General features: G+C 62.4%; 47 protein-coding genes and 3 pseudogenes (1 of these 50 running past the window's edge). 16 read left to right on the top strand and 34 right to left on the bottom strand.

Annotated elements, in window-relative coordinates:
- Together IFR23_RS17645 and IFR23_RS17640 are read left to right on the top strand one after the other, a co-directional pair.
- Positions 1 to 682, top strand: partial view of a bacteriorhodopsin gene (locus IFR23_RS17645; protein ID WP_192976998.1) — the 3' portion only. The gene continues 32 nt to the left of window position 1, outside the view; only the last 682 of its 714 coding nucleotides appear in the window; the start codon falls outside the window, past its left edge; the stop codon is at positions 680 to 682.
- A complete protein-coding gene (locus IFR23_RS17640; protein ID WP_192239278.1) occupies positions 679 to 1,533 on the top strand; it encodes a Brp/Blh family beta-carotene 15,15'-dioxygenase in 855 nt (284 codons plus the stop codon). The genes IFR23_RS17645 and IFR23_RS17640 overlap by 4 nt, the downstream gene beginning before the upstream one ends.
- Here the strand turns inward: IFR23_RS17640 and IFR23_RS17635 are convergent.
- From IFR23_RS17635 to IFR23_RS17625, 3 genes are read right to left on the bottom strand one after another with little or no spacing between them, the layout of a single operon-like run.
- Positions 1,509 to 2,753, bottom strand: a complete 1,245-nt coding sequence (locus tag IFR23_RS17635; protein ID WP_192976997.1) for a DUF2254 domain-containing protein — start codon at positions 2,751 to 2,753, stop codon at positions 1,509 to 1,511. The genes IFR23_RS17640 and IFR23_RS17635 overlap by 25 nt on opposite strands.
- A 34-nt stretch (positions 2,754 to 2,787) precedes the next feature.
- Complete coding sequence (locus IFR23_RS17630) at positions 2,788 to 3,801, bottom strand: AI-2E family transporter (RefSeq protein ID WP_192239280.1); 1,014 nt, start codon at positions 3,799 to 3,801, stop codon at positions 2,788 to 2,790.
- On the bottom strand, positions 3,798 to 4,667 hold the full coding sequence (locus tag IFR23_RS17625; RefSeq protein ID WP_192976996.1) for a YihY/virulence factor BrkB family protein: 870 nt from the start codon (positions 4,665 to 4,667) through the stop codon (positions 3,798 to 3,800). Before IFR23_RS17625 ends, IFR23_RS17630 begins: the two co-directional genes overlap by 4 nt.
- Before the next feature lie 270 nt (positions 4,668 to 4,937).
- Between IFR23_RS17625 and IFR23_RS17620 the strand changes: the two genes are divergently transcribed.
- On the top strand, positions 4,938 to 5,408 hold the full coding sequence (locus IFR23_RS17620) for a nucleoside deaminase (protein WP_192976995.1): 471 nt from the start codon (positions 4,938 to 4,940) through the stop codon (positions 5,406 to 5,408).
- Between the two features lie 14 nt (positions 5,409 to 5,422).
- On the opposite strand, the gene IFR23_RS17615 is transcribed toward IFR23_RS17620, so the two are convergent.
- The 6 genes from IFR23_RS17615 to IFR23_RS17590 form a co-directional block, all read right to left on the bottom strand.
- On the bottom strand, positions 5,423 to 6,304 hold the full coding sequence (locus tag IFR23_RS17615; RefSeq protein WP_192976994.1) for a polysaccharide deacetylase family protein: 882 nt from the start codon (positions 6,302 to 6,304) through the stop codon (positions 5,423 to 5,425).
- A gap of 114 nt (positions 6,305 to 6,418) precedes the next feature.
- Positions 6,419 to 6,844, bottom strand: a complete 426-nt coding sequence (locus IFR23_RS17610; RefSeq protein ID WP_192239283.1) for a PAS domain-containing protein — start codon at positions 6,842 to 6,844, stop codon at positions 6,419 to 6,421.
- Positions 6,845 to 7,334: 490 nt separating this feature from the next.
- A complete protein-coding gene (locus tag IFR23_RS17605; protein ID WP_192976993.1) occupies positions 7,335 to 7,685 on the bottom strand; it encodes a response regulator in 351 nt (116 codons plus the stop codon).
- A 91-nt stretch (positions 7,686 to 7,776) separates the two neighbouring features.
- Entirely contained in the window at positions 7,777 to 9,126 is a 1,350-nt protein-coding gene (locus tag IFR23_RS17600) for an HWE histidine kinase domain-containing protein (RefSeq protein WP_244655766.1), read from the bottom strand.
- A gap of 259 nt (positions 9,127 to 9,385) precedes the next feature.
- Positions 9,386 to 9,850, bottom strand: coding sequence for a response regulator (locus tag IFR23_RS17595; protein WP_192976991.1), 465 nt, complete (start codon positions 9,848 to 9,850; stop codon positions 9,386 to 9,388).
- On the bottom strand, positions 9,850 to 10,950 hold the full coding sequence (locus IFR23_RS17590) for a histidine kinase dimerization/phosphoacceptor domain -containing protein (protein WP_132898241.1): 1,101 nt from the start codon (positions 10,948 to 10,950) through the stop codon (positions 9,850 to 9,852). Before IFR23_RS17590 ends, IFR23_RS17595 begins: the two co-directional genes overlap by 1 nt.
- A 391-nt stretch (positions 10,951 to 11,341) precedes the next feature.
- On the opposite strand from IFR23_RS17590, the gene IFR23_RS17585 reads away from it, so the two are divergent.
- Positions 11,342 to 12,838: a glycosyltransferase gene (locus IFR23_RS17585; RefSeq protein ID WP_342344999.1), complete on the top strand. Its 1,497-nt coding sequence runs from the start codon at positions 11,342 to 11,344 to the stop codon at positions 12,836 to 12,838.
- On the opposite strand, the gene IFR23_RS17580 is transcribed toward IFR23_RS17585, so the two are convergent.
- Positions 12,786 to 13,712, bottom strand: a complete 927-nt coding sequence (locus tag IFR23_RS17580; RefSeq protein ID WP_244655777.1) for a phosphatase PAP2 family protein — start codon at positions 13,710 to 13,712, stop codon at positions 12,786 to 12,788. The genes IFR23_RS17585 and IFR23_RS17580 overlap by 53 nt on opposite strands.
- 239 nt (positions 13,713 to 13,951) lie before the next feature.
- On the opposite strand from IFR23_RS17580, the gene IFR23_RS17575 reads away from it, so the two are divergent.
- From IFR23_RS17575 to IFR23_RS17565, 3 genes are read left to right on the top strand one after another with little or no spacing between them, the layout of a single operon-like run.
- Positions 13,952 to 14,479: a sterol desaturase family protein gene (locus IFR23_RS17575; protein ID WP_192976989.1), complete on the top strand. Its 528-nt coding sequence runs from the start codon at positions 13,952 to 13,954 to the stop codon at positions 14,477 to 14,479.
- On the top strand, positions 14,476 to 15,243 hold the full coding sequence (locus IFR23_RS17570) for a fatty acid desaturase (protein WP_342344998.1): 768 nt from the start codon (positions 14,476 to 14,478) through the stop codon (positions 15,241 to 15,243). The genes IFR23_RS17575 and IFR23_RS17570 overlap by 4 nt, the downstream gene beginning before the upstream one ends.
- Positions 15,244 to 15,253: 10 nt before the next feature.
- Positions 15,254 to 16,015 (top strand): sterol desaturase family protein, encoded by a 762-nt coding sequence (locus tag IFR23_RS17565; RefSeq protein ID WP_192976988.1) that lies wholly within the window; start codon positions 15,254 to 15,256, stop codon positions 16,013 to 16,015.
- Between the two features lie 146 nt (positions 16,016 to 16,161).
- On the opposite strand, the gene IFR23_RS17560 is transcribed toward IFR23_RS17565, so the two are convergent.
- From IFR23_RS17560 to IFR23_RS17480, 17 genes and pseudogenes are all read right to left on the bottom strand, one after another.
- The gene (locus tag IFR23_RS17560; RefSeq protein ID WP_446740925.1) at positions 16,162 to 16,290 is read right to left on the bottom strand and encodes a hypothetical protein; all 129 of its coding nucleotides are present in this window, start codon (positions 16,288 to 16,290) and stop codon (positions 16,162 to 16,164) included.
- A 193-nt stretch (positions 16,291 to 16,483) separates the two neighbouring features.
- Positions 16,484 to 16,804 (bottom strand): HNH endonuclease, encoded by a 321-nt coding sequence (locus tag IFR23_RS17555; RefSeq protein WP_192977032.1) that lies wholly within the window; start codon positions 16,802 to 16,804, stop codon positions 16,484 to 16,486.
- 72 nt (positions 16,805 to 16,876) lie between these two features.
- On the bottom strand, positions 16,877 to 17,881 hold the full coding sequence (locus IFR23_RS17550) for a glycosyltransferase family 2 protein (RefSeq protein ID WP_197978527.1): 1,005 nt from the start codon (positions 17,879 to 17,881) through the stop codon (positions 16,877 to 16,879).
- Positions 17,794 to 18,726 (bottom strand): polysaccharide pyruvyl transferase family protein, encoded by a 933-nt coding sequence (locus IFR23_RS17545; protein ID WP_192976987.1) that lies wholly within the window; start codon positions 18,724 to 18,726, stop codon positions 17,794 to 17,796. The genes IFR23_RS17550 and IFR23_RS17545 overlap by 88 nt, the downstream gene beginning before the upstream one ends.
- Positions 18,723 to 19,796, bottom strand: coding sequence for a glycosyltransferase (locus IFR23_RS17540; RefSeq protein ID WP_192976986.1), 1,074 nt, complete (start codon positions 19,794 to 19,796; stop codon positions 18,723 to 18,725). The genes IFR23_RS17545 and IFR23_RS17540 overlap by 4 nt, the downstream gene beginning before the upstream one ends.
- Positions 19,793 to 20,722, bottom strand: coding sequence for a galactosyltransferase-related protein (locus IFR23_RS17535; RefSeq protein ID WP_192976985.1), 930 nt, complete (start codon positions 20,720 to 20,722; stop codon positions 19,793 to 19,795). The genes IFR23_RS17540 and IFR23_RS17535 overlap by 4 nt, the downstream gene beginning before the upstream one ends.
- A gap of 51 nt (positions 20,723 to 20,773) precedes the next feature.
- Entirely contained in the window at positions 20,774 to 21,469 is a 696-nt protein-coding gene (locus IFR23_RS17530) for a PIG-L deacetylase family protein (protein ID WP_192976984.1), read from the bottom strand.
- A 7-nt stretch (positions 21,470 to 21,476) separates the two neighbouring features.
- On the bottom strand, positions 21,477 to 22,685 hold the full coding sequence (locus IFR23_RS17525; protein WP_192976983.1) for a glycosyltransferase family 4 protein: 1,209 nt from the start codon (positions 22,683 to 22,685) through the stop codon (positions 21,477 to 21,479).
- Positions 22,685 to 23,515, bottom strand: a complete 831-nt coding sequence (locus tag IFR23_RS17520) for a sugar phosphate isomerase/epimerase family protein (protein WP_192239298.1) — start codon at positions 23,513 to 23,515, stop codon at positions 22,685 to 22,687. The genes IFR23_RS17525 and IFR23_RS17520 overlap by 1 nt, the downstream gene beginning before the upstream one ends.
- On the bottom strand, positions 23,512 to 25,032 hold the full coding sequence (locus IFR23_RS17515) for a YcaO-like family protein (RefSeq protein WP_192239299.1): 1,521 nt from the start codon (positions 25,030 to 25,032) through the stop codon (positions 23,512 to 23,514). The genes IFR23_RS17520 and IFR23_RS17515 overlap by 4 nt, the downstream gene beginning before the upstream one ends.
- Entirely contained in the window at positions 25,029 to 25,844 is an 816-nt protein-coding gene (locus tag IFR23_RS17510; protein WP_192239300.1) for a hypothetical protein, read from the bottom strand. Before IFR23_RS17510 ends, IFR23_RS17515 begins: the two co-directional genes overlap by 4 nt.
- The gene (locus tag IFR23_RS17505) at positions 25,835 to 26,830 is read right to left on the bottom strand and encodes a Gfo/Idh/MocA family protein (protein WP_192239301.1); all 996 of its coding nucleotides are present in this window, start codon (positions 26,828 to 26,830) and stop codon (positions 25,835 to 25,837) included. Before IFR23_RS17505 ends, IFR23_RS17510 begins: the two co-directional genes overlap by 10 nt.
- 2 nt (positions 26,831 to 26,832) lie before the next feature.
- Positions 26,833 to 27,942 carry a methyltransferase domain-containing protein gene (locus tag IFR23_RS17500; RefSeq protein ID WP_192976982.1) on the bottom strand — a complete coding sequence of 370 codons (1,110 nt, stop codon included), beginning with the start codon at positions 27,940 to 27,942 and terminating at the stop codon, positions 26,833 to 26,835.
- Positions 27,939 to 28,832, bottom strand: a complete 894-nt coding sequence (locus tag IFR23_RS17495; RefSeq protein ID WP_192239303.1) for a hypothetical protein — start codon at positions 28,830 to 28,832, stop codon at positions 27,939 to 27,941. The genes IFR23_RS17500 and IFR23_RS17495 overlap by 4 nt, the downstream gene beginning before the upstream one ends.
- A complete protein-coding gene (locus tag IFR23_RS17490) occupies positions 28,829 to 30,007 on the bottom strand; it encodes an inositol-3-phosphate synthase (protein WP_192976981.1) in 1,179 nt (392 codons plus the stop codon). Before IFR23_RS17490 ends, IFR23_RS17495 begins: the two co-directional genes overlap by 4 nt.
- 734 nt (positions 30,008 to 30,741) lie before the next feature.
- Positions 30,742 to 31,148 (bottom strand): annotated as a pseudogene (locus IFR23_RS17485) (EAL domain-containing protein).
- Between the two features lie 155 nt (positions 31,149 to 31,303).
- Entirely contained in the window at positions 31,304 to 32,503 is a 1,200-nt protein-coding gene (locus IFR23_RS17480; RefSeq protein WP_192976980.1) for a GGDEF domain-containing protein, read from the bottom strand.
- 454 nt (positions 32,504 to 32,957) lie between these two features.
- On the opposite strand from IFR23_RS17480, the gene IFR23_RS17475 reads away from it, so the two are divergent.
- Both IFR23_RS17475 and IFR23_RS20345 read left to right on the top strand, forming a co-directional pair.
- On the top strand, positions 32,958 to 33,989 hold the full coding sequence (locus IFR23_RS17475; RefSeq protein WP_192976979.1) for a diguanylate cyclase: 1,032 nt from the start codon (positions 32,958 to 32,960) through the stop codon (positions 33,987 to 33,989).
- A 564-nt stretch (positions 33,990 to 34,553) separates the two neighbouring features.
- Positions 34,554 to 34,700: pseudogene (locus IFR23_RS20345) on the top strand (IS5/IS1182 family transposase); the annotation flags it as partial.
- A 21-nt stretch (positions 34,701 to 34,721) separates the two neighbouring features.
- Here the strand turns inward: IFR23_RS20345 and IFR23_RS17465 are convergent.
- Together IFR23_RS17465 and IFR23_RS17460 are read right to left on the bottom strand one after the other, a co-directional pair.
- The gene (locus IFR23_RS17465; protein WP_192976978.1) at positions 34,722 to 37,469 is read right to left on the bottom strand and encodes a TonB-dependent receptor; all 2,748 of its coding nucleotides are present in this window, start codon (positions 37,467 to 37,469) and stop codon (positions 34,722 to 34,724) included.
- A 194-nt stretch (positions 37,470 to 37,663) separates the two neighbouring features.
- On the bottom strand, positions 37,664 to 39,178 hold the full coding sequence (locus tag IFR23_RS17460) for a glycoside hydrolase family 27 protein (RefSeq protein ID WP_192976977.1): 1,515 nt from the start codon (positions 39,176 to 39,178) through the stop codon (positions 37,664 to 37,666).
- A gap of 108 nt (positions 39,179 to 39,286) precedes the next feature.
- Between IFR23_RS17460 and IFR23_RS17455 the strand changes: the two genes are divergently transcribed.
- Positions 39,287 to 40,216 (top strand): glycoside hydrolase, encoded by a 930-nt coding sequence (locus IFR23_RS17455; RefSeq protein ID WP_244655765.1) that lies wholly within the window; start codon positions 39,287 to 39,289, stop codon positions 40,214 to 40,216.
- Between the two features lie 17 nt (positions 40,217 to 40,233).
- Here IFR23_RS17455 and IFR23_RS17450 read toward each other — a convergent pair whose 3' ends face one another.
- Both IFR23_RS17450 and IFR23_RS17445 read right to left on the bottom strand, forming a co-directional pair.
- On the bottom strand, positions 40,234 to 41,781 hold the full coding sequence (locus IFR23_RS17450; protein ID WP_192976976.1) for a family 43 glycosylhydrolase: 1,548 nt from the start codon (positions 41,779 to 41,781) through the stop codon (positions 40,234 to 40,236).
- Entirely contained in the window at positions 41,778 to 44,171 is a 2,394-nt protein-coding gene (locus tag IFR23_RS17445; protein ID WP_197978526.1) for a glycoside hydrolase family 127 protein, read from the bottom strand. Before IFR23_RS17445 ends, IFR23_RS17450 begins: the two co-directional genes overlap by 4 nt.
- 134 nt (positions 44,172 to 44,305) lie before the next feature.
- On the opposite strand from IFR23_RS17445, the gene IFR23_RS17440 reads away from it, so the two are divergent.
- Positions 44,306 to 47,167, top strand: coding sequence for a glycoside hydrolase family 127 protein (locus tag IFR23_RS17440; protein ID WP_192976975.1), 2,862 nt, complete (start codon positions 44,306 to 44,308; stop codon positions 47,165 to 47,167).
- Between the two features lie 598 nt (positions 47,168 to 47,765).
- Here the strand turns inward: IFR23_RS17440 and IFR23_RS17435 are convergent.
- Positions 47,766 to 48,167: pseudogene (locus tag IFR23_RS17435) on the bottom strand (transposase); the annotation flags it as partial.
- Between the two features lie 412 nt (positions 48,168 to 48,579).
- Here IFR23_RS17435 and IFR23_RS20340 point away from each other — a divergent pair.
- Complete coding sequence (locus IFR23_RS20340) at positions 48,580 to 48,813, top strand: SDR family oxidoreductase (RefSeq protein ID WP_244647457.1); 234 nt, start codon at positions 48,580 to 48,582, stop codon at positions 48,811 to 48,813.
- Positions 48,814 to 48,960: 147 nt separating this feature from the next.
- On the opposite strand, the gene IFR23_RS17425 is transcribed toward IFR23_RS20340, so the two are convergent.
- A complete protein-coding gene (locus tag IFR23_RS17425; protein WP_197978525.1) occupies positions 48,961 to 49,950 on the bottom strand; it encodes an SDR family oxidoreductase in 990 nt (329 codons plus the stop codon).
- Between the two features lie 340 nt (positions 49,951 to 50,290).
- On the opposite strand from IFR23_RS17425, the gene IFR23_RS17420 reads away from it, so the two are divergent.
- The gene (locus IFR23_RS17420; protein WP_192976974.1) at positions 50,291 to 50,437 is read left to right on the top strand and encodes a hypothetical protein; all 147 of its coding nucleotides are present in this window, start codon (positions 50,291 to 50,293) and stop codon (positions 50,435 to 50,437) included.
- Between the two features lie 761 nt (positions 50,438 to 51,198).
- On the opposite strand, the gene IFR23_RS17415 is transcribed toward IFR23_RS17420, so the two are convergent.
- Positions 51,199 to 51,804, bottom strand: coding sequence for a hypothetical protein (locus tag IFR23_RS17415; RefSeq protein ID WP_192976973.1), 606 nt, complete (start codon positions 51,802 to 51,804; stop codon positions 51,199 to 51,201).
- Between the two features lie 611 nt (positions 51,805 to 52,415).
- Between IFR23_RS17415 and IFR23_RS17410 the strand changes: the two genes are divergently transcribed.
- The 3 genes from IFR23_RS17410 to IFR23_RS17400 all read left to right on the top strand — a co-directional run.
- Positions 52,416 to 53,111, top strand: a complete 696-nt coding sequence (locus IFR23_RS17410) for an ImuA family protein (protein WP_192977027.1) — start codon at positions 52,416 to 52,418, stop codon at positions 53,109 to 53,111.
- Entirely contained in the window at positions 53,026 to 54,816 is a 1,791-nt protein-coding gene (locus tag IFR23_RS17405; RefSeq protein ID WP_342344997.1) for a Y-family DNA polymerase, read from the top strand. Before IFR23_RS17410 ends, IFR23_RS17405 begins: the two co-directional genes overlap by 86 nt.
- The coding region (locus IFR23_RS17400) for an error-prone DNA polymerase (RefSeq protein ID WP_192976972.1) at positions 54,813 to 57,671 on the top strand (2,859 nt) is incomplete at its 3' end. The genes IFR23_RS17405 and IFR23_RS17400, both read left to right, overlap by 4 nt.

Below are 57,671 nucleotides of genomic sequence, written 5' to 3'. Positions count from 1 at the left end.
CGTGATGTCGGTCGCGTCGCTGGCGATATACGCGACGGGTAAGAAGACGCATCCGTCGGGTCATCATACGCTCCTGCACGCCAGCGTTCCGTTCATCGCGGCAACCGCGTATCTCGCAATGGCCTTTGGGATCGGCACGCTGATCAACAGCGACGGCTCGGCGACCTATCTGGCACGCTATGTCGATTGGTCGGTAACGACGCCGATACTATTGTCCGGGCTGGTGCTGCTGGCGTTCCACGAGCACGGAAAAACAGGTGAAGTCGGCGGGTATTTGACATCGGTCATCGTCCTCGATGTCCTGATGATCGTCACGGGCCTGATATCGTCGCTTGCCGCCCCATCGCTGGCGAAATGGATCTGGTACGGATGGTCCTGCGTCGCGTTTCTCGGCGTCCTGTATCTGCTCTGGGGTCCATTGCGATTACAAGCCGTCAGCCGCGGTGCGGCGTTGGGCGCGGCTTACGCCAAGAACCTCATATTCCTGACGGTGATCTGGTTCCTCTATCCCATCGTCTTCCTGGTCGGGCCGGAAGGTCTAAAGCTGATCACTGATCCCGCATCGGTCTGGGCGTTCCTGATAATGGATATCATCGCGAAGGTAGGCTATGCGTTCTATGCGGCAGCCAACCTCGACAAGGCGTTGGCGCATCAGGGCGACGAACGAGGCTACCGGGCATGACACGACGCGCCCCGGCCCTTGGCTGGGGCCTCCTTTCCGGGGCGGCTTTGATCGCATCATTCTGCTTGCTCACCGTGCAGCTTGCGTTCGCAGCCATCGCGGTCGGCATCGTGGGCATAGTGCACGGCGCCAGTGATCTTGAAATCATCGAGCACCAGCGACGCCCGACATTCCTGGCACTGTACGTCTCTGCGCTACTGGTCTGTCTCTGGTGGTGGCTCGTCGATCCCGCGATCGCACTTCCCGCATTCCTGCTGGCATCCGCAGTCCATTTTGGCCTTGAGGATGCCCCGGCAAGCCGGCCGTTCGAGAGGATGGCCCGCGGCATAAGCCTGGTTGCCACTCCTGCGACGCTGCATGCGGCGAGCCTGACCCGCATTCTCGATTCTGCCGGCGTTCAAGCCTCAAGTCTGCCGACCATGGTCAGTAGTCTGGCGATTGCTGGTGGCTTAGCCGCCGGCTGCCTCGCGATCATCGGCGTAGCGCGTCACGATCGACGTCTCCTGGTTGGAACGACGGCACTACTGGTTCTACCCCCGCTCGTCGGGTTTTCGGTGGGGTTCCTCGTGCTGCACGCGGTGCCACAGACGAAAGAGCGTCGTGATCGCTTGCAGTGCGTCACGACCACCGCGTACCTTCGTACCACGGCTCCAGTCCTCGTCGCGGCCGTGACGCTGGTGGGGATCGTGGGCGGGGTGCTGCTGCAATGGGACCCTTCGGGCGTGCGTTCGCTATTTGCCGGCATCGCGGCACTGGCAATGCCGCATTTGCTGGTGACCCCGTATTTTGAAAGGGTCGCCCGGCAATCGGGGACTATGCCCCAGCCTCAAGCACGCCAGAGCTTCCTGTAAGCCGTATCGAAGGCCGTCAGATCGTCAGGATCCGTGATGGTGGTCGTCACCCGCTTCGCGTGACGGTGCGCCCAGCGTTCGATTGCGGCTTGTGCATCAGGCAGGTTCGCGTGCAACGCCGCCAGCGTCGCGGTCAGCCGCAGCGATACCTCGACCTCTTGAACGCCTTCGCGCAGGATCGGCCCAAACGCGTCCGTCAGCATATCGTCCATTGTCGGTCTGCCGATATGGACCGGATGGGTTTCGACCTTGTCATTGAGGCGCGTTGCGCTCGGCCGGAGCGTCAGGAACACGCGCAGCAAGGCATTAAGGACTTCGATCCCCGTGCCCGGATCGTTGGTTGCCGGCGCCAGCGCTCGGCTCGCGATCTCGGACAATGCGATCAAGCCCAGCCGTGGGTCCTGATCGAACGAGCGATGTCGCTCGATCGTGAAGGTCCTGACCAGGGCGGTCTGGACCGCGTGGATCGGTTCCCCCTTGACCCGCAGGAGCGTACGCGCGGGGTGCATCATCGCGCCAGGAAAGACGTCGACATAGACCGTCAAGCCGTGGCGGTCAGCGATGGTGCCGAGCGCGGCGACGTCGATATGCGTGATGTAGCCGGTCTGTAGAGAGTTTAGCGCCACGGCGTCGGCGGGGATGCCAACGGGAGCCCGCCCACCGAGATACGGATGCGCGGCGAAATCCCGCATCGCCTCGGTCGCGGCCTCCTCGACGCGGTCGATCACGTCGGCCATCCGTCCGAAGGCGGTGATATGCCCGATCCAGCGCAACAACGTGCCGACCACCAGCAGGATGACCAGCACCGTCGCCGCGAACAGGATGATTCGGCCGTCATGACCGTAGGCGCTGGTGTTCAGCCCGACGATACCCACCATCGAGAAGACGAATGCACCGAGGAAAGTCGACAGCGCGTTCTGCGAGGTCGGGTCGCTGACCATCAACTGGGTCGCACGTGGTGTCGCGAGTTGCGTCGCCGAAGAATAGGCGCTGACCATCGCGGTCAGGGAAAAGGTCGTGACCGCCAGCATGCTGGAGGCCATGATCTGGAGGATCGTACCGACCGATTGCTGCCCGATATCGGCGTCGAACGTGTAAGGTAGATACGGCGTGACGAGCCCGGCGACGATCGCCAGCGCGACGCTGAGCAGACTGATGATCGCCGCGCGGAACCAGATCTGCCGGACGATCCGCTTTAGGATCCATGACCATTGCCTCATGCTGCGTTCTTCGAGCGGTCGTTGTCCCCGATCATCATGACGACAGCAGCTTGGCGATCCAGCGGCTACTATCGAACTGGCCGCAGATCATCACGATGGCCGCGGTCAGCGGCACCGCGATCAGTGCTCCGGCGATGCCCCATACCCAGCTCCAGAACGTCATCGCGACGATGATCGCGAGCGGCGACAGCGACAGCTGCTTGCCCTGCAGGATCGGGTAGACGACGTTGCTGATCGTCATCTGTAGAACCACGAATCCTGCGAACACCAGCAACGGCATCTGCCATCCGCCGAACTGGATGAACGCGAAGAGCACGGGCGGGACGATGCCGACGATGTTGCCGATGACGGGGACGAAGTTGAGCAGGAAGTTGAGGATGCCCCAGACCAGCACCAGCTCGAGCCCCGTCATCCACGACCATAGCGATGACGCGACGCCGGTCAGGATGCTGGTCGCAAGCGTGGTGCCGAGATAGCGGCGGATCTGGCCGGAAATCTTCTCGCCGACTTCGAGCATGTCGCGTCGCGCTCCACCCTCGAACATCTCGTACAGCTTGCGCCGAAGCCGTGGCACTTCAGGCAGGCCGAGCATCACCACGATCCCGATGAAGCCGACATAGGTGACGAAGGCGTAGACGCCGCTCGCCAACATCTGGACCAGCATCGTGATCCGCTGCCGGTTGATCGTCCCGGCGATCGGCACGCCGCGATCCGCCGCCCATGTGGCGAGGTGGTTGTAACCCCGCTCGAGACCTGCCCATTGCGACGCAACCGCGCCGATCACCTGGCCGACCGAGAGGTACACCGCGGCGGCGAACGCTCCGAGGATCGTGACCAGCGACAGGAGGGTCAGCGTATAGGCGACCCAAGAGGGCATGAACCGCGCCAGCCAGCGTTTCAGCGGCCAGAGCGCGGCGACGATGATTGCGGCAAAGGCGATCGGCATGATGACCGCAAAGCCGATCCGTAGCGCGGCAATCAGCAGGATCGCCGTGATGATGCCGAGCAGACGGTTGCGATAGCGGTCCTGCACGGGGTTTTCGGTCATTCGGCACGTTCCTTTATGTGTTCGCCGGCATGGCGCATGGCTTCGGCATTGAGCCGCGCGCCGAGCAGAAGGGCCCAGGCCGACACCATCAGCCAGGGCATCAGCACCACGACCGCGGACAACGAGCCATAGGTGTCGTCGAAGCGCGCGAACCGCGCGACATAGGCGCGAAACATCATCGTCGCGGTCAGCCACAGGGCGACGCCGGCGATCGTGCCGGGCAGGGCGCTACGCCACGGGATCGCCTCCGACGCCGGGGCATAGCGATAGAGCGCGATCAGGCCACCACCCGCGCCAAGCGTCAACGAACCGAACAGCGTGATCGCAGAAACCAGCCGGGCCCCCGGCAGTCCGTCGGGAACATAGCTCCGCAGGAACGTGAGGACCGACAGCGATACGAGCGCCGTCAGCACCAGCGCGGCGCAGCCCAGCACTATGATCTTCGACACCAGCTGCCGACGCAGGCCACGACGCTCGCGCTCGATGCGATAGGCAAGGTTGATCCCGTGGAGCAGCGACCGTCCCGCACGACGCGCGCTGAACAGAGCGATGCCGAGCGACACTATCAGCGTAACGATCCCACCACGACCGCTGGCAAGCCCGTGGTTCAGGTTCGCCGCCAACAAATGCTGCGCGCTGACCGGCAGGATGGCGACGATCTTGTCCATATTGTCAGCGACCGCGGTTGGTGGAACCACCATACCGTAAACGCCCGCGACGACGCCGACGAGCGGTATCATCGCTAGGAATGCGGCAAAGGCAATCGAACTCGCGGCAATGCCAAAATCGTCACGGAACGCGCTACGGACCGTCCGGGTCGATAACACAGCCCATAGCCCGATCCGACCAAGCGCTTGGGTAGACATCTTGAATCGCAGCAGACGAACACCGGAACGGAGGGATTGGCGCCCCTTCAAGTCCGTAGCCATCATGGACCAGTGTTTCCGGTGCATGGGCAAGACGTGAAGCTGCGGCAGGATAAGTCGGTCACGGTCAGCTCCACATTGCTCCGGCATACCGTTCGAGATGGGGACAGAGTTCCCGCGCGTCGTACTGAGCCAGTCGCCGGATCCAACTCGGACTTGGGTCGTCTGTATACCGCCCGCCGTTGCCGGCCGTTTTCTCAAGGAAATTTCATGAACGACGTGGACATACGGCATCTGCAACGGTGCGTTGAGTTGGCGACAGAAGCGGTCGACGCGGGAGATCAACCGTTCGGCTCGATCCTTGTATCGCGAGACGGAACCGTATTGTTCGAGGACCGAAACCGGACGGGCGGTGGCGACGCCACGCGTCATCCCGAGTTCGCGATCGCGCGCTGGTCGGCCGAACACCTGACGCCCGAGGAGCGGCGACATGCTGTCGTCTACACCTCCGGCGAACATTGCGCGATGTGTGCAGCGGCGCATGGGCTCGTCGGGTTGGGCCGTATCGTCTACGCGACGTCCACGTCACAGCTCAGTCACTGGATGCAGGAGCTGGGCAAGCCCTCGCTCGGGATCGCCCTGCTGCGCATCATCGACGTGGTGCCGGATGCGGACGTGGCTGGCCCGGTGCCCGACTTTGCCGACGAGGTCCGAGCACTCCACGCACGTGCCGTCAGCTAGTGTGATACAGGCGGTCAGACCGCGAGGCCATGCGCCTCGACATGGGCGGCGATGTCGCCGGCGGTCGTCCACCAGATACGGGGATCGTCCGCTTCCCGAAGCTCCGTCAGGACGCGGGCAAGTGCCGGAACGCGGTGTGCCTGCCCCATGATGAAGGGGTGGAGCGCGATACCAAGGACGAGCGGCCGCCGGTCGCATTCGGACAACAGTTGTTCCACGCCTGCGCGTATCATTGCCGCAAACGTCTCTGCCTCTTGGTGGCGCTCGATGATCGCGGGGAGGTCGTTAATTTCCTGAGAGTAAGGAACGGAGAGAAGCCCGCCATATTTGGTCGAGAGTCGGGTGGGTTGATCGTCGTGCGCCCAATCGAGCACGTAACGGTAGCCGTTCTTGGCAAGCAGATCCGGCGTGTGTTTGCTTTCTGAAATCCAAGGCCCCAACCAGCCAGACGGTCGTATACCGAGCGTCGCTAACCTCTCGGTAACGTCTGTGATCAAGCTATCCTCGCGCAGGCCGAACATGTTCCCCTGCGCCTTCGCATTGCTGCTGCCGTGAGCCGCAATCTCGTCGCCACGATCGCGGCATGCCTCTGCCAAGCCGGGGCAACGATCGAGCACGTCGGCGTTGAGCAGTGCGGTGGTCCGCAGCTTCAACCGATCAAAGAGATCGAAAAGCCGCCATGCTCCCACGCGATTGCCATAGTCGCGCCATGCGTAGTTCATCACGTCAGGTTCGGTCTGAGACGGCGCTAACTTTGGCCCCAAACCGCCACCGAAGTCGAAGACCTCATAATTTACGCCGACATAGATAGCGAGGCGACGTCCACCCGGCCAGTCGTAGTCCGGCCGGTTTGTGATGGGGCGGTATTCATAGCGGGCATGGTTCAAATTGCTCATGACGGCGCAACGCACGGACAAGCGAATGGCGTCACCGCGATCTCACGAAACGTCTATTTTCGGGCACCGATGCTCTCAAACCGGTAACTTTTAGGGCTGAGTTCCCCCGCAGGGTCAGGGCCGGATACCCTTCGCCTTGCTGTCATGAATATCAATATTGACGCCGAACCATTTTATGATCTTTCCGTTCTCGTCGCGCAGCGGCACGGCATGAACGTGCATCCAGCGGTAGTTTCCGTCCTGTCCTTTAAGGCGGTATTCTGCGTCTACCGCTTGCTGATCCTGAACGGTATTACGCCATTGTGTAACCGTCGCTATCCGATCTTCAGGGTGGATTGCAGTCAGCCATCCATAGCCTTTCCAATCGTCGTAACTCTGACCGGTGTAAAACCGCCAACTAGGGCTGTCGATTTCAATTAAGCCGTCTGGCGCGCTTTCCCAGGTTGCCCTGACAATGCCTTCGGCGAGAAGTCGAGCACGCGTTTCTTCATCGAAAGGCGCATCGCTATCGAAGAAACCCCATGCCCGAGCATCGCCCATGTCAGGCCTCCTCGGGTGTTCGGCTATGCCGACTGTGCACATTGTTGGTCGGGCAAAAGAGAGGGTATTTGGAGGTTTCTAGTATTAACTCCCGTTCAATGCGCAACCTCATCCCCTCGGGGCCGTATACTTGCCAAGTTACCACGGCTTAGAGCCGTGACCTTTCGGTCGAATAACGCCGCTGTCCCTTGCAAGCTGTGACAGGTGCTCAGCTGCTCGCAGGTGTATAGCCCTCACTTCCTCGATCGGGGACAAAACCGCCGCAACAATGTGCTTCGACATCTCAATATGAGGATCATTTAGAAACGGCGATTGAGACATGCACTACCCCTCCTGTCGCTTATTATCGCCGAAGCCAGCCACGTTTATAACAACGCAGCAGTGACAGGTTCGGCCCGCAAGTCCGGCTAAATACTAGACTCTTGTCGGCCCTCAGATGGGCCGGATCACTGGCAGAGCTTCGCTTCACTATCGGTCGGCGATTGCTGGCTCAGGCGGGCGCTAGGCTTTGGAACGCCGCGAGAAGAGCCTGTTCGTTGATCGGTTTGTCGAGAAAAATCATTGATGGCCGACTTACATGGCATGCTTCGCGCGTGCCGGTCACGAAGATCACGGGCGTCGGCCCATGCTCCAAGATGATGGCTTCCACCGCGGCAGGGCCGGTACCGGCTGAGAGATTGACGTCGGACATGATGATGGAGGGAGGCCTCAATCTCGCGGCATCGATTGCCTCATCTTGCGAGGCAGCCTGATCAAAGGATGTCCCGCCAGCCCGCTCGATCAGCTGGATGATGTGATCAGCGATGAGGAAATCATCCTCGATGACGAGCACATGGCACATATGACAGATCCCGATAAGCTGAGCTCTTAACCAATGTGGTCACGCAATGGGCCCGCCACGGGGTTAACAAATGTCAGACAAGGTCGAAAGCTTAGATCGGCGCTTCGATTGCGAAGCGAACACCTTCCGGCAGATATTGGATTTCCGCCTTGCCGCGGATGTGGCGTGACAGGACGCGCTCAATCATTCGCGTACCAAATCCAACACGTGTTGGCATAGCAACGATAGGTCCATCCTGCTCCGCCCAGGAGAAGGTAAGCCGGCGTTCCGTTGCATTGCCGTTCAGGTCCCAGCGTATGGTCACCTGCCCCTCCGGTACCGAGAGCGCTCCATATTTGATCGCATTGGTCGCCAGCTCGTGCAGCGCCATCGACAACGCAAGTGTCACTTCCGGGGTCAGCCGTATCGTCGGGCCGACAGCGGAAAACCGTCGACCGTTGCTGTCCATGAACGGCGCCAACACCCGCTCGACGATCTCACCGATTGCCGCGCCTTCGATCTCATCCTTGAGCAGAAGTTCGTGCGCAGACGCGAGGCTAGCGATGCGGCCCGACACCGCATCCCGAGCCTCACCAAGAGACGCCGCATCGCGTAGCGTCTGGCTGACAACGGCACTTACTGTAGCAAGCGTGTTCTTCACGCGATGCGTCAGTTCATGTGCCAGAACCGACCGTTGCTCCTCGGCAAATTTGCGCGCTGAAACATTGCTCGAAAAGCCCGAAACCGCCAACGGTGTGCCATCCGCGCGACGCTGCAGCGAGCCTTGGGAATGGATCCAGCGTTGCTCGCCTTCAGGCGTTAGAATGCGGTATTCGACGTTATACCGTGTGCCATGTTCGATAGCGCTGTTCAGCGAGGTCGTGAGGAGGTCTCGATCCTCTGGATGAACGCATGCCAGCATACCTGCCATCGACAACTTTTCGCCGACAGGCCGGCCAAAGTTCGTCAGGCAACTTGGCGAGTAGGTGAGCCGCCATTCTGGCAGGTCGATGGTCCAAGTGCCCAGTCCGCCGGCATCGAGCGCAAGTGCCAGGCGGGCCTCTCGTTCGGCTAGCGCAACTTCCCGCTTCGCAAGCTCGGCACTCAGCGTGTCGCGGTCGCGTTCCAACTGCAACAGCCCGTGCCGCTCGAGTGTGACATCGAGCTGAGATGCCACGAAGTAGCGTAGGCTGCCAGTCGCGTCATGCACGGGCGCGACCATGAGGCGGTTCCAGAACGGCGTGCCATCACGACGGTGATTCAGGAGGTCGATATCGATCGGCTCGCGGCGAGCGATCGCGTCCTTCATGCGTCGGACGTCGGCCTGATCGGTCAGCGGTCCCTGCATAAAACGGCAATTCCGGCCAACGACCTCGACCGCCGAGAACCCCGTCAGAGCCTCGAACGCACGATTGACGTAAACCAGCGGGTTATCTGGTAGCGTTGGATCGCTGACGACCATCGGCGTAATGCAATGATCGAACGCCGCAACGAAGGGGTCATGCTCGTTGAGGCGGGACGCAAATGCGTCGACAGCCTCGCGTACGACACCTGTGGCATCGTGCGGTCGAATAGGCGAAGGTGGGAGTGGCTGACGGTCCAAAGCGGGAACGTCCTAGCGGTAAGACGTTGATGGATCAACGTAATCGAAATTATGTATAACTTCTGTCATCTGTCGTCCCACCTCGTGAGGCCATACGATTGTCGCTTATCACCCGAAATCAGGGACTGGTCTGGGACCAATCTGCGGCAAACGCGGGCGCAGCAATGAAGCTCGCTGGCTGCGGGGATACGGGCGGCGGATCGCAGACACCCTCTTCGATGTAGCGCATTGCGGACATCAGACCATTCCGGGAGAAGGGCTTGGGTATGATGCCATGGCCACCGGCAAAATCGGCTGGAATCTTGAGCGGGTTTGCAGTGACGAAGACGACTATCGCGCCCGCCCATCGCTTCCTGATCAATGCACAGACATCCAGGCCGCTGGTGCCTTTCGCAAGCTGTATGTCGACAAAAGCCAGGTCCGGGTGGAGATCGCCTGCTAGGTCTTCAACTTCATAGAGAGACGCGGCCTCGCCGACGACACGGTGACCGGCGTCTTCGATCATCGCTTCAATATCCATCGCTAAAAGAGCTTCGTCCTCGACGATCAGCACATTCAACGGCGGTTGGGCGCGTATATTCATTAATCGTCCACCGGGAATGAGAGAGATACCCGAACACCGGGGGCGGCGTCGGACCACACGACGTCGGCCCTGACTTGCTTGGCGAGGCGGGAGATAAGCATTTTGCCAATGCCGTCCGGCTGAACATCATTGCTGGCTAGCCCATGCCCGTCATCGGTAATTTCGATCAGGGCATTATTGCCTTCTAGGGCGGTGCGGACGGAAATCGTACCGGCTCGCCCGTCGGCAAATGCATGCTTAATGGCGTTGGTCGCTATCTCGTTTAGGATCAACCCAAGCGACGCCGCCTTACTGGACGGCACCTCTATTTGCGAAATGTTCGAAACCAGCTTGATGTCGTCGCGTCGGCTGGCACCAACGACGTCGCTGATCAGATTTTCGGTAAACGCCCCGACATCGAACCGGGTGACGTCGTCCGACTGATAAAGGCGGCGATGCACTGTCGCCAGCGCATCAACCCGTTCGAGCATGGTTTCAAGTTTTGATGAAACGGCCGGGTCTGATATGCTACGCGCCTGCAAACGCAGAAGTGAACCGATCATCGTAAGGTTGTTCTTTACGCGATGGTCGACTTCGTGAAGCAGTAGAGTTTTTGCATCTAACGCGGCCTCGAGGTCTGACGTGCGCGCCTCGACTTCCTGTTCGACCAATAACTTTTGCTTTGAAATTATAGTCTGCGCCTTGACGCGGTCAGTAACGTCAAGCTGGGAGGCGAAGAAGAATACAACCTTGCCGGCGTCATTGCGTACAGGACTCAGGTACAACGCGTTCCAGAACGCAGATCCATCTTTTCGATAGTTTAGAAGGTCCACGGCAATGTCGGTCTGGGCGTCGATTGCCTGACGCACCTTAGCCACCTGCTCTCGGTCGGTGTCGGGACCCTGCAGGAAGCGGCAGTTACGGCCGATGATTTCACTTCGGTCGTAGCCCGACAGCGTTTGAAAGGCTTCGTTGCAGAAGACGATCGGGTTATCGGTCTGCGCGGGGTCCGTAATGACCATAGGCATTCGGGTAGCCCGAACAGCCGCGGCAAAAGGGTCCGCTCGTCCGTGCTCGTAATCGAGCGCTTCCGTCAGATGCCAATCGTCCCGCTGCTTCATCACGCCTCCGTGGAGCGTGCCGACCAGCCGAACTCCGTGCCGGGACTAAATCGTTTTGATCGTTTTCCGTTCCGTTGAGAGGTCGACTTCGTCTCACTGAGGCATGACCATTGGGCGGCATGGTTTGTCCGTACAAAGCCTTTTGGGTTCGAAAATCGGCGACGCGTGTGCAGGCTGGAAGCTGAACGACCGAAATTAGAGCATGGCGACCGGCGCTGTTTTCATAAGTGATCTTCTTGGCGTCGCGCACTAGCTCGGGGCGGCACGGCAGGGCAAATGGCTGGATTTTCGCCGGTGGGGCGCGAAGCAGTCAACCCCGGCAGCGAACGTCCTCTTTCCTCCCATCGTGTTACTCGCGAGCGGAAAGCCTGGCTTCAAGATCGGTTATATCGTGAAGCTGAACCAGCGTCAGAAGGCAAGACGTCGGTCGGCTTCGCTCGCATCGAACCTCCCTTTTAGAATTAGCCCATCGCGATCATTGGCGAGGCGGGTGCTCTCTTCGAATTATTGCGCTATCGCGCGTCGCCCGCATGCTGGTAGTAGCCGATCGAACACGACGGCGACGGAAAGCTCCACGGCATTGACGGTCAAAAGGCGGCATATCGCCATCATCGCGCCGCCAACGGCGGGCCACATCAATCCGCTGGCAGCATTGGGAACATCGCTCGTCGAAACGGGACATAGGGTCACGATAGTCCACTTGACCGACGTTGAGTCACTGGTGCCCGACTGCGGCGTCGGGTTTGCGGCGTTTGATCACCCCGCGGACGGGCAAGGCTTGCTGGCAGAGTATTATCGCAAGCTGGCGCAGCCATCGGGGCCGGTCGGACTAACCCGCATGATCCGCGGTACCGCATCGATGACTGAACTGCTTCTGAAGGCTCTCCCGACGGCGCTGTCGAGGCTGGGGGTCGATGCGATCGTCGCCGACTCGGTCGAGCCAGCCGGACCACTGGTGGCACGACATCTCCGACTGCCCTTCGTAACGGCCGTTACCGGATTGCCCTTGCTCAGGGAGCCGACGGTGCCGCCACCCTTTCTCGGCTGGGCGTATCGTCCCGATGCGGTGGGGCGGAATCGCAACAATGGCGGGTACGCAGTCAGTGACCTGTTGATGCGGCCGATCACGACGATGGTGGCGACGTATGCACGGCGTTGGGGGCTCGATCCCGACCCCCGATATCAATGGTCCAAACGATTGCAGATCGCGCAATGCCCCGAAGGCCTGGACTTTCCGCGCTTAGCCTTGCCGAAGAGCTTTCGATACGGTGGGCCATGGCGACGGGACGAGCTCGAGGAAAACCTGCCGGACGACGACGGTCGACCGCTCATATTCTGCTCGCTGGGGTCGTTGCAGGGCGCGCGCCGATCGCTGTTCGCGGCGATGACGGCGGCCTGTTCCGCGGTGGGTGCCCGTGCGGTGGTGGCGCATGGCGGCGGGCTGAGCGACCGCGAAGCCCACTCACTACCGGGAAACCCGTTGGTGAGGGCATTCTGGTCGCAGACCCGCATCCTGCCCCAATGTTCTGCCGCGATCCTGCATGGCGGGTTCAATACGGTGCTGGACGCGCTCGCGGCGGGTGTTCCGATCGTCGCCGTGCCGCTGGCGTTCGAACAACCGGCGACGGCGGCGCGTCTGAAGCGAATCGGGGCTGCACGCGTCGTCTCTGCTGCCGACGCAGGCAAGGGAGGTCTCGAACCGGCGTTGCGGCTGGTGTTGCGCAATCCGGAATACCGTCGTGCGGCACAGAGTATGGCGACGGATATGGCGGCTGCAGGCGGCGCGGCCGAAGCGGCGGCGATGGTCGACGCGGCGCTCGGCCGTGAGACCGATGTCAGGCCGGCAGGGCTGAGTCCACCTGATGGGAAGGCTGCCTTTGCCGCGTGAGGTGGCGCGCAGCAAGGAGGGCAGGCGGTGCGAGGACAAGCCCCACGATGACGTCCATCCCATAGTGACCGCCGAAGATCGGCGTCGCGACGATCGTCAATATGGCCCACGCCCGGCCCGGTAGGGCAACCCGCGGCATCGCACCGAATGCCCAGATGAAAATGGCGGCGAGCGTCGCGTGGAAACTGGGAAAGGTGACGATCCCCATAAGCATGGAGAGGTCGAGCACGCGTTGGGATCCGTCGCGAAGCCCGGATATCAGCCCTTGTTCCAGCCAGGCTATCGATGGCCAGAGATGCGCGTAGCGGGATGGATCGAACAGGTTGCCCATCGCCGGGGTAAGGCCTGAGATCAATATGGTGACGAAACCGGATAGGATCGCCGCACAGACCATTATCCTCAGCGTGTCGAATTTTCCCATGCCGCTCAACGCAACGATAACGACGATCATCTGCAAGGTGAGGCTGTGATACGCCAATCCGAGTAGCCAGATTGCTGGAGGGTATGTGTCCAGCAAGGCGAGCATTACCGGCCAGTTAAAGCCAACTGCACGGTCAGCGGCGGCCAACCGCACGTCCCATAATTGTCCGGCATTCGCCGCCAATGCATACGCCAGCACTACGCCTAGCAGCGTAAAGAGCGTCATCTGAAGGAACGCGGTCGCGCCAGCCGCAAGCCGCGGTCGCATGGTATACCTACCGATCGTCATCGCGCTGCCGAGCGCCATCAATGATGCGATCGCGGGGGCCGCGCGGATCGGATCCACCGAGAAGCGGTGATGATATTGGGCGGCGAGAAAACTCCCCAGCATGGCTGCAATCAACAGCCAGGAGGGAGTATCCCGATGGTCGGCGCGTGAGACTCGGGCGATCATCGCGGTCAAACGCGGCTTGTCACCCTCCGGTGCCAGGGTGATGGCACTTTACCGGACATCTTGTCGCGAATGCTCGTTACAGCGTTCTGCAAACGGCGACGACAAAACGCCGGCCGCAGCCGTCACCAACCCGAGATTTTGTGGCGGGGCGCCCTCGCATCGAACGCCGGTAACCGTTATGTACGCATCATGTTGAATTCGTTGCACCCGGCCATCGTCATTTCGTGTGATCGAGCAAAGTGACCTGGTTCGAAAAACTCGCGATCGTCGTCTTCATGGTGTTGTTCATGGAGTGCTTCGCGTGGGCGGCGCATCGCTACGTCATGCACGGCTGGGGCTGGGGCTGGCACAAGTCGCATCACGAAGATCATGACGGTTGGTTCGAAAAGAACGACCTCTACGCAATCGTGTTCGCGATCGTGCCGATCGTGTTGTTCGTCGTCGGGCTTTGGTGGGAACCGCTGTGGTGGGCAGCGCTTGGCATCACGGTGTACGGCGGCATCTACGCCTTCGTGCACGACATGCTCGTGCATCAGCGCGGCGGCTTTCGCTGGATACCCAAGCAGGGGTATTTCAAGCGCCTGTTGCAAGCGCACCGCCTGCACCACGCGGTCGAGGGCAAGGACGGAACCGTCAGCCACGGCTTCCTGTTCGCGCGTAAGCCGTCGGTGTTGAAAGCGCAGTTGCGCGCGAACGCCGATCCGCAGCGGCGTGCGGTACGTCCCGATAAAGCCGGAAACCTCGTCTCGGCAGACGCGAAGAGGTGAGCGGGACGGTTCGCCAATCGGAAGCCCTGAAGCACCAGACGCGTGTCGGCGTGTCGCTGTCAGCCGCGATTGTCGTGGCGTGGCTGGCGATCCACGTAACCGGTATCTTCTTCTGGCGGTGGAGCGCGGATACAATCGTGTTGGCCATCGTGATGGTCACCGTCCAGACTTGGCTGAGTACCGGACTGTTCATCGTCGCGCATGATTCGATGCACGGTGCGCTGGCACCCAATCGGCCGCGCCTGAACCGCGCGATCGGTGCGACCTGCCTGTCGCTCTATGCCTGCCTGTCCTATGCATCACTGTTGCCGCAGCATCATCTGCATCACAAGGAAACCGGGAGGGCGGGGGATCCCGATTTTCACGGTGGCGATCCAAGTCTCGGCGGCTGGTTCCTGCAGTTCTTCAAGACCTATTATTCGCACGGGCAGATCATCAGGATCACCGTGGTCGCGCTGATCTATACGCTGCTGCTCGGGGCACCGCTCGTCAACATTGTCATATTTTGGGCTCTACCAGCCTTGGGTGCGGTGGCCCAGTTGTTCGTGTTCGGGACGTGGTTGCCGCACCGGGAACGCGAAACTCCCTTTGCCGATTCGCACCGCGCACACAGCATCGATGTGGGTCCGATCCTGTCGCTGCTGACCTGCTTTCACTTCGGCGGTTATCATCACGAGCATCATCTCTCGCCGGGAACGCCGTGGTGGGGGCTTCCGTCGCGTCGCCGTGCTCTTGCCGGCGAGCCGACGATCGCAGAGTCGTGAAGGATCAAGCATGACGCTCGCCATCACCCTCTCCGCCGTCGCGATGACCGTCATCGTCGGTGTCCGCTATTTACTCGTCTCGGGCGCGTTCGCGTGGATTACGGTCCGCAAGCATCCGGGGCTGTACCTCGGGCTGGACCCGCAGGTCCGTCGCGAGATTATCTGGAGCCTAGCGTCTGCAGCGCTCTACGGGATCCCGGCCGGCGTGGTCGCGTGGGGATGGCAGCACCATGGCTGGACGCAGGTGTACTCCGACATCCACGCCTATCCGCTCTGGTACCTGCCGGTTTCGGTCTTCCTGTATCTGCTGCTGCACGATGCATGGTTCTACTGGACGCACCGCTGGATGCATCGTCCCAAACCGTTCAAGCTGGCGCACGCGCTGCATCATGCCAGCCGTCCGCCGACGGCATGGGCTGCGATGGCGTTTCACCCGATCGAGGCCTTGACCGGCGCGGTGGTCATTCCATTGCTGGTGTTCTTCGTTCCGATCCATATCGCCGGTCTTGGGATCGTACTGACGATCATGACGGTGATGGGGGTCACGAACCACATGGGATGGGAGATCTTCCCGCGGTTCATGTGGACCGGGCCGCTGGGAGCATGGCTGATCACGGCCAGCCATCACCAGCGGCACCACGAACTCTATGGCTGCAACTACGGCCTGTATTTCCGACATTGGGACCGGTTTTGCCACACCGATCGCGGCGTTGGCGATTTCGCGCGAGAGCACGCCCGCGCCGCGCGTCGGGCCGAAGTGGTGAATTCCTAACAGCGTCGATGAATGAAGCACCCGTTCGTTGATCAGTTGATCGGTACGTCGCCGGTGACCGCGATCACCGCACCGGTAATGTAGCTTCCCTCCTGCGACGCAAGGAGGACACAGGCCAGAGCAAGCTCGGTTCGGATGTCGGCGCCTTAACGCGCGTAAGCAATGGCGATGGCATTGCCAATGCCAGAATCATCACCGGTGATCAGCGCGACCTTAACCTTCAACAGGCTCCTGCCGACATAGCTTTCCTCGCCGTGGTAGGGTTTGATCTTCATGTTTGCGACAAGCCCCGGGCGCGGCTGCTGCGGTTCGCCGGAAAAACTCGTCGGGAGGGGCTGGTGCGCGGATCACCGGCCCTGGAAAGCGTCCTGTTGTTCGGGTCGCTGAAGGAACGGTCCCTCGATCGTTAAGTCCCGCCATCATAAAAGTCCGTTGCCGATGACTTATCTGTCGTCGAGGCCGATGCAATCAGCGGATATCGGCGCGGCGGGTGGGGGCGTGAAAGTCCGCGGGCTTGTCGGCGATCCAGCGTAGAAAGCGACTGATGTCCGGGCGCGCTTTCAAGACATCGAGATCAGCAAACGTCGTCGCAAGATCCTGATTCGAGACACTGGCATGGATGATCCGATGACAGATCGGATGAACCGGGATGACCTCCGTACCACCCCGGCTTTTCGGAATACGGTGATGCCATTCCACCTTTCGTCCCAAGGACCGCTCGCACAGGCCACATCGCCCGAGGTCTTCGACAGCGATCGTCCGCGCCTCCGCCTCCAACAATCCTGCCATCCGCTTCACACGTCCGCCCATCATTCGAATATGGTGTAGCGTGGGGAAAAGAACACGAGGTACAAAGGCTTATCAGAGCAAGCGTGAGATGCTTCGCTGGAGCACGGTCGACCAGAAGTAAGCGAAGCCCCGGGCCTTATGCCGCAGTCGGAACCAGTAGAACCGCTTGATACCGGCATGCGTGGCGACGGGCCGTGTCCAGTCGAAGCGAACGGCAAGAATATCCTCGACGATGGCGCGAAGCGCGCGTCGGTCAGAGACAAGATACTTGGCGTACAGAGCGCCGTCGCCAAAGCTGTAGCCCGCCAGCAATCGTGTCTCGTCGTCGATATGGCGGCGCCCGTGATGATGATCGACGACCATCAGCGGGTCGTAAAGCACCGCAACGCCGAGCCCTGCTGCACGAAACAGGAAATCCGTATCCTCAGCAGACACGAATGGCGCGCCGGCCCCGAACCGTTCGTCGAAGCATCCCGTCAACCGCAGGACATCCGCGGTGAACGCCAGATTTGCCCCCATGATGAACCCGCCCGGAAACCCGCGCGACGGCGCGACCATGGGGTGGTCTTCGAGCTTGATCGTGACGGGGAGATCGGCAGGGTTGCCGAGCAGGATACGGCCGCCGATGATCGCCGGCCCGCTGGCCCTTTCGAATGCGGCACAGACGGCGGCAAAATAGTCTTGATGCAGGACGCAGTCGTCGTCCGTCATCGCGATGATGCGTCCGGTGCAGTGCGCCAGCCCAGCATTGCGCGCGCGGGCGAGTCCGGGATGCGGTTCGTGGGCGAGGTGGACAGGGAAAGCCTGCCCTGCTTGCCACTGCGCCAGTCGCTGCGGCGTGCTGTCGACCGAGCCATTGTCGACCAGGACGACCTCCACGGTCGTGTTTCTGGCATACGTTGCCGCGCGCTCCACGGACTCTAGCGTCGCCACCAGCGACCCGGCGCGATTACGCGTGCAGACGAGCAGGCTGACGTCGATGGCGGCAGTCACCGCACGCCGACGAGTTGCTTGGCAAGAACCATGGCGTGCTCGATCGTCGAGGCCCTCGTCACGATTGCGTCCGGGGCAGGCCAAGCGTCGAGATATGCGGCGATCTTGCCGTAGTCATTGTCGAGAACGACGTGCGAAATGCCGAGCAGGTCGGCGAGGATGTGACCGTGGAGTCGGTCCGTCACGACGACCCGGCCTTGGGCGAGCAACCGCAGTCCACGGTCGAAGCGTGCCACGGCTTGGGCTTCGCGTGCTTTGGCGTCGCCGCCGACCGGTAGATCGACGTCATCCTCGAGCCAATCTACGACGGTCGCTGGATCGGCCGTCGGTATCGCATAGCCTTGCCGTTCGTCGTCGGTACGCATCAGCATGAGCACGTCGCATTGCGCCACGTCGCGCGACTGCTCGCCGAGGGCATATGCCGAGTCCGGCGCAAGGTGCGACGGGCAAGCCAGATACTTGCGTGCGAAGCTCAGGCTGCGCGTATCGCGGACGTACAGGACGAAGTCGGGATGCTCGGCGACGAGCGCAGCGAACCGATCTACCTCCGACGGCACGCGAAAATGGATCGACTGCGGTAGCTGCACGACCGGTCGATCGCGGACCTTTGCCAGGATGTCCTCGCGGAATCGCTGGTGATGCGGCCAGATGTCGCCGAGGTTGCCGCCGCCGTGCAGGAACAGCACGCCGTCGGGGCAGGCGCTACGAAAGGCATGGAGATCGAAATCGTGCCAGGTCGAAACGTAACACGGATCGCGCCCTGTTATCGCCCGCAGCATGGCGAGTTCACCGAGCCAGATCGCGCTGTCTCCGACGTTCGCATGGTCCGGAAAGTCGACCAGTGCATAGCGAGAACCAAGCGCGACACGCGTCCGGTATAACGCGGTAAGTAGCGCGCGCTGCTCTCCCAGATGGTCGCTGGCCGTCATGCGCGCCGCCCTTGTTCGTGACCGACCACGTCACGGTACAGGTCCTCGCATCGACCGAGCCACCGATCACGGGTAAAGGCCGTCTTGACCCGCTCGCGTTGCGGAGCGCGGGGACGTTGGACAGCCGCCGCGATCGCATCGGCGAGCGCCGGAACATCACCGGGCGGCGCGAAACACCCTGCCTCGCCGATAATTTCTCGCAGCGCGCCTCGGTCAAAAGCCGCTACCGGCAGACCGCATGCCATCGCCTCGACCGCGACCAAGCCGAATGGTTCGTCCCAGCACGGCGTGAACACGAACACCGACGCACGCCCCATCTCCGATGCCAGTGCCGCTGCATTTAGATGTCCGCCATATCGGATGCTGCCATCCAGCAGCGGCGCGACGTCGGCGTCCCAATAGGCGCGATCCTCGATCGGTCCGAACAGCGTGAGCGGAACGCCGGCTATTCGGGCCGCCTGCGCTGCCAGATGGGGCGCCTTATCGGGCGTCATCCTTCCGCACCAGACCGCGCTGCCATTGCCTTCCGTGACGAACGGCCACGCGTCGGGGTCGATACCGTTGTGGAGTACCGAGGCTTCGCGTGGCGGACCGTCCGGCCACCAGGCGGCAAGCTGGTGGGCCGAGGTCGCGGTCAGGCGGTTGGTCGGCGTGACGCTGGCATGCACGAACCAGCGCAGCGCGTCGTAGGGCGGGACGTGCAACGAGGTGACGGTCGGGACCGCAGCGGTCCGCGCCGGCTCGAGCGGGAATCGATGCAGGCTATTGTTATGCACTACATCGAAGTTCCCGGCAGCGATCCGGTCGCAGGCCGCAGCATAGCCGTCGTCGAGGTGCGCGATCAGCGGCGCGAAGCCGCGGTGCTCGGAGCCCGGAAAGGTGCGTTCGTAATGCTCCGGGATCACGGCATCGATTGTGAAGCGCGGATCGCTGTCACCGGAGGCGAACAGTACCACGTCATGACCACGCGCCTGGAGACCCGCTGCCAGATGCCAGCATTGCGATTCCATCCCGCCAGCAAAGGGTTGGGCGATCGGCTGGCGGACATGGCAGAGGACCGCGATCCTCATTCGGCCGCCGCGGCTCTCTCGCTTGCGGCCAGCCGGTCTTCGAGCAGGCGGATGACGGTCGCGGTATTGGCATAGGGCTGATGGCTCTGCTGGCCGGTCAGCGCGAGATCGGCAGCATCCGGGCGCCGCAGGATGCGGATCGGCCGACCCGGGGTGGGGTCGATCAGGCCCATCAGGCGGAAGGCCTGGAGCCAGTGGCCCATCGTCCGATAGCCCCATTTGGTCTCGAACAGCTCGGCATTGCGCACGACGCTGTCGAGGTGATGCACCGGCGGCATGTGATGCGGATGATATTGGTGATAGGCCAGACCGCCCTTGATCCACGCGATCGCAACGCCGGTCTCGTCGAGCGCCTTGCCGAAGTCAGTATCCTCGCCGCCATAGCCGACATAGCGCTCATCGAAGCCGCCGAGACCTAGGAACGTCGTCCGCCGCATCGCGAAGTTGAGCGACCAGAAACAACGATAGTCGGTGCAGATCTCGATACCCTGGGGCGGGGGACCGCGACGGTCCGAATGCTTCACCGCGATCTCGGCGAACCGGTCATACTGCCAGTCGCCGTCGGTCGCCCCGCCCGGCAGGTAAAGGACCTCGCCCATCAACAGCCCGTCGAACGTGTCGAGGAACCCGGCATAATCGGCGATCAGCGTGGGCGTCGGGATGCAGTCCATGTCGAGAAAGACGATGACATCGCCGGTCGCCGCGCGCGCCGCGACGTTACGTGCGGAGGCGAGGGGAAGGGCGTCGGCGACGACCTGCATCTGGCGGATCGGGAATGGCGTCTCGGGGAGGTCGTACAGCTCGTCCTGCATCACCGCGACGATCAGTTCGGTCGGCATCTGCGTTTGCCGCATCAGCCCGCGGACGACGTTGACGAGATGGTCTGGACGCCCCTTGCCCAGGGTAACGACGGAAACTTCGGTCATGATGATGGCTCTGCTTGGAATTGGGGACGCGCGGCGGCGGTGGCCGGTCGATCAGAACGCTTGGAGGGGGTAGAAACGTTCCTCGGCGATCCGTTCGGTCCGCTCGGTCATTGCTTCGACTCCACCGAACTGGAAGCCGAGTTGCGACGTGTACGCGGCACAGGCGGCGATCCGCCGCGCGCGTGTCTTTGGCGTTAGGTGTTCGATCACCGCGGGCATGGCGGCAACGCGGTCTTCGCGATCGGCATAAGGCCAGTCTTCCCATAGCAACACGGTGTGATCGGCACAGGATCGCCGGATCGCCTCCAGAACGACGTAATGGTCGACATGGTTGCCGAGGCACAATGGCCCGAGGAGGAGATCCGGCCGTTCCGCCACGAGAAGCTCAGCCAGCGCCGCCGCTACATCGTCGACGATCCCGTCGTCGGGCAGCCGTGCCGCGAACAGCATCTTTGCCGATGTGTACCCGCGGTGCGGCGCCTCCAGAAACGGCAGATGGATCGCGTGCGCACCAAGCGCTTCGCATGCTGCGTGATCCTCGGCGCGGCGCAGCGCCATATAGTCGACGTCGGTGCCCAGGCCCTTGTCGAGCTGGCACGCGAGCGCGAACCCGGTCGGCTGCGCGACGTTGCCGGTGAAGCAGGTGGCGACGGTGACGTCCCAGCCCTGATCTACGCGCGACGCCAGCAACCCGCCGGCGGAAAAGGCGGCATCGTCCAGATGCGGCGATATCGCGAGCAACTTCATCGATCGCTCACAGCAGATGCGGTTCGCTGCGGAAGCGGCAGGGCGTCACCGGCAGGTCCCTGTCGAAAGCGGCTTGCGGCTGGTTACGCAGGTCGCGGTAGATACCGAGGATCTGCTGCCCGACCGCATCCCAACTATACACCCGGCGGCATTCCTCCAGCGCGGCAGTCGCCAACCGCGTGCGGAGGCTCGTATCGGTGATGACGCGGGTCAGCGAGGCAGCCAGCGCGGGCACGTCGCCGGGATCGGTCAGCATGCCGTTCTCGTGGTCGCGGACGCAGTCAACGACGCCGACGGCGTGGCATGAGACGACCGCGAGGCCGCACGCCATCGCTTCGAGGATGGTGTTAGAGAACCCCTCGGCATAGGTCGGCGACACGAACACGTCGTGCGTGCGGTACAGTTCGGGGACCGCGTCATAATCCGCATAGCCGCTGAACGTCACGCGGTCGGTGAGCCCGAGTTCGGTCGTGAGCGCCTGCGCGGGGTCGACGTCGGGACCGATGCCGGAGATGGTCGCGTGCCATTCACCGCGCACGTCCGGCAGCGCGTGGAGGAAGTCGAGCACGCCTTTGCGGCGGTCGACGCGACCGTGATAGAGCAGGCGGATCGGACCTTCGGGCGCATCACTCGATGCCGGCGTGAAACGGTCGGTATCGACGGCGCCTGGAACGATCGTGAACCGGTCGAGCGCGGTGCCGAGCCGGTCGTGAACTTCGCCCGCGAAACTGTTGCCGCCGATCAGCAGTGCGCCGGCATAATCGAGCACGCGGACCATCGCGAGCCGGTGTGTTTCGCAGCACGAGCCGACCCAATGCCCGTCACCACCCTGGATCGATACGACGCAGGGCAGGCCGAGACGGCGGGCCGCGATCATCGTCGCCCAGCCGGTCGGATAGCCATATTGGGCGTGGAGCATGTCGAACGGGTTCACGACGTGATCGCGTGCGATGGCCTCGACGATTGAGTCGATATCGCGCTCGAAATTGCCGTCATCCTGTTCGCCCAGCGCTTCGAGGCCGACGACGCGCACGCCCCGCACCGGTGGCGGGGGGCCGCCGCCGTAAACGCGGGCGCGCGCAGGATCGCCATAATATTGGCTGATCATCGTCACATCGTGGCCCGCCCCGACAAGCTGGCGCAACAGGTTGATCGCGTAGATCGACATGCCCGATATCGCCGGGAAGAAACGGCGCGAGACGAAACAAATTCGCATCAGGTCAGCGCCGTGCGGAGATAGGCGATCGATTCCGGAATAGCTTGATGCGCGCGGGGGCTCTCCCGCGACAGTTCGACGCAGACCAGCTTGTCGAAGCCGATCGACTCCAGCGCGGTGAGGATAGCGGGAATGTCCATGTCGCCCTGGCCGAACGGGAGATGCGTGTGATCGCCGCGGCGCATGTCCTCGACCGCGACGGTGCCGAGACGGTCGGCATAGGCGCGCACCGCGGCGTCGGGGGCGATATCCTGCGTGACGAGGCAGTGACCGGTGTCGAGCGCGAGCCGCAGGTCGGGATGGCGCTCCGCAAGCCATGAATAGTCGGCAACCGTTTCGATCAACATGCCAGGCTCGGGCTCCAGGCTGACCGGAATGCCGGTGCGGGCGGCATGCTCGACGACCTTGCCGAGGCCCGCGTCGAGCCAGTCGAGGGCATCACCATGCGCTACTCCGGGCTTCGGCACGCCGGCCCAGAACGACGCGGTCTCGGCATGCAGAATCGCCGCGACTTCGAGCGCGCGAGCGAGGAACGCGACGCGGCGCTGTCGGCCCTCGGGGTCGGCCGTGACCAGCGTCGGTTCATGCTTGTCGCGCGGGTCGAGCAGATAGCGCGCGCCGGTCTCGATCACCGACCCCAGTCCGAGCGACCGCAGCAGCGCGCCGACGCGTTCCGCCTCGCGTGCCCAATCGTCGGCGAAGGGATCGAGGTGGTGATGATCCAGCGTGAGCGCGACGCCGTCATAGCCCGCGTCCGCGATCAGGTGCAGCGCGTCGTCGAGCCGGTGGTTGGCCGCGCCGTTGGTGTTGTAGGCGAACCGCAGCGTCATCGTGCCGCCTCCGTCTCGAGGCTGTGTTCGGACCAGGCGACGTGATGCGCTTCGGGTTCGCGGTAGAGCGGATAGAGCGGGCCGACGATATCGTCCGCGAGGGCGGTATCGAAGAACGGCTGGCCGCCGAGCCGCGCGACTGCTTCCTCTGTGAGGCGGACAGGTCGGCGCGTCGCGCTTTCCTCGCCGCCGAAGCTGACCAGCGGGCTGTCAAGCGCGACCAGCTTGGCGATGTTGCGCTCGCCGATCCGGTAATAGCTCATCGTCTCGACCTCCATGCCCGGCACGATCACCTTGACGACCGCGACGCTGGCATCCGCGGGGGACATGTCGACGTAGAGAATGTCGAAGCCGGCCGCCTCGACGGCTTCCCGCGCCAGTCGCCCGCGCGCGCGTGCATCGGGCACGTCCGCGCGGGGCAGGTCGGCAAAAGCGCGGCGGCTGCGCTCGGCGAGCATCGTGTCGGCGAGCCAGTCCCTGAGCGTCGCTGCATCGACATCGGTCCAGCGCTGCATTTCCGAGAACGCGCGGCTGTCGCTCGATTTGGCGGCACCGCCAGCCTGCGCCATGAACCTATCGATATAGCCGCGCGGCGCGATCGTCTCGGCAAGCGCCATCGGGCCATGCGCGAACGCCTTGCGCGCGCGGCTGGCGGCGTATTCGGCGATCGCCTTGGCCAGCGCCTGCACCGCGTCGGGATGCGCCGCTTCGCCGCACGCGGTCGCCATGATCGGCACCGCGGGCTCACGCGCATCGACACCAACGCAATAGACGTTGGCGAGGCCGAACTCGTCTGTCGCGAACTTGGGGATCACTCGGACGGCGGCGGCGGCGAACCGGTTGATCAGGTCGCCGATCTCGGCAGGCAGGCTTTCGGGGAGGTCGATCGCGACGCCGCGGTCGAGAGCGCGGAACAGCAAGCCGTTGCCGTCGCGCTGAAGGATCTCGCACAATCCGTGGCCGATCGCCCAGTCGAGGTCCGGCCCCGCGCCCATCCCGTTGGAAATTATCGTCGTGAACGGCACGTAGCCGGGGGCCAGTTCCTTCGCGGAATAAGCGGCGAGGTCGATCGGCACGAGGACGCTCGAGCCGTCCGCCCACCGCCGGGCCTCGACCCAGTCGAGCGGAGTCTCGCGGCCAACCGGGGACCCTGCGGGAAGACACAAGGTGAGCGGGTCAGCGATCCCGCGTTCGCCGCGTTCGCGGACGAGGTCGGCATAGCTGCCATGCGTCTTGCCGCGCGCGGACAAGGTCAGCGTCGGCCAGACCATCTCGGCAATCTCGCCCAACGCGCCCAGGATCGCGGTCTGGTCGGTCGCGCCATAGCCGACGCCGTAAGGCATGATGCCGTCGAGGTCGTTGGTTTTGGGGAACAACGCGACGACCCAAACCGGGATGCCGACGCGGTCGATGCCGTCGATCGGGAACGCGACGATGTCGCCTGCGGGAAACGCATCGAGATACAGGTGGCAGGCCGCGTCCAACTGTTCGGGGAGGCCGGTGATGGTGCGGGTCATAGCGGGATCCTCTTCACGCCCGGGGCACGGGCCAGCGCCTCGTCGAGCACGGCGACGGCAACGTCGCGGCCGACTTCGGGGGCATATTCGAACGGGGTCAGGACGGCATCGAACGCCAGCGGCGCGATCACTGCGCGGTAATGGCGGATCTCGCCATGCGTCAACGGGATGTCCTTGTGGAACGCCTTGTGGCTGGAGATCGCGTGGCTGACGCCCGCGGCGTCCTGGTCGATCTTGAACATGTCGCCGCAGAACAGGCGTTTGCCGACCGCATCGTGGAGCGCCGCCTGACCCTCGTAATGACCGCCCACGTGATGCAGCGTATAGCCCGGCGCGATCTCCAGTACGTCGTCATACGGCGTCGTGACGCGGAACGCCTTGGTCATGCCAAGGTCGTCCTTATGGATCGCGAGCATCTCCGGGTTGCAGTCGCGCTGGAGCTGGAACAGCGCGCCATAGCCATGCGCGTGACTGGCGGCGAGATAGCGGATGCCGCCGAGCCGCGCGATCTGTTCGAGCATCGCGGGCGAATAATAGGGCGCGGCTTCGAAGGCGATGTTGCCACCCTCGCGGACGATCAGCCAGCCGGTGCCCCCGAGTCCGAGGTGCGGGGTCGTGCTGAACGCCCAGAGATCGCCGGCAACCTGTCGCCAACTGCCGTCATGGCTTGCGGCGACCTCCTGTTCGGGGAGGAAGCACCAGCCGTCCTCGGGCAGGTCGTTGCGCGTATCGTTGCACACCGGGCAATCGGCGGGCGCGAAATGGCGCTGCCAGAAACCGCAATGCGCGCAGGCGTACCAGCTCAGAGGCATGATCGCGCCTCGGTATAGGCGGCGTCGAATAGGCGCATCAGCGACAGGTCCCTGTGAATCGAGAAATCATGCGCTTCGCCGCGGACGGCGGCGGCGAACGCGGCAGCCTGCGCGGCGAAGGGCGACAGCGCGGCGTCGAAGGGCAGGGCGGTCTCATTCCCGGTCCGTGCGCAACGCCGGATCACGGTGCCGCCCTCGGTCTGGCCCATCGTGTCGGTCGCGACGAGCAGGCCGTCCTCGCCAAGGATCTCAAGCCGGCGACGGGGCAGCACTTCGGGGCAGTTATACGCGACATGGCTCTGAACCAGGATGCCGCCTGCGGTGCGACCCGAAAGGATGCCGCCATCGTCGACCGGATAGTCGTGGATGCGCCGCTGCAGGTCGATGTGCAGGCGCGCGAGCGGTTCGTCGACCAACATCGCGGCGAGATCGAGGCCGTGGAGGGCGAGGTCGATGACCGCGCCGCCGCCCGCCGCTACCGGATCGGCGCGCCAATTGCAGCCGCTGCCTTCGCTGGACGGCGACCAGCTCGGGTCGACCCAGCAGGCATAGACGATCCGTACCGCGATCGGTCGGCCGATCGTCCCGTCGCGGATCGCCTGCGCCATCGCGCGGTGAGCAGGGTGGTGACGCTGGTCGAACGCAGTACCGTAGAGATGTCCCGTAACCGCCGCACCGATCGTCTCGGCATCGTCCAGCGTCGCGGCGATCGGCTTTTCGCACAGCACCGGCACGCCCGCTGCAACGGCCGCGCGGACCGGGTCGGCGTGAAGATTGTTGGGCGTGGCGACGTAGATGCAGTCGAGCGCGGCATCGGCCAGCATCGCCTCGGCGGTATCATAGGCAAGAATTCCGCCCGACATCGCGCTGGCCTGCGCCATCGGCGAGGGGTCGGCGATCGCGACCAGCGTCCCGCCCGCCGCGGCGATGCCGGGCGCCATATAGTCGCGTGCGACCCAGCCGAAGCCGACGATGCCCCAGCGCATGCTCACCACCGCGCCGGCAGATCGAGGATACGACGGTTCCGCGCCGCATCACCGGTATCCGACATCCATGTTGCAGCTGCGCCATATTCCGAGCGGTAGCGATCGGAGGGCCAGCGCGGGGTGCCGCGATCAAGCAACGGGTTCGGTTGCAGGACCGCATCGGCGGCCGGCATCGCCAGTCCGCCGGTAAGCGCACGCGCAGCGCCACCGTTCGCCTCGACGCGGTCAGTCTCGACGATTGACCACGCCTCGATCTCCGGATCGTCGAACCACGCGGTCGCTGCAGGCGCATCCGTCGTAAGCAACGCCCGCCGCAACTCGCGTTCGTCATACACGACGGCATCTGGAAACAGCGCTGCCCATTCGGATGAAGAGCGTGCCGGTCCCATTGCCCCGCCAGAGACGGCGGCGTTGTGAAGATGGCTTACCGCAAGCACGCCACCGGGTGCGATGGCTTCACGCAATAGCCCGGCGATCCGCGGCTGGTCGGGCAGGAAGTAGAAGGCATCGTGACATGCGACGAAGTCAAACTTCTGCGTTTCCACTGGCCACAGAGCGGCCGCGTCAAACACGACATACTCCGCGGCTGGCGCGACCCAGTATTTTGCGAGCCAGCATTTCGAGAACACGACGTCTGCGCCGACGCACGCGACGCCCCGCGCTGTCAGCTCGCGCAGATAGTGACCAATGCCGCACGCAAGCTCGAACCCGGTACCCGGTTTGCACCAGTGCGCCTCGACCAGCGCGAGCCCGGCGAGGTACGTCGGGTCGCTCCAGCGATGTGCGAAGTAATCCGCCACCGGCCCCATTCGCAACAGCCCCATCGCCGCGCGCAACGTCAGCGTATCACGCTCGCAGACCAGCTGCTTCAGCTCGCCGAGATCGGTCGCGGGGCCGGTCCACCACGCGTCCTGATCGGTCAGCAACGCAACCAGCGCATCGTCCGGGCAGCCTGCGTCGAGATGGTCGAGTGCTACCGCGACCAGCCCCTCGCTGTCGGTCCGCAGATACGGGATGCCATCGACCACCGGCCAGCGCTCGCCGGGTGCGGCCAGCGAATGCGACGTATCCGCGACGAGCGGCCGTCCGGTAACGGGCGAGCGATAGTTCACAGCAGGCCGACGTCCGCCAGAACGCGGTCGTGGAACGTCTTGACCGGGCCGGCATGGACCAGTTCGTAGGTGTGCAGCACTGCGTCCATCGTCGCCGAGGCGGCGCGCAGATGCTGTTCGATCTCCAGCACGCGGTCGAGCACGTCGGCGGCGTGGAACGCGCGCGCCGCCGGCGTCGTGTCGCCGGCGATCGGCGCGATAGCCGCGCGAACCTGCGCCGCGACTGCCGGGTCGAGCATCGCCATCGCCTGTTCGCGCGCTGCGTCGATCACGCGGGCGAGCAGATCGCCGAGCAGCACTTCGCCGGTAAACCCCGCGTCGGGCATCGCCGCATTGTGGAAATGATGCGCCATCGACGCAAGGAACACCTCCGCCGGATTCGCGCCGTAACCGGGCGCCGCGAGTACGCCGTACACTGCGACGATCAGGCAATGCTCGGCATGGTTCTCCGGCGGCTGCAGCAACAGCCGCGGCCGACCCGGACAGGTGACGCCCGCACGCGGTTGTGTTGCAAGCTGCGTGACGAACCGTGGCATTGGCCCGGCCGTCGGCGCACCCTCCGGCAGTGCTCCCCGAAGGTCAGCGGCGAGCGCCGGGTCGATCAACACCGCTACATCGTCAAACCCACGTTCGAGCACAGCGCACGCTTCCGCATCGGTCAGACCAAGCTCGGCCAGCGTGGCGCGGTCGAGGTCACCCAGTCGTGCCGCAGCAAGCGCAGCGGCGACCGTACGACGCATCACCTCGGCCGGCGCCTCGCCCGCCGCCAGCGCCGCCCAGCCGCGCGCAAACAATCGCTCGGCGATCGACCCGTCGCGCTCCGCCGACCGGATCCGCTTCAGGTCGCCGAGCTCGCGCAACAGCGGTAGATGCGCCGCATCGAGCGTCACCGGCGGTCGAGCCAGGTGTCGAGGATCAACTGCTGCTCGCCGAACGCGTGGGTGGGCTCGCCGCCATCGGCGGTCTGCGGCATCTTGAAGAATATCCCCATCTGGTCCTGCACGCCGCCTTCGCCGCGCGTCTGCGCCAGTGCCAGGCAGCGTGCGATCTCAATCGCGAGCGGCGCTGCGAGCACCGAATCCTTGCACAGGAAGTTCAGCTTCAACTGCATCTTCTGGCCGAGGAAGCCGGTCAGGTCGATGTTGTCCCACGCTTCCTTGTTGTCGCCACGCGGCTTGTAGTAATGGATCATGATGATGTGATCCTCGACCGGATAGCCGAGGATCTGGTCCAGCACCGACTTCTTGGTGTCGACCTTGGAGGCGAGGCTCTTGGGATCGTCGAGCGCCAGACCATCCGAATTGCCGAGGATGTTGGTCGAGAACCAGCCGTCGACATGCAGCGCACGATCACGCAGCGCAGGCGCGATCACCGTCTTCAGCAACGTCTGCCCGGTCTTGCCGTCCTTGCCGGCGACCGGTACGCCGCGCTGGCGGGCGAGCTCAGCAAGCGGCGCAACGTCGGCGGCGACCGACGGGGTGAAATTGGCATAGGGCGTGTCGCTGGCGATTGCGGCATAGGCATAGAGCATTGCCGGGCTGATCGCCGCGTCGTCGTCGTCGAGGCCGCGTTCGAAGCCTTCGACGCTGGTCAGCGCGTCCGCACCGAGATCGGCTTTGCGCTCCGTCGAGGCGAGATTGATCATCACCACCCGGTCCAGATTTTGCTCGGTCTTGAACCGAGCTAGGTCGTCCTGGATGTGCTGGACCGCGGCGCGGTGGCCGGGCGCAGCGATCTTATTGGCGCCGTCGATATTCGCACAGAAATCGGTCGACCCAACCGCGGGCCATGGCCGCATGTCCGACAGGCTGGACGCCCCGTTGGCGAGCTCGCTCTCGGTCAGCACGCCGTGCTTCAGCGCGGCGGTCGCGAGATCGTCATGGCTGAGATCCCAGCCGCCGAAATGAAGGTCGCGGTATGCCGCCATGCCCTCGACGTCGCGGCTGGCGAGCGGCAGGCCCGACAGGTCGTTTGACCCCGCACGGATCATCGCGATCCCAGCGGCCGCGGTGGTGGCCACCGCGCCATTCAGTCCGATCACTGCGATCCCGACCCGTTCGCCCATAACTACGTCCTCTCAAAACAGAGGGCGGAGCTAGCCAACCGATAAACAAAGTCCATCGATGTCTGCTGTAATTTAAGCTAAAGTGCTCTGCGAATTACATATGTTGCCGTTTTTGCGGTATGATGACGCCATCCCGGCAGTCACGCCATCTCGTCATGACGCCAAGACCAGTATCACTCCTCCGATAGGCCGCCTTAGCGCCACCTGCCTTTCCAATAGCGGAAGGTCCGTTTTCCCTCCCAATTCGGGCATCCCTGCTTAGTGCGCGGCGAGACCCCGACGACAAATAGCGCGATCAGAACACCGACAGAAAGCGTGAGCGTTTACATGTGGGCTTAGTAAACCCGATTTTTGAAGTTTGCGAATGGCTGTTCATCAGAAGCCCGACAGTCGCGGCCGTCTCTCCAAAAGACGGCTTCGTCCCAATTCTCACCACTCATGCGGCCACGTCGGCAATGATATGACTACATGAACAAACGGCCGAAGTTGGGTGGGCCGAAGGAGCCCGCGAACGTCCGCTACTGGGTCGTAGCGGTTGAAGGGCAGACGATCCCCGTCCGTCCATTTGGCGCCATTCACTTAATGCGCTGGCGTAGTCATAAGCGGACAATCGTTCGCAACCTGATCCGGCGTAGGTATGTCTCTCATTAATCGGTTCGAACTCTCGGTGCCCTTGATCCAAGCGCCGATGGCGGGTGTCGCCACACCTTCGCTAGCGGCAGCGGTCCATACCGTTAGGCGGCGCACAGCACAGGTCGAGCAGATTTCCGGCGTTCTGACAGCCAGGTGGCAAACCGGTCTGCTTCCATCGGTCGCGCAAACCAGAAGCCTTGAGCTTCTTCGCAGCCAAGCTCTTTGAGAATGGCTGCCGCCTCTGCAGTTTCCACGCCCTCTGCGACCACGCGATAGCCAAGCTGATCATCGTTTCCGCAAGTTCGAAGTCTGGGCCTTCCGCGATGGTCAGGTCTCGTATGAACGTCTGATCAATCTTTACGATCTGTGCTGGCAGACGTTGCAGGAAGGCCAGACTGCTATAACCGGTACCGAAGTCATCGATAGCAAGGCAGACACCTGCATCTCTAAAACTTCGGCATGCGTCGCCTGGTGGCCGATTTAGGCTGCAACAATCTTTCCAAAATATCCAAGGGCGATCGGTTCATGCAGAGATGGAAATTCCGAACCCCGATGTCGCTTCTTGCCAGCGGACGGGTGAGCGTCTGGATTTTAGAGGTGCGATCAGTAAATTAAACGGCCAATACCGGGGCAACTACAGTAGGCAGAGTGCGAAGCTCTAATTTAGCGAGCCGCAGACATACCAGATTTAATGCCCGAGCCTCGATCACTGGCGAGATACAGGCTCGGCGCCGCGCCTGTAGCGAGTACAGCGCGGGAACGCCCCTGCAGTTTTGCATCGTACAGGGCTTTGTCAGCCTCTAGCATCAACGTCGAGAGGTCGAACAACGTATCCGATCTTATGGAAATTCCAACGCTCGCGGCGACTGTAACGGTGGTGCCACCCAACAGGAACGATGTACCGGACAATGTGTCGATGAAGCGCTGCGCGGTTTGACAAGCGGTAGAAGGATCCATCTGATCCGCGAGAATGATAAATTCGTCGCCTCCAATTCGGGCGACGGCGTCGATCGCTGGCGTTACTTGTCTCATTAACCGGCTAACCTCAACCAGCAATTGATCGCCGGCCGCGTGGCCGAGCGTGTCATTGATTGCCTTGAAGCCGTCGAGGTCAATATAAAAGAGCGTGGTCCCGCTATTGGCGCAGTCTGAACGATGGGCGACGACGTCTTCGAGACCCGCACGGTTCAGCAGGCCGGTCAGCGTGTCCTGCCGCGCGCGACGTCCGTTCTCACGCTCTGATCGCATGGTCTGAACGAGCATTGCATTCAGCCGATAGGCGGCACACGTCATTGCGTAGATATACATGGGTATCTGCAGCGCGGTTGCGAGCATGATCAGTTGGCCGGATAGGACACCAGCGACGGCGCACGGTCCAAGGCTCAGCATTATCATGACCATCACGAGCCTTGGAGCCGAAAAGTTACGAAACGCCACGCCCCCGGTCATGGCCGCTGCGGACAGCACCACAAGAGTGGCAGCTAACCAATCCCCGCTCAAAACAGTGATGAAGCAACCATAGCCTACCGACGCTGCCCAGCACATCGCCGCAAAAATGTAGAGATCAATATGCGCCCTCTTGCCGCTCGTCGCGGCGCGTGACCCTTTGACGAGCAGCGGCAGCCGCAATGCGGCGAGTCCAATTTCTAGCGCCGCCCAGAGGAGGAACGCTGGTGTGGGAATCCGCATGGCCACGATCGATGAGACGAGGATAGTGTTGAACACACCGCCCAGGAAGATCGGGAGGGATCCGTATAATCCTTGAACCAGGGAGGGGCGGATTTCAGGCGGTACCACACCAGCGCACTCGACCAACCAACGCGTGACAGCCCAACGTGGCAGTATGCCATCACTCTGCAGCATCAACGTTACTCCTGAGCCTCCCCCCGGGAGCTCCCCTGTTGAATGCCATTCTGAGGTTAAATTTTGGTCAATCTGGATCGGTGCTGGTATGCTGCGGACCCGTACATCAATGTTTGAAAGCCAAGATGAATGAACGGCGGAAGCCGGGGAGCGCGAAATGGGCGCTGAGCGTCCACAATTGGGGCAACGGCTCGCCGGTCGCGCAGCCATCCGTGACCTGTTAAAGAAGGCCGCTCGTTTCAACGAAGAAGAACGGCAGAAACTAACTATCCATTTGCCCAGCAGAGCACTCCCGCTCCGGTTGGATGAGGTCGAACGATACTGCGGAGCGTAATACTGCTCCGCGATGGGAGCCTAAGGGATGCCCGTTTCCGAATAGCATTGTCAGTAGGCCTAAGTGGCTGGAATTGTGTCGTCGTTCCACGTACCTTCCTCGACGGACCCATCGCCGCCCGTGGTCGATGGCGTTTCGATGTGGATGGGATTAGTGCGGGGGACAAGACCGTCCTTCGAAAGAACTTCAGCCTTCCGATCGGAAACCGACATCCACGACGACGCAAATCATGAGCTTCGCAATTTGAGACTGCTGAGCGAGCATTGCGGCGACGTGTTCGCAACGGTCGGGCCGGACATGAGGTTTCGCTACGTCTCTCCGTCCGTAACGAGGATCTTGGGATGGCCGATAGAGTGCGCGATTGGCCGTGCAGTCACCGATTTCGTCGTGGACGAGGACGTGCCAATTATCGGGGCTGCGACCTCGCAACTTCGCGCCGGACTCATCAGAAGCGCGATCGTCACCGTTCGCGTCAGGCATCAAGACGGAACGATCGTGTGGGCCGAGATCACCTCCCGTCCCATTGGCGAACCCGGTTCGGCTGACCTCGGTGAGCGGGCCGTCGTGATACGGGACGTCACTGAGCGCAAGGCGTTGCAGGATGCCCTGACCTTCATGGCGATGAAGGACGGTTTGACCGGCCTTGCCAATCGCCGTGCCTTCGATATCGCACTTGTGGACGCATGGTCAAAGGTGAGGGCATCGCGAAGTCAGATGTCGCTACTGCTGATCGACGTGGACTTCTTCAAGGAGTTCAATGACGCCTACGGACATCAGACTGGGGACGACTGCCTCCTTGCGATATCAACAGCGCTTCTCGGGCTGCCTCTTGCGGTGGGCGATGTCGTAGCGAGGTATGGCGGCGAAGAACTGGCAGTCATCCTGCACCGCTCCGGCGCCGCGGAGGCGGTGGAAATGGCGGGATTGGCGTGCGACGCGGTGCATCGTCTGCAGCTTCCTCACAGGCGGCCCCCGACGGCCGATGGGATACTGACGATCAGCGTCGGAGCAGCGACCGTTCTTTGGCGAGAAGGCGGGTCTTCAAACATGCCCCACGCCCTTATCGCCTCGGCCGATCGCGCGTTGTACCAAGCCAAGAGCAACGGTCGAAACCGAGTATCGACCGGTCTAGTGCTGGGCGCGTCAGCCTAGCCGGCGGTACAGCCCAAAGAGTACACGCATGCTGAACCTGCTGGACCTCATGGAGGCAACGCGTGAATGTTGTTTCTTATCCGGTCGTTTAGTGCGCCAGCATGAAGATGAATGAGTGGGCGAAGTTGGCGAAGACGAAAGCCTCATGAGCGTCCGCTACTGGGTCCAGCTGTCGCAGTCCTTTGGGTTACCCCCGGGGCGGGGCTCGGGTACCTGATCATATGCTTTCAAAATACGATTAGCCCGTGGACCTGAGCCTCGACAATGTTGGTCCTTCTACGGCGCCAACTCGATCAACCTGCGATATCTTGGCGGCGCGGAAGGCCGCGGCAATCGCGTGCTGGTGCTGGTCGACGGGCATCGCTGGGTCGATGCAGTCGGCCAGCGCGGGTTTCGCGACTTCGTGGACCTGAACACGATCCAGCTCGGGACCTTCCGAAGAACCAGACGTACGCCAGTCCTGTTCGCGGCGATGCCGGGAACCCGCCAAGGATACCCGATCCACCAATTATGGTGTAGTTATGTTCCTGGCTCCCCAACACGTTCAATCAGAGCGAACCGGTCAGATACGACAAGCGCCAGTACAGGGGCCGCAGCCGCACCGAGAAATTTCGGTTGCCTGAAGACTGGCGCCGCGTCGCTACTCGCTACGACCGATGCCCAACGGGCTTCTCCGGCGCCATCGTCCTCGCCGCCAGCCTTATCTTCTAGCTATGCCCATAAGTCCTGAACCTAAAAGCGAAAACGAACGCTACCTTGAACCGTTTTCGCCAAGGTGCGAACGCCAAGGGGAAGCAAGTTTTGTTTGCCGAAATAGCGGTACACATCGTTGCCTAACAGGTTGGTGCCCTCGATCGACAAGGTCATGAACTTGACCGGCGTATAATTGACGGCAGCATCGAGCCTGTACGTATCGTCGTTGAAGAACGAGTATTCAGGGTTATCCGGCCAGATGAACAGGCGGTAAGCAGACCGATAATTGAACGCGACGCGTGCGCTGAATTTTGGGGTGTCATAGAACAAGGCGGCATTGGCGGTCCATTTCGAGGTGTTCACCGAGTCGTAGGCGCCAGGGAAATCTTCGGGGAAGGGATATTCGACCCGGGCCTTGGCGATGTAGCTCGCGTTCAGGCTAACCCCGAAATTATGCCAAAAACCGGGTAGAATATCAAAAAAGGTCTGTGCAGTCGCCTCAAGTCCTGCAAACGTACCATCGCCCGCATTGCGCTGCTGCTCGACGAAGCCGCTCTGGCCGGGGAGCCCGTATTGGGCGAGATCGGCTGCGACTTCGCGGCTGTAGTAAAGAAACCCCGTCGCTTTCTTGTAATAGCCCGCTAACGTTAGCTGGCCGCCCCGGCCGAAATAATATTCTGCACTGGCGTCGAAGGCGTGTTCGCGTTGGGCCTTCAGATCGGGATTGCCGGCGAAGACGACCGGTGGCACTGCTCGCGTTTCCGCAAAGTAGAACGGGCGAAGATCGTAGAAGCTGGGCCGCTGTACGTTGGTCGTGTATGATAGTCGTAACTGTGCCTTGGGCGTGAAATGGATTGTCGCTGTCGCGTTGGGCAGGAAATCGGCATAGTTTCCGCTTGCCGGCGCGAACTCGACGATGTCCGCAAACCCATTCGCCGCGTTTCCGGGACGGAAATTATAGCTTTTGGAGCTTCCCCAAGTGTTGGTGTATCGAACGCCGAGCAACCCGTCGATGGGTACGCCGAGATCGAATGCATAGCCCAGCTGTGCATAATAGGAGAGCCGGTTTTCACGGCCAACATATGTCTGGCCCCGATCCGACGGCGGATCTTCGCTTGTAAAGCGGGTCGCATTCCCCGGATCGTTGGCCTGGATATACGTGCGGATCGCCGGCCGGTTCGCGAACACGTCCTTCCCCGGGATACGGTACCATTGCAAGGCGCCGGGAAGGTCCGGACCGACCAGCTCGGCCTGGTTACCGCCGGGGAATTGCGACAGCGGTGTGAACTGCCCGTTGATCCGTGGAAGGCCGTCGCGATAGCCATAATAGCGGCTGGGGTCACGGCGATTGAAGCGGACGCCGGTCTGGATCGTCCGTAGCAATCCGGTCTCGCTAGCGGTCAATGTAAGGTCGGCCTGGCTCGAAAACTCTCGGTTGCGCGATCCCCCGATCAGGTCCTGATACCGCTGCACTCCGTAACTGGCGATATTGTTGAGATCGATGCCGTCGAACCGTATCGACGGTACCGGCTTGTCATAAGCATCGGACGCGAAATCCACCGTTGCCGTCGTTAGGCCGTAAGGTCGCGTCAGATGCTCGGCAACGACGTTGCTCTCCTTGCTCCAGTTATACTGGACGCTCGTCGTCAGCAGCGCGCGGTCGCTGTGCCAGTTCATCACGAAATTGGTGGTGTAGAGATCCGACCTGGTCTCGCTGAAAAGCGAGTCCATCCCCGCCTGGAGCCCCTCTGGCGTCGTTGCGTTGATTGGGACGTTGACGGTCATGGATTTTACCGTCTTGCCATCGGGTTGCAGGACGATGTTGCTGTAGCGCGATCCGTTTTCGCGGGTCTGAACGTACAGGCGGTCGGACGTGTTGCGCCCACGAGAGCCAAGATATCCACCCTCGAACACGAAATCGAGATTGTCGTTTGCGCGCCATTGGAGCGATAGGTTCACCGATGGCCGGTCGACCCGGCCCTGCTCAAGCCCGTAATAGGCACGGTACGGAATGACGACATTCTCGAAGCCAGCGGGAAGCCCGGCGCGGGGCGAATTGGGCTCTGCGCTGCTACCGAATGGAACATCGGGCGATTCGCTCTCGATGAAGTTCTCCTTATAGTTGGTCCGTGTCCACGAGGCGTTGAGCAGGACCCCGACCTCGCCGATCCCGGTTTCCCTGCGGTTGGCGACCAACAGGCTGCCATAAGGGCTGACGTTCTTGGCGATATCATCGTAGATACCCTTGGCGCTGCCGGCGATCGTCCAGCCCTTTGCCAGATCGAGCGGGCGGCGCAGTTCGACGTTGACGGTGCCTGCGATGCTGCCTTCGACCTGGTCCGCGGTGCGGGTCTTGTAGACATCGACCGACTTCAGCAGTTCGGCTGGGATATCCGCGAGATTGAGCGAACGACCATCGCCGAGGCTGGTGTCGTTGCCGTTGACCGTGGTCTGGACGCCGGCGAGTCCTCGGATGGCGACGCTTTGCCCCTGGCCCCGCTCGCGCGTGATCTGAACGCCGGTCACGCGCGACAATGCTTCGACAACGTTGTTGTCGGGCAACTTGCCGGCATCTTCGGCAACGATCGAGTCGACGATCTGCTTCGCGTTCTTCTTCTTGTTCGACGCGGACGCCACGGATCCCCGAATACCCACCACGATGATGTCAGTCTTTTCCGGCGTATCCGAAGTCCCGGTGGGGGTGACGATGACGGTTCGGTTCTGATCCGCGGCGCCCGCCGGCGGCATCGAGACCTGCAAAGACTGCGTCCATGCCGTCGTCGGCATCAATGTAACAGCTGCAATTAGCGGACCGAACCGAAACCCCTTAGTCATTATCGCCACCCCATTTTTATTATGTATATCGTATACTTCCTTTTGTCGGAGTGATTGTCAACGGTCTTCGTTCGTTCGACATCAGACTGTCTATTGATCGCAATTAGTGCTCTATATCAATGACTTAGTACTGACTTATGAGATCTTCAGCGAAGAGAGGTCCGCAATAGCACTACACCGTGAGGCGGGATCGAAAACTGCGTGTTTGGTCGCACCGTTGCGTCCGACCAGAGGTCTCGGACGCGGCCGAGTCGCGGTAGTCCAGCGTCCGCCGCCGTAGTGGTCACCTTGGTCGTCTGACTACCGCGATTGAACACCGCGAGCGCCACCGCGCCGCCGACGAGCGGCTTGCGCCAGATCTCGACATCGCCTTCGCGCCGAACGCGTTGCCCGTGGATACCACGTGTGTCCTGGTCGACGGCCAGGACATTCGCATTCGTTAGCACCGCCATCGCAGCCGGCGTGGTGCGACGCAGATCGTGGCCCATGATCAACGGCGCGGCCTGCATTGCCCACAGCGTCATGTGCGTGCGATACTCGTCGTCGCTCATCCCGCCATTGCCGACCTCGAGCATGTCGGGATCGTTCCAGCCACCGGGACCGGACGGCGCGAATTTGGGATTTCGGACGAAGCCGATGTCGGACATGCTGGTATAGTCGTCGGTGATGTCGCCTGTCGTCCGCCACAGATGCCCGCCGACTTGGCGTCCCCAGGACGACACGGCGAACCGACCGTATTCGCACAGCGAGTAGATCATCGGGCGACCGGTCGCCTTTAGCGCGACACCCATCTGATGATAGGTACGTTTGACGCTGTCGGCGTCCGCGTAGAACCATTCGCCCGAGCACAGGTCGTATTTGACATAATCGACACCCCAATGCGCGAACGTGCGCGCGTCCTGTTCGACGTGCCCATAGCTGCCTTCATAGCCGGCGCAGGTCTTCGGCCCGGGCGATGTGTAGAGCCCCAGCCTCAATCCCTTGTCATGCACATAGTCGGCGAGCGCCTTCATGTCGGGAAACTTCGCATTGGGTTGCAAGATGCCGGCGGAGTCGCGTTTGCCCTGCCAGCCGTCGTCGATGTTGACGTAGCGATAGCCGACCTTGCTCAAGCCGCTCGCGACCATCGCGTCGGCCATCGCCCTGATCGTCCGGTCATCGATATGTTCAGCGAACTTGTTCCAGCTCGACCAGCCCATCGGCGGCGTCGCTGCGAGATTATCGGGTGCTATGCTGCCCATAGGCGGCAGGTCTGGCGCGGGGCGGAACGTTCGCGCGGCGACCTCCGTCACCGTGGCGGGACGCCCGGTCTGCTTGACGTCGGCATGCCATATTCCGCCTTCCAGCATCATGCCGTGTCCGTCGATCTTAGCGGTCCAGTGCCGTGTCGGGCGAGCGGGATCGTTGAGGTTGCGCGTATCGAACGACAGGACATCACCGCTCCACCGCGCGTCCCGCATCGGGATCGCGCCGTACCATTCGGTAGTGATCGATCCCGATACCGTCTGCCGGCCTTCAGACACCTGCATCATCGTTACGCCGGGATAACTCGGTGCGTCATCGAAAACCCATGCTCGATCAGCAGCGGACGCCGCGGAGGCGAGGGCGCCGTTGCTCGTCAGCGCGAACAGCGTCAGGATCAGGCTTTTCACAATCCGCATCGTCACGTCTCCCCCAATGCTTTGGGCACGCGGGCCGAATTCACGCCCTTTACGTTCCCAATCTATTTAACTTATACAGTATACGATAATGTAGGAGCAAGATGGCAAATGGCGCGGATCTGGTCGGTTTCCTTGTTCCTTCTCATTGCCTGTCCCGCGGCCAACGCGGACGCGCAGGATATTTTGCAACCCCAGCCGGCATTAAGGACGTCCGATTATCCCGCCCGGACGATCGGAGCGCCGCCTGCCGATCTGAAGCTCGATCGGTTCTACACGCGCTACATCGATGCAGCGGGTATCCCGATCGCGTCTTCCGCGGCCGTCCCGGATACGGCGTTGCTCCTCGCGCGCGACATTGCGGTTGCGATGCTGGCTGAGCGTCCGGATCTGCGCCGGGCGATGATCGCGTCGGGCTTCCGGGTGGCGATCATGGCGCCCGCAGAGGGGACGGTGGACCTCCCCGAGCAACGCGACTGGAAAAAGCCCGCGATCGACGATCCGCGGCTGACGATCTGCGAACGCAAGCTGTACCCGAAACGGATCGGCATGATGAGCGATGCCGCCTATTGGAACGGACGCGCACGCGGCATGGGCGGCCTGCTGACCAGCGCGGCGACGGAGAACCTGATCGGGACGCCGCGCACCCGCTATTACGGCGAGAACATCTTCGTTCATGAATTCTCGCACGCCATCCTGGAGGCCGCCCGGCAAGTCGATCCCGGCCTCTATACGCGTGTCGAGCGGGCGTATCGGTCGGCCATGACACGCGGTATGTGGAAGAGCGAATATGCTGCCGTCACGGTCGACGAATATTGGGCGGAAGGCACGCAGACCTGGTTCAATTCGAACAGGCTGGCTGTCGTCGATGGTCGGCGGATCCTCTCCGACCAGGATCTCGCCGACTATGACGTCGCGCTCTTCAACGTGCTGAGCGAGGTGTACGGCACACGTCACCGCGTGTCTGGCGACGTGTATTACATGCACCCCGCGCGCATACCGCCGGGGCCGCCGCCGACCTCCACCGCAGAGGTCTGCTGACGGCACCAGCGCTCGGCTTATCCGCAGGTCGGTACGACTGTCGCAAGAGCCTGAAGCGGCGCCGCAGCGCGCGGCGTGAGCGCCTCCCATTCCTGCACGGCGATCCCCGCATGACGATCGCCTCGGCCCGACGCATCGAACACCGCCCTCAAACAGCGCGTGGTGATCGCCGGAAACCGGACGGACTGCCATACATCCGGCGCGGTGCCGTAGCGGTCGGCACCCGGCACCGGCTTCCACGCGCCGTCCCAATATTCCAGGTGCCACGCGGTCGGAGGCGCGACACCCTCGTCTGCGCCAGCGGGATGATCCGCCCAGAACCGGATCCGGCTGCCATCGAGCGTCACGGGCTTGGGCCAGCGATACTCGATCCATTGGTGTTCTGGATTGGCGGGCGACCAACTGCCCCACAAGTCGGGCGGCAGGGGGGCTGCCTTGACGATACCGTCGTTGAGGGACTTGATCCAATATTGCACCGGTACGGGTTCGTTCGAGGCGTGCGCCTGTGCCGCAGCTGAGAGATTGCGCGTCGGTGGCGCCGGCGGCAGGGGGCGTCGGGTCGGCACCACCGGACGAATCGCGGCGGGGGTCACGGTATCGTCCCAGTCCATGCGGTCGATCGCGACGCTACGCCGAAAATGCCCACCGCCGACCGCATCGCCGGTATGATAGGTGAGATACCATTGTCCCTTGAATTCGACGGCACCCGCGTGGCTGGTGGTCGAGCTGACCGGCCGGAGCACCGTACCGCGGTATGTCCAGGGGCCGAGCGGCGACGATGCCGTGCCATACGCGATGCATGCATGATACACCGCGGGCGTGCAGGCGGAATCAGGCCCGGCATTGTTGCCGGCATACAGCATGTAATAGGTGCCGTGCCGCTTCATCAACCACGGTGCCTCGAAAAAACCGGTAAGCGAACGGACCACCGTTTCCTCGCCTTTGGGCGTTACCATGTCGGTCGCCAGTTCGATCCCGCGTAACTGCCCGAACGTGCCCCAATACAGGTAAACACGACCATCATCGTCGACCATCACGGTCGGGTCGATATTCTGGATGTGGTTCGACACCGGGGTCGTCTGGGAAATGATCGGGCCGGACGGGTGCGCGTCCCGCCAAGGGCCTGCGATCCGGTCGGCCACGGCAACGCCGATCGCGAACCTGTCCTCCGCCTCGCTCTGTTGTTGCAGGACGGGTGCGTACAGGTAGAAACGACCGTCCGTGCCCTTGACGATCTGTCCGGCATAGGCGCGCCCTGGCTCGGCCCAAGCGAACACCGCTTCGGGACGCGCAACGGCCGGATAATGCGTCCAGCGGCCAGATGCGGGATCCTTGGTCGACAGCAACTGCCACTCGTTCATGATGAAGTCGTTGACGTCGGGTGGTGCCTCGTCGCGGCCTGCCAGAATCCAGAGCGTGTCGTGGTCCACCACCGGCGCGGGATCGGTCGAATAATACCGACCGTCGGCAAGGATGGGGTTGCCCGGTGCCGTGACTGGTATCGCCGTCTGCGCAACGGACTGGCTTCCAGCCAGCAATGCTGCCGCAGTGATCACCGCCCTCACTTGCCGGCTCCTGTACCGGCTGCGAGCAGACGTGCGCCGAAAACCGGCCCCGCCGTCTTACCCTCATGCGGGACGAACCGAACCCGGAGCGACGATTTGCCACGCGTCAGCGCTACCGGCAGCGGATAGTCGACATCCACGAACTTGCCGGGCGCATCGCCCTTCCTAAGTTCGCTGGCGACCTTCACGTCATCCACCAGAATGTCGAAATCGCGATTCTTGTCCTCGCCCCAATAGGTGGCCTGGAGAATCAGTGGGCCGGGCCGGGTCTTGAGCGTGAAGGCCATATAGCCCCCCGATCGCACGTCGCGGCCGTTGCGTCCGCGATAGCTGGCGGGCCAGGACTGCTCACTCTCCAGTTTGTGATCGCGCTCGGGCTGCATTTCGCCGAAATACATGATGTCGATGGACCGTGCGGCAATATCCTTCTGGCGTGCGAGCTCGGCCTTGAATGCGATCTCCTCCTGTTGCCACTGGCTCTGGGTGAAATGGCGAAAATACACCGCACTGCGCCGATCGAACTGGCTGTAGAACGGAACGAAGGTGAGGTCGCCGGGGCGACCGACCCCGCGTGCCGTGAAGGTCGAACTGCGGTCGGCGGCCTGCGTAAACGCGGCGAGGACGGCGTCGCCGACCAGCGCGGGCTCGATCCCGGTCCACGGTGTTTCCGCAGGCCCGAGATCTGCAGCCAGCACCAGCGGGCCGCGCAGGATCGCTATCGACCCGCCGCCCTGTGCCTGTTCCGTACGCAGCTCTAACGGCAGCGTGATCGCGATGACGTCGCCCGCTGCCCAGCGACGCTCGACCACCGCATATCCGGACGTGTGCAGGGGCGAAACGGGCGTGCCGTTGACGGTCACCGTCTCTCGTCCGGATGCCCAGCTGGGCACGCGCAGTGCCACGGCAAATCGACCGCGTCGTCCCAGTTCCCTGAAGGTCAACCGCGCTACGGGATCGTGCGGATAGCGGGTATCGAGGGATATTGTGGCCTTGCGCGCGGCCCATTGTGCGTCGGCCGGGATGTAGAGATTGACCATCAGCATCCCGTCTCCCTCCCAGAAGATCGAGTCGCCGTGCTTGGCATGCGCCTCCATCCCACTGCCACCGCAGCAGACGAACCCTTCCTCGCCCGACGGCGCGAACTCGCGCGCTGCGCCCGACAGCATCGGCGTGAAATAAGAGAAGCCGGCATTACGCGGGTTGAGTTGCGACAAACCGTGGTTGAGATGCGCGCGTTCGTAATAGTCGAAATACGCCCCGTTGGGCAACCACGCGAACAGCTGCCGCGTCAATTTGAGCATGTTGTATGTATTGCAATGCTCACACGTCGCCTCGCTTAGCGAACCTGCGATGCGATCCGGGCCGAAGAAATATTCGCGGTCAGCATTACCGCCGATGACATAGCTGTGATGCTTGGTGACTGTTTCCCAGAAGAACTCCGCGGCAGTGCGATAACGCGTGTCCCCGGTCAGATCGTACAGCCGCGCGAGCCCAACCAGCTTTGGCACCTGCGTATTGGCGTGAAACCCCGCAAGTTTATCCTCACGGGCGGCGAGCGGATCAAGGACGCGCCTGTCGTAGATTCTTTCCGCGACCTTCAGCCACCGCGGGTTGCCGGTGCGCGCATATAACTCCGCATAGCTTTCGTTGAGGCCGCCATATTCGCAGCCTAACACCTCCTGCATCTGCGCGTCGTCAAGCGCGGCGAATACCTGCTCGAAATAGGTCGCGAGGCCGACCAGCACGGTCAGCGCCTGCGCATTGCCCCAGGCGCCGTGCACGTCGAGCAGGCCGGCGAACAGCTTGTGAACGGTGTAAAGCGGTGACCACGAGCCGTTGAGATCGAACCCACCCGACTTGATCTCTCCCTTCATGATTTCGGGAAAGATTTCCTCGCCGTCTACGATCGCGTTTTCGCCTTTTCGCTTGCGGCCGAGCGCACCGACATAACCTGTACCGCGCTTCGCCTGCGCCTCGGCGAGTTCGGCTACGATATACTCCGCGCGCTGGCGGCATTCGGGATCTCCTGTCTGCGCCTGCATCAGTACGAGCGCGGTAAGGTAGTGCCCGAGCGTATGACCAGCCAGCGAGTCGCTTTCCCAACCGCCATAGATCTCCGCCCGCGGTGTCAGGCCGGCATATTTGCGGAAATTATGGAGCAGCCGGTCTGCGCTCAGGCCGAGCAGATAGCGATGATTGACGTCGACGGCGGTAGCAAAGTCCGAAGGAGCAAGACGGACGGCTGACAGCGGGAGCGGCTTGACCTTCGGCAAGGCGTTCAGCGTAGGCGCGGTTAGCGTGGTTCCTGCCCGCACCGGCCATGCGGAGACGGCGATCGCCGCCAGCGTGCTTCCGCGATACATCAAAGCCCGTCGTGTTATCGGCGCCATGATTATTCTCCCTTATTTGACGCAGGTATAGTCAGACAAAATTCAAACGTATACTATATCTGATATTATAGGTGGGTCCGGTCGGCGTCGTCGTGGCGCGGCTGCCGGGACGAGTTTGGATTGGGAGATCATGCATGTCGGTCGATATTCACCACGATACTGACGAAACCGGTGCGTACCGGTCGGGCTTTGCCGATCTCCAGCGCCGCCACATTCTGAAGGTGGCTGCCGGGGCGATCGCCGTATCTTTTGCGGACATTGGGCTCGCTCTGGTCCCTCACGCCGACACGATCGTAAATCTCGCCAAAGCTGCGAAACCGAGTGGCCTTTACGTATCGGGGGACACCAGCCTCAGCGCGCTGAACAACGGCGCGGAGCCCTCGAGCTCACAGGACGCGGGCGGGGGGGCGTACGGCACTTGGCCGCGAACCGACCGGCAGTGGGTGGCCTACGAGTGGAGCCAGCCTATTTCGACGGACAGCATCGATCTCTATTGGTGGCATGATGGCCAAGGGATCGCAGCGCCAAAGTCCGTGCGGTTACTGTACTGGAACGGCAGCGATTACGTTCCAGTGCAGGTTCGTCAAAGCCCGGGCATCATGGCGGACCGCTACAACCGCGCGGCGTTTGCGCCGATCACCACGACGCGGCTGAAACTGGAGTTCGAAGGCGACGGTAAGAAGTCGGCCGGTATTCTCCAGTGGAAGGTCTATAGCGCTGGTCCAGTGCCGGCGTTTGCGCCGACCGTCGTCGCGGGGATCGATCGTTCGATGGTAATCGGTGCGCAGACCCATTTGGCCGGCAAGGCGGACTGGCTTCAACGTCGGAAGGGTGACGCGCTACGCTGGACCAAGGTCAGCGGGCCGGGCGACGTGATCTTTGCGGATGCCGCCGCATCGACGACGCACGCTACTGCCAACCGGCCCGGCGACTATGTCCTGAAGCTGTCGGCCAATGCAGGCGCCAAGGATGCCGCGTCGACGCTGAACCTCCACGTCGTGTCGCCGCCACCGGCAAAACGGCTCGATGTCGTGTATACCACGCCCTACGCGATCAATAGCCCGCTCTGGAACGCACGCGCCAAGGCGCTGATCGTCAACTGGATTCCTCATTGCATCGCCTATTGCGAACGCACCGATCTGACCGACGGGCAGGGCGGCCTGGACAATTTCATCGAAGCTGCCAACGCGCTGCAGGGCAGACCCCATGCGCCGCATAAGGGCTATGTCTTTTCCAACGCCTGGGTTCATCAGACGATGGAGTCGATGTGCATCGCGCTGATGGTGGATCCGCAGGGCGATGGGGAGATTGCGGACGCGCAGGCGCATATGCGCAAGACGCTGGAACGCTGGATACCGATCGTTCTCGCCGCGCAGGAGCCCGATGGCTACCTACACACTGCCTATACGCTGTCTGATCGCATCGCGTGGCCAAAGCGCTGGTCTCCCGAACATCGCGGCGATCACGAGGGCTATGTAGCGGGGTATTTTATCGAATCGGCGATCAACCACCATACTCTGACCGGCGGCAGCGACCTGCGGCTTTACGATGCAGCCAAGAAGCTCGCCGACTGCTGGGTCGCCAATATCGGACCGGGCAAGACGGCATGGTTCGACGGCCATCAGGAAATGGAGCAGGCGCTCGTTCGCTTCGGGCGCTTCGTCAACGACATGGAGGGGAAAGGCCGTGGCGATGGCTATATCAAGCTCGCCCGTTTCCTTCTCGACTCGCGCGAGGGCGGCTCGGAATATGACCAGAGCCACCTTCCCCCCGAGCGGCAGTATGAGGCGGTGGGCCATGCCGTGCGTGCTGTCTATTTCTACTCGGGCATGGCCGACATCGCTGCCGAGACCGGCGATCGCGACTATCAAAGTGCGACGATGTCCCTGTGGGACAATATGGTGAACCGCAAATACTACGTTACCGGTGGTGTGGGCAGCGGCGACACGTCGGAAGGCTTCGGCGGTAATTACAGCCTGCGCAACGACAGTTACTGCGAGTCCTGCTCAAGCTGCGGCCTGATCTTCTTCCAGTACAAGCTGAACCTCTCCTACCACGACGCCAAATATGCGGATCTCTACGAGGAGACGATGTACAACGCGCTGCTCGGGGCCACTGATCTCGACGGCAAGAGTTTCTGTTATACCAACCCGCTGGTCGATACCGATCGGGCCAAATGGCACACCTGCCCGTGCTGCGTCGGCAACATCCCGCGCACGCTGCTGATGATGCCGACCTGGACATATGTGAAGAGCGACGACGGCGTCTACGTCAACCTGTTCGTTGGCAGCCGAATCGATGTGGGCGTTGTCTCCGGCACGCGTGTTGAGATGGTCCAGGAAACCGACTATCCATGGAAGGGTGCGGTCGCCATTACCGTCAACCCTAGTGAAGCGCGAAGATTTTCGGTGCGCGTTCGCGTTCCGAACCGCAAGACGAGTGCGCTCTACACGTCCGAGCCGGAAGTTCAGGGGCTGCTACGCCTGTCGGTAAACGGCAAGCCGATGACGCCCGAGATCGATAAGGGCTATGCCGTCATCACCCGTAAATGGCGGCGCGGCGACCGGATCGAACTGGAGTTGCCGATGGTCGTACAACGCGTGACTGCGGACGACAGGATCGACGCAACACGTGGAAAGGTGGCGGTTCGGTACGGCCCACTGATCTACAACGTTGAGCGTGTCGATCAGCCCCGCTTAGACCTAGCCCTATCTGCGACGCCGCTAAACGCCGAGTGGCGTCCGGGTTTGCTTGGCGGATTGACGGTCGTTCGCGGAACATGGACGGACGGATCACCGATGTTAGCGGTCCCCAATTTTGCCCGCGGGAACCGCGATGGCGGCCTGATACCCGAATTTCCAGGTAAACAGGTCAATGTCGAGTATGCTCCCGGCGCAACACTGGCAGAAACCGGCGCTAAGTCGGCAAATCAGCAAGCATCAAGATCCCCTATACCCCGGAGAGGGCGATCTCTAGTGTGGATAAAGACAGCTTGAGATGGGATCGGGTTGGGTTAGGGCGCTGTAGGTGGCTCGGTTCTATGGCGTTGGTCCTGTAACCGCTGCCAAGATGATGCGACTCGGCCTCGAAACAGCAGCGAACCACCCCCCACTCGTACCCCTACAGGTTATACCGACAAATCGTTCAACAACCCGTGCGCCAATCTGCGACCAAACCGACTGGACGCTACCGTGACCGACTGATCTGATCGGCACCGGTGCACTGAGCCTCATTCGAGTTAATTCTATGGGGCAATCAACGCCCTACGTGGCGTTCCGACCACATTAACGGGCGTCCAAAGTTGGGATAGGCGAGATGCCCGTGAATGTCCGTGTGTGGACGCCCCGCTGGATACAAGGGGTTTTCGATAGATTTGTTCGCGCAGGTTCAGGTGCTTCCGTGTGTCTGGCCTGTTGATGCAGCCATCATCACGGCTGCTGGCCTGTATGGAGATCGCGGATCGGGTCCAGACCGCTAGTGCGCGCTCAAGGCGCCTGGACATTTCACTGGTTTTCCCGACCCCGTCTTCTGACCGTTGCGCCATACCTCTCTACTGACCTTTCCTTGCATCCCTGACGCCTCAAGCCTCGGCGGTTACACCGCCGCGGCCGGAGCTCTGTAGGAGCCGCCGTGCGCCATCAGCGCCCAGACGGTTCTCGCCATCTTGTTGGCCAGCGCGACGGTGACCAGCATGCGAGGCTTACGCGCCAGCATGCCGGCCAACCACGCTCCGGCTTTGTCGGGGTGACGGGCCGCAACCTTGGTTGCCGAGCTCGCGCCCAGGATTAGAAGTCGTCGCAAACTGCGCTCGCCCATCTTGGTCGTTCGCCCCAGCCGCTCCTTGCCGCCACTGGAGTGCTGCCGTGGGACGAGGCCGAGCCAGGCTGCAAAGTCTCGCCCGCGGCGGAAAGTACTGGCGGCCGGCGCCAGCGCAACCAGCGCCGTCGCAATCACGGGACCAACACCAGGTATCGTCATAAGCCGCTTCGCTGTGGATCGGCGTCGAAAGCTCTGCCATGGCAAAGTATCGCTAGTTTATTGGAACTACTCGAAAACCTACATGGTAGGGGACTAGATCGGCGCCGATTGGAACCCTTCCCTGACCGACATTTTTCGAAAGATTGCAGTCGGTTGCTTCCCTAGCTGCAGGGGCTCGCTTTCGACGCTGATCCACATGCTGGGACCGCGCCCTCGTGCACCGAGATCACGTCCGAGCATTACGACGAGACCTACGACATCAATGTGAAGGGCACGATCTTCACGGTGCAGAAGGGCTTGAAGCTGATGGGCCAAGGCGGTTCAATCATCCACCGGCTCGACTACCGATGTGATGGGAACGCCTGCGTTCAGCATCTACAGCGCTTCAAAAGCTACTGTTCGTAACCTCGCGCGAAGCTAGGCACAGGATTTGCGTGGTACGGGTATTCGTATCAATGTTTTGCCGCCAGGACCAACGCTCACCGAGCTGGCGGCCGAGGTTGTCGGTCGCGATGCCATGATCGAGATGGGATCTACCACGCCGATTGGGCATGTCGGCGACCCGTCCGAAGTCGCGGCAGCCGCGGCATTTCTCGCATCGTCGGATAGCAGCTTCATGACAGGCAGCAGGCTGTTCACCGACGGAGGGTTGGCTCAAATCTGACGCACTAAGCCAGCGGGCGAAAAGCCCGCTGGCTTTGAACGCGGTACCGGCCAAATTCCCACGCTTAGATGTACTTTACTCGGTCAGGCCTACGAGAACCCGAGCAGGCGATCTTCGCCCCGGTACGGACCACCCGCTTTTCCGATTTTACGCCGGCTGCCCATTTCCGCCAGTTGATCCGAAAATCTGGCCCGTCGAATAGCTCAGGGACGGATCGGCTGCGGCAACGTACAGTGCAGCAATCTCAGCTGGCTGGCCGGCGCGCGCCATTGGCGAGTCCTCACCGAAGCTTTTTAACTTCTCCGGCGTCGCCCCGCCGCTAACCTGCAGCGGAGTCCAGAACGGGCCCGGCGCAACTGCGTTCACGCGGATACCGCGACTGGCAAGCTGCTTGGCCATGCTTTTGGTGAAGTTCAGCACCGCGGCACGGGTCAGCGCATAGTCGACGATGTCCGGTGAAGGATTGCCAGCCTGTTCGGAGGACGTGTTGACGATCACCGCGCCAGCACTCATCCGTTCGAGTGCCGACTTCGTCAGCCAGAACGGCGCGTAGACGTTGGTTTTCATCGTATCGTCGAAATCCTGGCTCGAGATATCGGCGATACCCGGACGCGTCTGCTGACGGGCCGCATTGTTGACCAGGATATCGAGCCCGCCAAGCTGTTCGCTGGCTTGCTGCACCAGCCGGCGGCAAAAACGTTCGTCGCGCAGATCCCCTGGAATTGCGACCGCCTTGCGACCCTCGGCCCTGATCAACGCAACGACTTCGCGCGCGTCCGGTTCTTCGGCGGGCAAATAGTTGATTGCAACGTCCGCGCCCTCTCGCGCATACGCAATCGCTGCAGCCCGACCAATGCCACTGTCCCCGCCGGTTATCAGGGCCTTCTTGCCTGCCAGCTTGCCTGAACCCTTGTAGCTTTTCTCGCCGTGATCGGGTCGCGGTGTCATCTTTGACGCAAGACCGGGCCAAGGCTGCCGTTGGACGGGGTAGGGGGGCTTGGGATACGCTGCGGCTGCCGGTGTCGTCGCGGCATTACTGCCACCGCTTTGCGCTGCAGCGTTTGCGGCCGTTGCGGCGATGGCACCGGCGGTAATGGCTGCCCCCGTCACGAAAGTGCGTCGTGTGGTATCGGTCATGGTCATAGCTCCCGGAATGATCACGACCCCAAGCGCTAAACGACTGCTTCTGTTCCAGTTTCGGCCGCTACGCGCGCCTCGCTTTCTGTGCGCACAATCGAAAAAAACGAATTTTCTTCAAGACGGATGACCGTCTGCGAGCGGTATTTGTCCTCCCTAGCTACTCTTGCGACGCCGAACGCGTAAATGAACGAGCTTCTGATGTCGGAATGCATAGAACGGCGCATGCGTCCGCAAGACCGGGTCCTGCAGATCGCTTTGCCGAACATCACTACCGCGTGACGAGCAGTAGCAACCGTGTGCCTTCTCGGATCGTTACATACGCTTAAGGAGAATAGTCATGGCCGCCACACAGGACGAAGAACCGGGCTTTGAGACCGACGTTAACGAGCAGCCGGATAGCAATAAAGGTCCCGGGGACAGCGTCGAAGACAAACATCCGGTTGAAAAGCAAAACTCTCACGATATCGAACAGGCTCAAAAGTAAGGAGCCGAAAAAAGAGAAGAAGGCGGCTTGTACTGATTGTTCCACGATGAGTAGCCAAACATATTGACTCTACCCGACAAAGCATTTGTAAACTAATCACATTTGAATCTCCAATGCAGCGCAAATTGGTGGCTTTGACTCACTCGTGTATTTGATTGATCCTAGTATTGTCGTAACAATGAGCCAATTCACGCGCTTGCGCTAAATGGGCAGCAGCGGCCGTCATGCCCTCACGATCCGCGAGCACAAGTGCCGCGTCAATTGCTGCGCAAAGCTCAAGTTGCCCGTTTGCCTGACCGTCTGGCATCATACTTCCCTCCAATGCCAGCTACCGGCAAAATTGAGTTAAATAAAACAATAAATCTATGTTATGGTTCCAAATGATCGGCGATTATGAACGAGGCCAGATGGCCCAAAGCCTTCTTCGCGTTCGTGAAGTCCGTCAGGATAGCTATCCGTCTGAAACTTTTGACGAATTTGCCTGAAATATGCTGCTGCATCTTTTCGTCACCACATCGAATAACAAGATGATGACCAAAAATAGAATGATAGACATGTCTGGAGCATCAATGGCTGTCGGGCGCCGGTGGCTTGCTCATCTGCTCGCTGACGGCCAGATATCTGATCGCGGGGATGGCCAAGATGTTTCGTTTACTCCGAACTCTGTTGCTTGCATGAGAGCATTTCTTAATCGGGCCTGTAATATACATCGGGAAGCGGCCCAGTTTACGAGGTAAAGACATAACCAATTCGCTGGTCTACTAACTAGGGCCCGTCTCCTTCCTCAGCATCGCGTCCTTAAGCGTATTGCCTGCTATCCCCCCGGCCGCGACCGCAACAACGACATTGCCGACGAAGAACTCGACGATGCCGACAATGCTGCCAAACGCGATCAGCGCCGACGTCGTCACGGGCAGCGCTGCCGTCACCTTACCGATCGCGACTTTCGCCTCCTGGCGGACAAACCCAAGCCGTTCCAACACCGGCTCGAGCGATCGACCTTGATCGACTGCCGCGATCAGATCGCCCAGCGCACGATGCAGCGCCTTCAGCTGCTGCAGCGCTACCGCGCGATCGGCATCGACCGGCCCACCATTGTCGCAAGCGAGTTCCTCATCGTCGATCAGCCGTTGCACGGCTTCCAGGGCAACAGGCGCTAGTGCCTGAATGAAAGCGGCATGCTCGCGTAGGGAAGGGCGCCCGGTCCACGTTGCCGAACTGACGGCATCCGGTCCGCGAACTTCGTCCCAGAGCGCCTTGAATTGCTCACGAACCATCTCACGCCGAGGGGTGCGATCCTTGGTTTCTCGCGCATGGCGTACGAATACCTCAAGACTGGGCTGCGCCGCGACAAAGGCGGGCGCCAACGGCCGCAGGTCGGTCCGTCCAAGCGGACTGGACACGCATCAGCATGCTCGACGACAGCCGATCGCTGTACGCGAACCCCCGGTAGCGCAGAGCACCGGATAAGCTGTGCCGACCGCCTTCAGACAAAAAAAGGGGCCGCCAAAAGCGACCCTAGAAGTTTTTAGGAGAGGATGCCTGAAAGGCGTTATCTTGATATCCGGCAGACCGGGCAATGGCGATTGCAAACCTGGCTAATCCGGATTGCATTTCATGCACTTGGAGAAAGGTTAAACCAAACTCGTTCCCTGGCCAGCTTGATGACAGCGGCGGTATCTACGAGGCTCGACACTGCGAGGAAACGGTCTGGATCCCACACATTGATCGCATGCCTGACGACAATCGTTCGGATACGCGCAGGTCCGACAGCCCGCCTCCGCGATACATAGCCAGACGCGCTTCGCAGCGTTCCTAGCCGGAACGTTTATCCACATGAGTCTCGAGTCTGACGCTTGACCAAACGGTTTTGGTAACGGAACATAAAGGGAACATGTAGAGTCTAGACATCATGATCACCGCCCTCGAGTCCCTGCCGACCAGCATCGCCCACCTGCGGACAATCGCAACGCCGGTGATGGATCACCGCATCATGCCGTTCGGTATCCCTGCGCTCGACGATCGCCTCGCAAGCAGGGGCCTTCGCGCTGGAGCACTGCACGAGGTCGCCGCACTAAGCTGTTCGATGGTCGACGATGCCGCGGCAACGCTGTTCCTGGCAGGCATCGCCGCGCGAGAGGCGGTCCACACAGGCGGACCGGTGCTGTGGGTGAGCTGTCGCAACGATCTCTATGCCCCTGGCCTCGAACAGGCGGGCCTATCGCCTGCCGACTTGATCCATGCACAACCCCGTGACGATGCGGCCTTGCTCGCGGTCGTCGAAGATGCGGTGCGCGACGGAACGCCGTCGGCGGTGATCGCCGAGGTAAGCCGGATGTCAATGGTCGTAACCCGGCGCCTGCAACTCGTGGCGGCTGATGCCGACATTCCCGTACTCATCCTGCGACGCAGACGTAATCGCGACCAGGATCCGCTCGCCGAGCCGTCCGCGGCCTGGACGCGCTGGCGGATCGCCAGTGCGTCGTCTGAGCGCCTCGGTGTTGCCGGCGTCGGCCGATCGCGGTGGCAGGTCGAGGTCGCACGGCAGCGTGGCGGCGAAGCATTTTCGATGATTTTGGAGGGCTGCGATGAGACGGGTTGTCTCGCTGTTCCTGCCGCACTTGGCCATCGAGCGGCTGAGACGGCTGGACCGGCACGCTACGCGGCCGCCTGAGCGGCCAGCCCTTCAGCTTCCCGTCGACGACGATCCCGGTGCATGTTCGGTACCGCGGGGCGGCGGGTGGCGGCCCGGTGCGCGTTGGGCGCGCGCTGACATGCCGACCAAGCAGGATGTGGAAGGTCAGATCGCACTGCTTCCTGCCCATGCCAGGCCACCCATGCGCGAACTTGGCCGACGTTCGGAAGCGGCAAACCATCCGTTCCACGGGCCTGCGCCAGCGGACAGTCACGACAGGGTCGCGGCGACCGTTGCCGCGTTTCACCGTGCGCCGCTCGCGCTGGTCAGCAAAGTCGGCCGGCGCGAAGAGGTAGTGGCCGCCTGCGATGGCGCTGCGGCGTTGGGGATCACGATCGGGATGGCCGCGACCCATGCGCGTGCGCTGGTGTCCGATCTCGACATCCGATCGTCCGAGACGGAGGCGGATGCCGCGATGCTGGATCAGCTCGCGCTACGCGCGGTGCGCCGCTGGTCGCCGATCGCCGCAGCCACACCACCCGACGGGCTGTGGCTCGACCTGACCGGCTGCGCGCATCTCCATGGCGGGGAAGAACGGTTCTGCCGGCGTCTGCGCGCGTTTTGCCAGCGTGCCGGATTCACGGCGCGCGTGGCGGTGGCAGACACTCCGGGCGCTGCCCACGCCGTTGCCCGGTTTGGGTCTGCCGACATCGCGATCGTCCCGGCAGGGAGAACGATGAAAGCGCTGAGCGGCCTGCCGGTTGCCGCTCTGCGCCTCCCGGGCACGGCGCTCGTCGCCGCGCGCAAGTTCGGCTTCGAACGCGTCGCTGATCTCCTGCCGGTTGCACGCGGACCTTTGGCACGCCGGCTGGGGCTGGCTACGATCACGCGGCTCGATCAGGCCCTTGGCGCGGTCGCCGAACCCATTACGCCGCGTACCGACGAGGTCATGCCGGTCGTCGAGCGCCGGTTGCTCGAACCGATCGTCACCGCAGACGCGATCGCGCAGGTCATGGAGGATTTGCTCGGCGACATGGCTGAGCTGCTCCGCGCGAAGGGGCTCGGCGTACGTTCGCTACGGCTCGGCGGGCTACGCGTCGACGGTACCGAACAGGTCGTGGCCGTCGGGACCTCACGACCAACACGCGAGGTCTCGCATCTGCTGCGGCTCATGAAGCTCAGGATCGAACGGATCGATCCTGGCTTGGGCCTCGAGCAATTCTATCTGGCGGCGCCGCACACCGAGCCCCTCGACGCGCTCGATCTTGGTGCGGTTCTCGCCGGTGAGGTTCTCGTGCGCGATCCGGCCCGTCTCGTCGACGTCGTTGCTGGTCGTATCGGCGCAGACGCCGTGTTCCGGATCGCGCCGGTTGAGAGCCACGTGCCCGAGCGTGCCGTCATGCGGGCAGACCCGGTGGTGGCGCCCGCGGGCTGGCCAAAATGGCGACGACCGACGCGCCTACTGGCCAGACCCGAACCCCTGTGGGGCGTGATCGCGCTGATGCCCGATCAGCCGCCCCGGCGGTTCGAGTGGCGCGGCCGGCCGCACAAGATCGTGGCCGGCGACGGCCCCGAGCGGATCCACGGTGAGTGGTGGCGCCGTGACGCGGAAGTGTGGGCTGTCCGCGACTATTACCGGGTCGAGGATGACGCGGGCGGTCGATACTGGGTGTTCCGGCGTGGCGACGGGTTCGTCGAGGACACCGGCGATCTCAGCTGGTGGATGCACGGCGTGTTCGCATGACCGACTATGTCGAGCTCCAGGTCCTCACGCACTTTTCGCTACTCCGTGGTGCATCGAGCCCGGAGGAGCTGTTCGCAGCTGCAGCGCTGCTCGGCTATCCGTCGATCGGGGTCAGCGACATCGGCACCGTCGCAGGCGTGGTGCGCGCCTGGGAAGCGCAGAAGGCGACGGGCGTTCGCTCGATCGCCGGCACGCGCGTCAATCTCTCCTGCGGGCGGCAGTTGCTGCTGTACCCGACCAACCGCCCCGCCTGGTCGCGCCTGACGCGCCTGCTGACGGTGGGTAAGAAGCGGGCGGGGAAGGGGGGATGCCTCCTGCACTGGCATGACCTCGAACCCTGGTCGGAGGGCATGATCGCCATCCTGCTGCCGGTTGAGCCGGACGAGGATAATCTGGCAGCGCTCGCCGACCTGAAGACACTCTATGGTCGTCGCGGGTATATGGCGCTGTTCCAGCGGCGCCGGCCGGACGATGCCGTGCGGATCGATGCACTGGCGCGTCAGGCGGGCGGCGCTGGCGTTCGCGCAGTGGTGACGGGTGATGTCCTCTATCACGCGCCCGAAGCGCGGCTGCTGCAGGACGTCGTGACCGCCGTGCGTGAGAAATGCACCGTCGACGAACTCGGCTACCGGCGTGAGGTCAACGCCGACCGTGCACTCAAATCCCCCGACGAGATGGTTCGGCGGTTCAAGGCGTATCCCGATGCTTTGCGCGCGAGCGTCGACATCGCGCGTCTGTGCACCTTCGATCTGGGTGAACTGGCCTATCAGTATCCGCATGAGCGGCTGATCGACGGGCTGACCGCGCAAGAAGCCTTGCAGAAGCTGGCGGAAGATGCTGTCGCTGCCATGTTCAACGGCGCGGTGCCCGCTGCCTATACCGAGCAGATCGCTCACGAGATGCGGCTGATCGGAGAGCTCGGCTACGCGCCGTATTTCCTGACCGTCTACGCGATCGTCCGCGAAGCCCGTCGGCGCGGGATCCTCTGCCAGGGCCGCGGTTCGGCCGCCAATTCCTGCGTCTGCTTCGTGCTCGGCGTTACCTCGATCGACCCGATCAAGCACGAGCTGCTGTTCGAGCGGTTCGTATCAGGCGAGCGCCGCGAGCCGCCCGATATCGACGTCGATTTCGAGCATGAACGCCGCGAAGAGATCATCCAGTGGATCTATGAGACCTATGGCCGCAACCACTCGGCATTGACTGCGGTCGTCACGCGCTACCGGGCGCGCGGCGCCGTCCGCGACGTCGGCAAGGCGCTTGGCCTGCCCGAGGACCTGACCTCGTCGTTGGCCGGCCAGGTATGGGGCTGGTCGGCCGAAGGCGTTGGCGAAAAGCAGGTCAACGAGCTGAACCTCGACATCGGCGATCGTCGCCTGCGCCTGACGCTGGAATTGGCGCGCAAGCTGATCGGCGTACCGCGCCATATGAGCCAGCATCCGGGCGGCTTCGTGCTCACTCATGACCGCCTTGACGATCTGGTCCCGATCGAACCCGCCGCGATGGAAGACCGGCAGATCATCGAATGGGACAAGGACGACATCGATGCGCTGAAGTTCATGAAGGTCGACGTGCTGGGTCTCGGCATGCTCGGCTGCATGAACCGCGCCTTCAATATGCTCGAGGCAGACAAGGGGCTGCGGGTTGGCCTGGCCGATCTGCAGGACGATGATCCGGACGTCTACGCGATGATCTCGAAGGCCGACACGCTCGGCACCTTCCAGATCGAAAGCCGCGCGCAGATGTCGATGCTGCCGCGCATGAAGCCGCGGCGCTTCTACGACCTTGTCATCCAGGTCGCGATCGTACGCCCCGGACCGATCCAGGGTGACATGGTCCATCCCTATCTGCGTCGGCGCGAAGGGCTGGAAAAGCCGGAATACCCACGGCCAGAGCTGCGCGCAGTGCTGGAAAAGACGCTCGGCGTGCCGCTGTTCCAGGAACAGGCCATGAAGGTCGCGATCGTCGGCGCCGGGTTTACGCCGGCCGAAGCCGACCAGCTGCGCCGCGCCATGGCGACGTTCAAGTTCACGGGCGGCGTGTCGCACTTCAGCGAAAAGCTGATCGGGGGCATGGTCGAGCGCGGCTATCCACGTGAGTTCGCCGAGCGCACCTTCCGCCAGCTCGAGGGGTTCGGGTCTTACGGCTTCCCCGAAAGTCACGCGGCCTCGTTCGCCAAGATCTCCTACGCGTCGTCGTGGATGAAGCATCATCACCCGGACGTGTTCTGCGCGAGTCTGATGAACGCGCAGCCGATGGGCTTCTACGCGCCCGCCCAGATCGTCCGTGATGCGCGTGAGCATGGCGTCGTGGTTCGCCCCCCTTGCGTCAACGCAAGCCGCTGGGACTGTACGCTGGAGCCGTATGGCGGGCGGTACCTCGCCGTACGCCTAGGGCTCCGCCAGATCCGCGGCCTGTCGAACGCAGATGGCGCCAAGATCGTCGGCGCGCGCGAGCTGACCGCGTTCGAGAGCGTGGAAGACGTGTGGCGGCGATCGGGAGTCCAGCGCGCCGCGATCGAGAAGCTCGCCGACGGCGATGCCTTTCATAATTTCGGTGCCGATCGTCGGCATGGCTTGTGGAAGGTGAGGGGGCTCGGCGAAGCACCGCTGCCGCTGTTCGCCGCAGCCGACCGCGCGGATCAGGCCGTCAGCGCGGAAGGGATCGAACCTGAGGTCGAGCTGCGCCCACTGACCGACGGTCGTGAGGTGATTGAGGACTACCGCGCGCTGCAGCTCTCGTTGCGCGCACATCCGCTGACCTTCGTGCGTGATGAACTGGCCAGGCGTGGCGTGACCAAATGCGCGGACCTGGCCACCATCCGCGATGGAAGGCATGTGGAGGTCGCCGGCATCATT

The organism is Sphingomonas sp. CFBP 13603 (genome assembly GCF_014892665.1).
Classification (GTDB): domain Bacteria; phylum Pseudomonadota; class Alphaproteobacteria; order Sphingomonadales; family Sphingomonadaceae; genus Sphingomonas.
This window is presented reverse-complemented; position numbering and strand designations above follow the sequence as displayed.

Bases quoted from the DNA above. Each gene is read 5' to 3' on its own strand.
- IFR23_RS17515 (WP_192239299.1), bottom strand. From the start codon at position 25,032: ATGACCCGCACCATCACCGGCCTCCCCGAACAGTTGGACGCGGCCTGC.
- IFR23_RS17540 (WP_192976986.1), bottom strand. From the start codon at position 19,796: ATGAGGATCGCGGTCCTCTGCCATGTCCGCCAGCCGATCGCCCAACCC.
- IFR23_RS17625 (WP_192976996.1), bottom strand. From the start codon at position 4,667: ATGTCTACCCAAGCGCTTGGTCGGATCGGGCTATGGGCTGTGTTATCG.
- IFR23_RS17640 (WP_192239278.1), top strand. From the start codon at position 679: ATGACACGACGCGCCCCGGCCCTTGGCTGGGGCCTCCTTTCCGGGGCG.
- IFR23_RS17545 (WP_192976987.1), bottom strand. From the start codon at position 18,726: ATGACGGCCAGCGACCATCTGGGAGAGCAGCGCGCGCTACTTACCGCG.
- IFR23_RS17520 (WP_192239298.1), bottom strand. From the start codon at position 23,515: ATGACGCTGCGGTTCGCCTACAACACCAACGGCGCGGCCAACCACCGG.
- IFR23_RS17480 (WP_192976980.1), bottom strand. From the start codon at position 32,503: ATGCTGCAGAGTGATGGCATACTGCCACGTTGGGCTGTCACGCGTTGG.
- IFR23_RS17525 (WP_192976983.1), bottom strand. From the start codon at position 22,685: ATGCGAATTTGTTTCGTCTCGCGCCGTTTCTTCCCGGCGATATCGGGC.
- IFR23_RS17580 (WP_244655777.1), bottom strand. From the start codon at position 13,712: ATGATCGCCCGAGTCTCACGCGCCGACCATCGGGATACTCCCTCCTGG.
- IFR23_RS17510 (WP_192239300.1), bottom strand. From the start codon at position 25,844: ATGCCTCTGAGCTGGTACGCCTGCGCGCATTGCGGTTTCTGGCAGCGC.
- IFR23_RS17600 (WP_244655766.1), bottom strand. From the start codon at position 9,126: ATGGTCGTCAGCGATCCAACGCTACCAGATAACCCGCTGGTTTACGTC.
- IFR23_RS17530 (WP_192976984.1), bottom strand. From the start codon at position 21,469: ATGAAGTTGCTCGCGATATCGCCGCATCTGGACGATGCCGCCTTTTCC.
- IFR23_RS17565 (WP_192976988.1), top strand. From the start codon at position 15,254: ATGACGCTCGCCATCACCCTCTCCGCCGTCGCGATGACCGTCATCGTC.
- IFR23_RS17420 (WP_192976974.1), top strand. From the start codon at position 50,291: ATGGCCGCCACACAGGACGAAGAACCGGGCTTTGAGACCGACGTTAAC.
- IFR23_RS17605 (WP_192976993.1), bottom strand. From the start codon at position 7,685: ATGTGCCATGTGCTCGTCATCGAGGATGATTTCCTCATCGCTGATCAC.
- IFR23_RS17535 (WP_192976985.1), bottom strand. From the start codon at position 20,722: ATGACCGAAGTTTCCGTCGTTACCCTGGGCAAGGGGCGTCCAGACCAT.
- IFR23_RS17590 (WP_132898241.1), bottom strand. From the start codon at position 10,950: ATGAAGCAGCGGGACGATTGGCATCTGACGGAAGCGCTCGATTACGAG.
- IFR23_RS17490 (WP_192976981.1), bottom strand. From the start codon at position 30,007: ATGGGCGAACGGGTCGGGATCGCAGTGATCGGACTGAATGGCGCGGTG.
- IFR23_RS17465 (WP_192976978.1), bottom strand. From the start codon at position 37,469: ATGCCGACGACGGCATGGACGCAGTCTTTGCAGGTCTCGATGCCGCCG.
- IFR23_RS17405 (WP_342344997.1), top strand. From the start codon at position 53,026: ATGAGACGGGTTGTCTCGCTGTTCCTGCCGCACTTGGCCATCGAGCGG.
- IFR23_RS17620 (WP_192976995.1), top strand. From the start codon at position 4,938: ATGAACGACGTGGACATACGGCATCTGCAACGGTGCGTTGAGTTGGCG.
- IFR23_RS17610 (WP_192239283.1), bottom strand. From the start codon at position 6,844: ATGGGCGATGCTCGGGCATGGGGTTTCTTCGATAGCGATGCGCCTTTC.
- IFR23_RS17560 (WP_446740925.1), bottom strand. From the start codon at position 16,290: ATGAAGATCAAACCCTACCACGGCGAGGAAAGCTATGTCGGCAGGAGC.
- IFR23_RS17630 (WP_192239280.1), bottom strand. From the start codon at position 3,801: ATGACCGAAAACCCCGTGCAGGACCGCTATCGCAACCGTCTGCTCGGC.
- IFR23_RS17635 (WP_192976997.1), bottom strand. From the start codon at position 2,753: ATGAGGCAATGGTCATGGATCCTAAAGCGGATCGTCCGGCAGATCTGG.
- IFR23_RS17455 (WP_244655765.1), top strand. From the start codon at position 39,287: ATGGCGCGGATCTGGTCGGTTTCCTTGTTCCTTCTCATTGCCTGTCCC.
- IFR23_RS17440 (WP_192976975.1), top strand. From the start codon at position 44,306: ATGTCGGTCGATATTCACCACGATACTGACGAAACCGGTGCGTACCGG.
- IFR23_RS17595 (WP_192976991.1), bottom strand. From the start codon at position 9,850: ATGAATATACGCGCCCAACCGCCGTTGAATGTGCTGATCGTCGAGGAC.
- IFR23_RS17445 (WP_197978526.1), bottom strand. From the start codon at position 44,171: ATGGCGCCGATAACACGACGGGCTTTGATGTATCGCGGAAGCACGCTG.
- IFR23_RS17410 (WP_192977027.1), top strand. From the start codon at position 52,416: ATGGATCACCGCATCATGCCGTTCGGTATCCCTGCGCTCGACGATCGC.
- IFR23_RS17505 (WP_192239301.1), bottom strand. From the start codon at position 26,830: ATGCGCTGGGGCATCGTCGGCTTCGGCTGGGTCGCACGCGACTATATG.
- IFR23_RS17555 (WP_192977032.1), bottom strand. From the start codon at position 16,804: ATGGCAGGATTGTTGGAGGCGGAGGCGCGGACGATCGCTGTCGAAGAC.
- IFR23_RS17460 (WP_192976977.1), bottom strand. From the start codon at position 39,178: ATGCGGATTGTGAAAAGCCTGATCCTGACGCTGTTCGCGCTGACGAGC.
- IFR23_RS17615 (WP_192976994.1), bottom strand. From the start codon at position 6,304: ATGAGCAATTTGAACCATGCCCGCTATGAATACCGCCCCATCACAAAC.
- IFR23_RS17425 (WP_197978525.1), bottom strand. From the start codon at position 49,950: ATGACCGATACCACACGACGCACTTTCGTGACGGGGGCAGCCATTACC.